The sequence below is a fragment of the Arthrobacter sp. BGA-UO-ETr-C19 genome, from assembly GCF_059568005.1.
The window spans coordinates 168,085-223,589 of record NZ_JCAQPC010000008.1 but is presented as its reverse complement, the minus strand read 5'-3'; the positions used below and the strand labels follow the sequence as shown (position 1 = coordinate 223,589).

Genomic DNA, 55,505 nt, shown 5'->3' with positions numbered 1-55,505 from the left:
GCTGTCCCAGGGGCCGTGCCTGACCGCGGCGGAGGAAGAGCGGGAAGTCCACGTTCCGGATCTCTTCGAAGAAGACCGCTGGGGCCCCGACTACGCCAATGCCGTGGCTTCCCACGGGCTTCGATCGGTGCTGTCGCTGCCCTTCAGCCTGCAGGGGGAAGCAAAGGCAGCGCTCAACCTGTACTCTGACGTGCCGCACAAGTTTACTGAGGTTTCTGCGGCCCGCGCCCGCGGGTATACCCGGGAGATCTCCCAGGCCCTGCGCCTGGCGGTCAGGTTTTCGCTGCACACGGACAGTGCGACGAATCTCCGCGCGACGCTGGAATCCCGGACCGTCATCGACATCGCCGTTGGCATCGTCATGGCGCAGAACCGGTGCAGCCAGGAGAGCGCCGTCCGGATCCTTACCGACGCCTCAAGCCACAGCAACGTCAAACTTCGCGACATTGCGGCGTCGCTGGTGAACTCGGTGGGCGGCGCCGAGGCGCGGACACATTTCGAGGAGCCCGGGAAGGTACAGGCGGGATAGCGCCGCCGGCGGCTGCTTGTGCGGCCGGCCTGCAGCGGATAGGCTGGCCGAGGTTGAGCCGTCGGCCATAGACACCCCTTTTTTGGAGTACCTATGGACAACCAGCTGAATCCCCTCATTAAATTTAACGACGCCAACGGCACCGCGCGGATCGATGTCCGCGGGAGCCTCACCCAGGCGTCCCGCCCTGAGCTGATACTCGAAATCCGGCGCGTCCGCCGGATGGGTATTTCATCGCCCATCACTGTGGATCTTTCCCACGCCGCTTTCGTGGAGTCATCCGCGCTCGCCGGCCTTCGCTTCGACCTCAATACCCTCGACGCCGGCACATGGCAGGTCTCCTCCCGGCCGGCGCCAGGAGTCCTGCTGGAGGTTTTGTCCAACCGCGACACCGTGAGTGCTGCCCGCGCGGACTTCACGGCGCTGACCGACCCGGCAGGGCCGTCTGAGGCGCAGGCGGCCGCGGGGTTTCGCCCCCTATCCACCTATTCCTCCCACGAACTGCTGGCGGCCAGCGACTCGATCTTCGCGCTGCTGGACGATCCGGCCGGGCGTTCCGGACATGAACTGCTGGCCCGATATGAGGCGATCGGTGAGGAAATAGCCCGCCGGGAATCGACCGAGTCCGCCGGCAAGCACGCCACACCAAGCTGACCGGGGGCTGGACCTTACGGGGTTCGACCTGCGCGCGGAACCGGAACTGTGCCCGCGGCTGGAAGTGTGCCTAGGGTAGTTCAGTGCCATATGAAGGGGCCGCCGGCCAGACGGGCCGGCAGAAGGCGCCGGGCGCAGACGCTGCCCGGCTGCTTCGGCGCGCCGCAGAGCTGAAACGGTTCTCCCGCCGGACCTTCCTCTCCGGAGCAGGCGCCTCCACCATCCTTGCCGCGGACATGCTGTTCACGAAGCGCGTGCAGGAGGAGCGGCAGGTCCACAAGATCCTTGTGGTCGAGGACGACTTCGCGCGGAGCTACTTCCCCCACGCCAGCTGGATCCTGTTCCCTGGCTACAAGACCAGCTGGGAAGAGGCCCAGTGGATCCTCAACTCCCTCCGCGGCAGCCTCCGGCTGCGCGGCCAGCTCGCGGCGGCCGGGTATTCGAACCTGGGACTGGACATCGACCAGCTGGTGATCGCGGTGATCGAACACGTCCGGGCGCACAACCTCACCACGCTCTACTTCTACGGCCACAGCTTCGGTGGCATGGTGGCGACGCAGGTGGCCGCCCGGCTGCTGGAGCTGCATGGCGTCCAGGTCGAGCTGATCGTGCTCGACTGCAGCCCCTACAGCAAGTTCGACGTCCTGGACCAGAGCTGGTTCGACGGCGTGGTGTTCCTCTACGAAAGCGGATTCCGGATCCCTTCCGTGCTGCGCGGGGGCTACGAGCTGGGGGAGCGGGTGGTCCACAAGGACGAGCGGACGTGGGGGCAGATTCTCGACCAGACACTGGAGCAGCTGTCCCCGATCGCCCCTTCGAGCGTACTGGTCCAGACGGAATCCGCCTACATCTACCACTTTGATGCCACGCGCTTCGCGGGCCAGATCGGGGATACGCGCATGGCGTACATTGGAAATCCGCGGGACCAGACCGTCAACTACCAGACAGCCCGTGATTCGTGGGCGCGCACGTTCGCCGCCAACATGGTCTCGGCCGACCGGCAGACCACAGGGGCGCTGCCGGCACACGCCAGCCCCGGCTGGAACCCGTTCGTGTACCGGCCCATCCTCGAGGACCTGGAGAACGAGATCTTCCCGCTGCCCGGAGGCGGCGGGAAGATGACACCGTTCTAGATCTGGTCCTTGAGGTCCGCCACGGAGTTCAGCACCTGGTTGGGGCGGAACGGGTAAGAAGCGATTTCGTCGCGCTGCGTGATGCCGCTGAGCACCAGTACGGTGTGCAGCCCGGCTTCCATGCCCGCGATGATGTCGGTGTCCATGCGGTCGCCGATCATCGCGGTGGTCTCCGAATGCGCATCGATCTGGTTCATGGCGGAGCGGAACATCATGGGGTTCGGCTTGCCCACAATGTACGGTTCCCGCCCCGTGGCCTTGGTGATCAGGGCAGCGATGGCGCCGGTGGCGGGCATCGGGCCCTCCTTGGACGGGCCGGTGGCGTCCGGGTTCGTGGCGATGAAGCGCGCCCCGGCAAGAATCAGCCGGATCGCCATGGTGATGGCCTCGAAGGAGTACGTGCGGGTTTCGCCGAGCACCACGAAGTCGGGGTTCTGGTCGGTGAGGATGAAGCCGGCCTCGTGGAGCGCCGTCGTCAGCCCCGCCTCGCCGATGGTGTACGCGCGGTTGCCGGAATCCGAGCCCGCCACCTGGTCCTTCAGGAACTGGGCAGTGGCCAGGGCCGACGTCCAGATGTTCTCCTCCGGGATTTCCAGGCCGGAGGCCCGCAACCGGGCGGCGAGGTCGCGTGGCGTGAAGATCGAGTTGTTGGTCAGGACCAGGAAGCGCCTTGAAGTGTCCACCCAGCGCTGGACCAGTTCCGCGGCGCCAGGTACGGCCTGGTTCTCATGCACCAGGACCCCGTCCATGTCGGTGAGCCAGCACTCAATTTCCTGGCCGCTGCGGTAGACGGCCGCCGAGGTCTTTACGTTGTCCGCTTCTGCCATGTCATTCCTTCACCGAGATGTTTGCGTTCGGAGCCCAGTCTAGTGTTGAGGGGTGACGCACACGCCCGGGACACCCGAACCCCAACCAGACCAAAACGAAACGCCGGAGCCAAAGCCGGAGGTCGGCGTCGGGCCCTGGGACGGTGAATGGCCGGCGGGCGACCACTGGGATCCTGACCTCCTGGCCGACGGCGACCGGCGCAACGTCGTGGACAAGTACCGGTACTGGAAGCACGAGGCGATCGTCGCGGACCTGGACGCCAAGCGGCACGATTTCCACATCGCCATCGAGAACTGGCAGCACGACCTCAACATCGGCACCGTGGTTCGCACCGCCAACGCGTTCCTCGCCAAGGAGGTCCACATCATCGGACGACGGCGGTGGAACCGCCGCGGGGCGATGGTCACCGACCGCTACCAGCACGTCCGCCACCATCCCACCGTGGAGGACTTCGTGGCCTGGGCGCAGGGGGAGGGGCTGGCCATCATCGGGATCGACATCTTCCCCGACTCCGTGCCGCTGGAGACCTACGAGCTGCCGCAGAAGTGCGTGCTGGTCTTCGGCCAGGAAGGCCCGGGGCTGACTCCGGAGGTCCATGAGGCGGCGGAGGCAACACTGTCCATCGAGCAGTTCGGGTCCACCCGCTCCATCAACGCGGGCTCGGCCGCAGCGATCGCCATGCACGCCTGGGTGCGCCGGCACGTGTTCGGCCAGCACGTCTGACCCGCCGAATCACAGTTTCGCCGCATTGTCCGAAACCCCGGACGAAACGTCGCGGCTTTCGGGTGATGCCGCTCACAGCCCGTGCTCACATTGATTGAAAGGTTGGGGGACCTCAATCCGGTCGTCAAAGTGAGGAACAGCATGCAGGCCACAACAAAAACGGGATCAGGGCCGCGCGTTGAGCGCCGCTCCATAGACTTCGTCCCGGAAAACGAACGTCACGGTTCCCCGGCACAACAGTTCACCCTGTGGTTCGGGGCGAACATGCAGATCACCGCCATCGTCGATGGTGCCCTCGCCGTCTTGTTCGGAGCGGATGCCCTGTGGGCGATCATTGGCCTGCTCATCGGCAACCTTCTGGGCGGGGCTGTCATGGCGCTGCACGCGGCCCAGGGCCCCAAACTTGGGCTTCCGCAGATGATTTCCAGCCGGGCCCAGTTCGGCATTCTGGGAGCCGTTATCCCGCTGGTGCTGGTGGTCATCATGTACCTTGGGTTCGCCGCCACGGGCACCGTCCTGGCCGGCCAGGCCGTGGACCAGATCCTGCACACCGGCACGCCGGCCGTGGGGATGGTCCTCTTCGGGGCGCTGACCATCCTGGTCGCGACGCTGGGCTACAAATACATTCACATGATGGGCCGCATCGCCACGATCGTCGGAGTGCTCGGCTTCACCTACCTCGGCATCAGGCTGCTCATCAGCCAGGATGTAGGAGCCCTCCTGGGGGCCGGGAACTTCGAATTTCCCACTTTCCTGCTCGCCATCTCCCTCAGCGCCGGATGGCAACTGACCTATGGGCCCTATGTGGCCGACTACTCCCGCTACCTCCCCTCCAACACCCCAGCGCGCAAGACGTTCCAAGCGTCCTACTTCGGCACCGTGCTCGGTTCCCAATGGTCCATGACCCTCGGAGCTCTCTTCGCCGCCCTTGCTTTGCCCAAGGGGGAGAGGTTCCTGGACGGTCAGGTGGCCTTCCTCGGACACATGAGCGGCGGAGGCCTCATCGCTGTGGTCATCTACCTGGTCATCGTGATCGGAAAGCTAACGGTCAACACCCTGAACGCCTACGGCGGTTACATGACCATGCTGACCTCGGTGACCGCGTTCACCCGCAAAACGGGTGTAGCCACCTGGACGCGGTTCGCGTACGTCGTCGGCTTCATCGGGCTGTCCGTGCTTATCGCCGTCCTGGCGTCGCCGGACTTCATCGCCAACTTCAAGAACTTCGTGCTGTTGCTGCTCATGGTTTTCATCCCCTGGAGTTCCATCAACCTGGTCGACTACTACCTGATCTCCAAAGAAAAGGTGGATATCCCGGCCCTGTATGACCTGAATGGCCGCTACGGGCGCTGGAACAAGCCCGCCCTGATCACCTACGCAGCGGGCATCATCGTACAGATTCCGTTCCTGGCCCAAGCCCTCTACACCGGGCCGATGACGAAGCTCCTGGGCGGTGCTGACATCTCCTGGCTAGTGGGGCTGGTCGTCACAGCACTGGTGTACTACCCCCTGGCCAAGAGGAACTCCAACGCACCATCCCACATGATTTATCCGGCTGAAGCGGACCAAGAAGCATTGGAACCAGTTGCGAATTCCGCACCCGCCAGCCCAGCCGTCTAGACAGCCCTGGCAGGCCCCGATGCACCTGCACCCGATAAACAGTATTGATGCCTGATGAGAGTGTTCCGGCCACACACGTGGCCGGGACACTCATCGGGTTAAGGAAGTCGGCCACGGATACCCAGCCTGCGCGATATCTCGCGGGCACAACGGTTCACCTCCGGGATCCACTCACGGGCCACGTCTTCAATCCGCATGGCCCGTTCCTCCGGCGTCTCGGCATCCTTGGCACGGCGCGCACCACCAGGAGGGAACGCCCGGTTGGAGACAGTCAATGCCACGCTGGCCACGGGGTAGCGCCCCCGGTCCAGGACGGCAACAGCCACGGAAGAGTAACCAACAGTGATTTCATCCTGTTCCCACGCGTAGCCCAGGGACCGCGCCCGCGACAGCAAATCCTGCAGGGCCGGCAAGGACTGCGGCCCGTTGTCATTGCGAACCGTGAAGGCCTCCGGACCCGGAAACAAGGCGGCGACCTGGGCAGGATCCATCTGCGCCATCATCGCCCTGCCGCTGGCCGTCAGATGTGCCGGAAGCCGGACGCCGGTGTCAGTCACCAGAGGCCGCTGGCGCGGAGCCCGTTCCTCGATGACGTAAACGACGTCACGGCCATGCATCACCGCAAGGTGGGCAGTACGACGGGTGCGCCCCACCAACCGCGCGAGCGGGTGACGGGCGATGCGCTGAAGAGGGGCCTGCCGTGAATAGCCGGTCCCGAGTTCGTGTGCCGTGACACCCAGCGCGTATTTTTGTTCCTCCGGAAGATGGACCAGAAACCCGTCATCAACCAAGGCCGCGATCAACTGATACGTCGTTGACCGCGGCACTCCCACGTCACGGGCGATAATCGAGGCGGCCACGGGGCCGGCCTGTTCCGCGACGTACCTAAGAACGGCGAGAACCTGTACGGCGGCAGGGGCTTTGGGGCGCCCCAGCGGTGAGCTACTCACACTCCCAGAATACGTCCGCGGTTGTCCGGCATACCGGACGCCAAGCTAGAGACCTTCCGTCCACAGCGGCAGCGGCACCACGCTTCGGCTGCATCCTGATTCGTCCAGGACATGACCCATGCGCTTGAATGTCCGGACCACGGCCTGGCGGGATATGACCGCACTTCCCGGAGCCAGACCGGCCAATTCGCGCTCGTAGGATTGGACTTGCAGGTAGTCACGGACCCATAGGGTGACCAGCAGGTTCTGCGCCCCCAGAACCTGGGCGCTGAGGCGGCAGTTGCTGAGCGCGGCGAAGTAGTGGCCGACGTCGTCAACGTACTGCGCGGGGACGTTCAGGACCAAGGTGACTTCCCGCAGTCCCTGTTGGGCCGCCGTCGACGTATCGCAGCGCAGCGCTATGTAACCTGTGGCGAGGAACCGCTCCACCCGCCGTCGTGCGGTTTGGGGCGAGACGCTGCATGCGGCTCCCAGCTCCGCCCAGCTGGCCCGCCCGTCCTTGGCGAGCTCTTCCAGCAGTGCCGCATCCAGCCGGTCCGGAGCGTACGCAGCCTGCTCAGGAAGGGGTTCCGCTGACACCCGCCGGGCGCGTGCGGGTTCCAGGGTCCTGCTGCGCCATTCGGATGCCTGGCGGTACAGCTTTGTGACGAAAACAACCTCGCGATGCGTGACGCCGGGCAGCCCGGGGAAGGAGCCGGTGACTATGTCCATCAGTTCGGCGTGGCTGGACGCAAAACAGTCCACAAAAAGGTCGTGCGAGCCGGTGACCAGCGAGACGGTGCCGAACGCCGGCTCGGCGCAAAGCCGTTCGATGAGCGCCTCACCCTCGCTGGGCAAAGATGACAGGTGGATGAACGCGGACCAGCCAGCACTAAGGTAACGCTGTCCGGGAGCCGGTGTGATCCATGCCTGACCTTGCTCCGCAAGGGCGTTCCAGCGCCTTGCCACCGTGGGCCCGGACAGGCCCAAGGCGTCCGCCACCCGGCTCCATTCGGCGCGGGGATTGATCTGCAGGGCATTCACGATTTCAAGGTCAAGCTCCGAAATCATGGCCGATTCATTCAATATTTGCTGCCTCAGGAGAGTTTCGAACAATTTCTAAGCCAGTGTAGATGAGGGTTCTAACGTTGTGACTCGCATCACCGCAGGCAAATCCGCCCTGGACCACAAGGAATCACATGGCAAGCAAGACAGCACCTCCCCCGCTGGAGGTCACTACACGCAGGACCATTGCGGGAATGATCCTGGCAATGGCCTTCATTGAGTCGCTCAGCGGGGTCACACAGGGGTACCTGAACCCCATCCTGCCGGCGCTGGGACCCGTCTTCGGGATAGACGACCCCACCATCAACGGCATCTTCCTCATCTCCAACGTCAGCTTCGCCGTCCTCACCCCGATTATTTCGAGGCTCGGCGACAGCTTTGGATACCGGCTGGTGCTGCGCTGGTCCACGGGTATTGTGACGGTCGGCGTGCTTCAAATGGCGCTCTGGCCGTCGCTGTGGACAGTGACGGTGGGAGTCGTCATGCTCACCTGCGTTGTGGGCTTCATCCCGCTCATGATGGGAATCCTGCGGGTCACCAGCGCAGCCCACACACGCACGGGCGTGAGCGTCATGATCGGCATGCTCATGATCATGGTGGGAGCTGGCGGGCTTCTCGCCGGCATCATCGGTGTCACCGATCCGACGCTCGGCTTCTGGGTAGCGGTACCGTTCGCCGTGGTCGCCTTCATCTGCTCGTTCGTACTGCCCGACGCCGGGATCCCGACGCGTGATGGCATCGCCCTGGCGCCGCTGCTGGCTTGCTCACTCGGGCTGATTGGGTTTGTTGTGGCGCTCTCCATGGCTCCTGAGTGGGGCTGGGTCGACGCCCGGACGCTGGCCGCCGGCGTGGCAGGGCTTGCCTTGCTGGCTTACTGGGCCAAGCGGGACTTCAGTGCCCCCGAGGGCCCCAAGTTCGTGGACCTGCGGATGCTGGTAAATCCCCGGATCCGCGCCATCTCGCTGGCCACCTTCTTCTTTGGCTTCGCGTCCATCAGCTACTTCGGTACCAATGGCATTTTTCTGCACTCCATTGCGGACGAGACCGGCTACGGATTTGGCTTGAGCCCGCTTTTGATCGCGATTGTCCTCGCGGTGGCCTCGGTTCTTTCCCTGGTCTCCTCCCTGCTCACGGCCAAGGCACTTAGAAGGTTCGGTGAACGCGCCACCCTCGTCTTCGCGGGTGTCCTGCTGGCGGGCGGCTTCCTGGTGATGGCGGTTGCCCACGGATCGCTCCCTGGCTACTGCGTCGGTTTCGCCATGTTCAACCTGAGCCTGGGGATGTATCAGGCGGGGACCCGGGCGCTGTCCGTCGAAGGCATCCCCCTGGAGGAGACCTCGACGGCGGCCGGACTCAATGAGCTGGCATTGTCCGTCGGCATCGCGGTGGGGGCTGCGGTGGTCAAGCTCATCTCCTCAGCGTCGGCCGAAGCGGGGCACATCACAGAGGCCGGACTGCTGTCCATCTGGGGGACCCTGGCTATCGCGGCTTTGATTGCGGCCGCCGCGAGTGCAGGCTACCCCAAGCGCCAGCCTGCCGGAGCGGCGGCATGATGCCTGGACTTAACAGCAACAGGGGAGGGGCCGACGTCGTTCCCGTAACCCGGGGCAATATCGAAACGAGACTCGCGGCCGCCGTGGAAAGCTGGAAGCCGGAGATTCTGGATCTGAGCCACGCCATTCATGCGGATCCGGAGCTGGGCGGACATGAGTTCCGTGCCGCCAAGCGCGTGAGCCGGATACTGCGAATGGCCGGGTTCAGCTTCGATGAGCCGCAGCCTGCGCAGCCCACCGCACTCAGCGCGCGCTTCGGATCCGGCGACCTTGTGGTGGCGCTCTGCGCTGAATACGACGCGTTGCCCGCCATCGGTCATGCGTGCGGGCACAACGTGAACGCGGCCAGCGCTGTGGGGGCAGCGCTGGTGCTGGCGGCAGTGGCCGATGAACTCGGCCTCACAGTCAAAGTTCTCGGAACGCCCGCGGAGGAGACCACCGGCGGAAAAGTGGACCTGATCGACGCGGGCTTTTTCGAAGACGTATCCCTGGCCATGATGGCGCACGCTGCGGCAACGGACGTAGTGGGTGGTTCGTCCCTGGCCATGTGCATGTGGGACGTGCTGTTCGAGGGTCGTCCCGCCCATGCCGCCGCGGCTCCCTCCGAAGGTGTCAACGCCCTCGATGCGCTCGTTGTCGCACAGACGGCGGTCGCCTTGGCTCGGCAGCAACTGCCGGCGGGTTCCATCGTGTCTTTGATCGTGACGGAAGGCGGGAGTGCCGTCAACGTCATTCCGGAGCGTGCCCGGGCCAACGTCGAAATGCGGGCCGCCAGCATCGAAAACCTCCGTCTGATCCAGGACAAAGTGAGGCGCTGCCTCGAAGCAGGTGCCCACGCGAGCGGCAGCACCCTACAGGTCACACCCACGGGCAACGACTACGCAGAACTGCGTCAGGACGCTTTCCTGTTGGAGGCCTACCGGGCAGCGATGACGGCCAAGGGCAGGGACGTTGCGTTCAGCGCCGAGCCGGTGGCCTCCACGGACATGGGAAATGTCTCGCAGCTCGTGCCGAGCATTCATCCTATGGTCGGCTACGACGTGCGTGGCGCCGCGCACCACACCGCAGAGTTCGCTGCCTTCGGTGCTTCCGCGGGTGCCGACAAAGCGGTGCTTGACGGATCGTTCGGACTGGCCGCAGCGGCATGTGCGGCGGCCGCCGACCCGGAGCAGCGGAGGCGGCTGCTGCGCCGAACGGGGGAGTAGTAGGGGAAATCCGGCAGCGCAAAGTGTTACCCGGCCGCGTGACCCGAACCACGGCCGGCGCCAAGAAATGGCTAGGATGGTTCCTAGCCGACGAGGTTCACTCCAGGGTCAACCCAACCCGCAGACGAAATTCGATTTAGGAGTCAGCATGCCCATTGCAACCCCAGAGATCTATGCCGACATGATCGACCGTGCCAAGAAGGGCGGCTTCGCGTTCCCGGCGGTGAACGTGACGTCCTCGCAGACGCTGAACGCGGCGCTGCGCGGTTTCGCGGAGGCCGAGTCTGACGGCATCGTGCAGGTTTCCACCGGCGGTGCGGCGTACTGGTCCGGCGCGTCGACCAAGGACATGGTTGCCGGGTCGCTGGGCTTCGCGGCGTTTGCCCGGGAGGTGGCCAGGAACTACAACGTGAACATCGCCCTGCACACGGACCACTGCCCCAAGGACAAGCTGGACAGTTTCGTGCTGCCGCTGCTGGCCGCGTCCGAGGCCGAGGTCAAGGCCGGCCGCAACCCGATCTTCAACTCGCACATGTGGGACGGTTCGGCCGAGACGCTGCAGGAAAACCTGCGGATCGCCCGCGAGCTGCTGGACCGTACCGCTGCCGCCAAGATCATCCTCGAGGTCGAGATCGGCACGGTCGGCGGCGAGGAGGACGGTGTCGAGCACGAGATCAACGAGAAGCTGTACACCACGGTGGAGGACGCGCTGGCCACGGTTGAGGCGCTGGGTTCGGGCGAGAACGGCCGCTACATCACTGCCCTGACCTTCGGTAACGTCCATGGCGTGTACAAGCCGGGCGGGGTGAAGCTGCGCCCGGAGATCCTGAAGGACCTCCAGGCCCAGGTCGGGGCGAAGATCGGCAAGGACAGCCCGTTCGACCTGGTCTTCCACGGCGGGTCGGGTTCCTCGGATCAGGAGATCGCGGACGCTGTGTCTTACGGCACGATCAAGATGAACATCGACACGGATACCCAGTACGCGTTCACGCGTCCGGTGGCGGACCACATGTTCCGCAACTACGACGGCGTGCTGAAGGTCGACGGCGAGGTGGGCAACAAGAAGACCTACGACCCCCGCGTCTGGGGCGCCTCCGCCGAAGCCGGCCTCGCAGCACGCGTGGTTGAGGCAACCCAGCAGCTGGGCTCCGCGGGCAAGACTTTCTAGTCATGTCCGACGAGTTCCGCAAAAACCTGATGGGCCCCGAGCCCACGCTCCTGCCTGCCGAGACCGAGGTGTACCAGCACCTCGCCCTCGGCGCTGAGGCGCTGGACCTCGTGGAAAAGCACCCCACATCGTCGCTGTTGTGGGCCGTCCTGGCCGAGGAGGCATGGGCGGAAGGCCGCACCATTGATTCCTACGCCTACGCACGGGTCGGCTACCACCGGGGCCTGGACTCGCTCCGGCGCAACGGCTGGCGGGGTGTGGGGCCCATCCCGTGGGAGCACGAACCCAACCGCGGCTTCCTGCGGGCGCTTTACTCGCTGGGCCGCGCCTCAGCCGCCATCAACGAGGCCGAGGAGCCCGAGCGCATCGAGAAGTTCCTCAACGACTCGGACCCCGCGGCCAAGGCAGCCATCGAAGGCAAGTAATACAAGCAACGCGGGGTCACTTTCCGCCCGTTCCACGCTGTGGATTGGGCGGGAAGTGACCCCGCGTTGTGGTTAAAACGCTTTTGCTAGCTGGCGGCCTTCTGCAGGCCGGTGCGGGCCATGGCATCGGCGTAGGCGACCTGCATCTCGTCCAGGTACTGCTTCTGCCGCTCGGGGCTTCCGGCGAAGGAGCGGCCGCTCAGCGAACGGACCTTGTAGGTCTTCAGTCCGCGGCGCCACAGCAGGGGAACTTCAGTCTTGAGCAGTAGGCCCGCGAGGCGGTTGGCCTCGGCGCCGTGGGCAACGATGACCGAAGCGCGGGGCACCAGGGCCAGGACCTTCAGCAGCGGCTTGAGGCCTGCCTGGATCTGGTCGGGAGTGAACTTGCCGTTCGGCTCACCCGGCGTGTGCCACGGGTGCACGTTCCACGGCATGATGTATTCCGGCCGCAGGCCCAGCTTCCACTGGAGGCCCAGCATACGGGTGGCGGCATCGTCGTCGCCCGGCATGATGAAGCCGGTGGGCGATGCCGTGCCGATGTTGGAGAAGAGGCTGATGATGCGGCATTCGTCGACGTCGTGCGCGGGGTCGACGTACGGCACCTGGGTGCCCGGCTTGGCGGTCTGCAACGTATCGCAGAGCTCATTGACAGCGGCAACGTTGGGCTCGTAACGGCGCCTCAGAAGCTGTTCATGGAAAGATTCGGTAGCCAAAGCGGTCATATGGTGCTGTGTCTCCTGCAGGGTGGGTCGCGCCGCCGCGCCGCAGGCCGGCACGCCGCAGGCGGGCCGAATGCGGCGTGGAGTGAAATAAGGTGTGGACCGGTACCTGACCGGTCCTCCCCAGTTTAGCAAGGCGGCCGACCCGCAATGCCCGCCCCCGCGTGCCTCCGCGGCGGAGTGGCGCAGGAGGGGGCCGGCAGGAGAGTAAATGAGGGCTAAATCACTTCCCCCGCCCGCTTGGTGGCGAGGCGTGCGCCCTCTCCGAGGTCCTCGAGTTTCGCAACGGCTATCCGAATTACCAAAAGCCATACTTTTGACACCCATCCGCTAAACTTGGGTGGTAAGAGCCCCGGAACTCTTGCGTCCCTTCCCCGGTCAGGCCGCGGGTTCGGGCGGCGAATTCGGGGCATTCTCATGAACGGCGCCGACCTCCGGTTGAAGCACCTCGGTGATCCAGCCGGGCTAGGCCCGAACGAATGGGGGAGGATCCCATGCCAGCAATCGTGATCGTCGGAGCCCAGTGGGGCGACGAAGGAAAAGGTAAGGCCACCGACCTGCTTGGCGGCCGCGTCGACTACGTAGTGAAGCCGAACGGCGGCAACAACGCCGGGCACACCGTCGTCGTAGGCGGTGAGAAGTATGAGCTCAAGCTCCTTCCGGCCGGCATCCTCAGCCCCAACGCCGTCCCGATCATCGGCAACGGCTGCGTCGTCAACCTCGAGGCACTTTTCCAGGAGATCGACGGCCTCGAAGCCCGCGGCGCGGACACCTCCAAGCTGCGTGTTTCCGCCAACGCACACCTCGTGGCCCCGTACCACCAGGTACTGGACAAGGTCACCGAACGTTTCCTCGGCAGCCGCGCCATCGGCACCACCGGCCGCGGCATTGGACCCACCTACATGGACAAGGTTGCCCGCCTCGGCATCCGCGTGCAGGACGTCTTCGACGAATCCATCCTGCGCCAGAAGGTCGAAGGCTCGCTGCGCCAGAAGAACGAACTCCTGGTCAAGGTCTACAACCGCCGCAGCATCCAGGTGGACGAAGTGGTCAACTACTTCCTCTCCTTCGCGGACCGGCTGCGCCCCCTGGTCATCGACAGCACCCTCGTGCTGAACACCGCCCTGGACGAGGGCAAGGTGGTGCTCATGGAGGGCGGCCAGGCCACGTTCCTCGACGTCGACCACGGCACGTACCCGTTCGTGACGTCCTCCAACCCCACCGCCGGCGGCGCCTCGGTGGGTTCGGGCATCGGCCCCACCCGCATCTCGCGGTCCATCGGCATCATCAAGGCGTACACCACCCGCGTCGGCGCAGGCCCGTTCCCCACGGAACTCTTCGACGAGATGGGCATGTACCTGCAGAAGACCGGCGGCGAATTCGGCGTCAACACCGGACGCCCCCGCCGCTGCGGCTGGTACGACGCCGTCCTGGCCCGCCACGCCTCCCGCGTGAACGGCTTCACCGACTACTTCGTCACCAAGCTTGACGTCCTCACCGGCATCGAACAGATCCCGGTGTGCGTGGCCTACGACGTCGACGGAGTCCGGCACGACGAGATGCCGATGACCCAGACGGAGTTCCACCACGCCAAGCCCATCTTCGAGTACTTCGAAGGCTGGACCGAGGACATCACCGGCGCCCGCACACTGGCGGACCTGCCCGAGAACGCCCGCAACTACGTGCTGGCCCTCGAGAAGCTGTCCGGCACCCGCTTCTCCGCGATCGGCGTGGGACCGGACCGGGACCAGACCATCGTGGTCAACGACCTGATCAACGACTGACGCCGGAAGCGCCCGGCAACAACGGCTCAACAAGCAGTTCCCGACGGCGGCGGGTCACCTCACGGTGGCCCGCCGCCGTCGTCGTTGTCCCGTTTTTGCGGGAAACACGCCCCGACTGAAAAAGTTTCCGGGACCGCGTAACCTCCCGGCCCACCGCTGCGATTACGTATATGTAAGCGCCGGGCCCGGGGGTTGTCCCCCATCGGCCTCCGGCCCGGCCTTCAATCAACCAAAGGACTTTTTTCTGATGAAGAGTGTTAGCAAGACCACCAAGATTGCTGTCGCAGCCGCCATCGTCGCTGTCGGAGGTTTCTCCGGCATCGGACTGGCCAACGCCGCCCAGGTAGCCAGCTCGCAGCATGCAGAGGTGACCCCCGCTACGCCCGCCACCCCGGCCGTTCCCGCCACCCCCGAGGTCCCGGCCGTGCCCGCCGTCCCGGCCACGCCCGCCACCCCGACGGTTCCGGCCGCGCCGGCAGCCAAGGCCAAGGCCGCCGGCGAAGCTGCAGACGCAGCCGACGCCGCCGTGGAAGCTGACAAGGACAACGCCTCCGCCAACGCCAACGTCTCCGCCGGGGACAAGGCTGCCGGTGCCGATGTGACCGCAGCCATCCCCGCCACCCCCGCTGTTCCCGGCGGTGCCGGCGTTCCGGCCACCCCGGCCGTTCCCGCCACCCCGGCTGTGCCGAACGTTGCGGACCACGTGGCCAAGCCCGCCGCGCCGTCCGTCGCCGCAGACGCTGACGTCAAGGCTGACGCTGCTGCCGACCTGCCTTCCGGCAAGTAATCCACAGCACGCGAAACAGGGCGCTCCCCGAATAGGGGCGTGAGGTGTGCGGCGGCTAGGCTTACTACCGCCGCACACCTGCAGTAGAGGGAAGGAACCGTTCCTTGGCAGCTCAGCTGACCGATGACGAATTGTCAGCAGCCCTGTCTGGCGACCCTTCCGGTTTTAGCGCCGTCTACAGCGTCATTTCCCCGGCGGTCCTGGGTTACTTCCGGGCCCGCGGCGTGGACGACCCCGAAGCCCTCACGCAGGACGTCTTCGTGGACGTCCTGCCGAAGCTCAGCAATGTCAGGGGCGGCCACTCCGGGCTCCGGACGTTCATCTTCTCCGTGGCGCACGCCCGGCTCGTGGACTACCACCGCCGGTCCGCGAGGACGCCGCATTTCACCGAGTTCGACCCGCTTGAGGACCACCGGCGGTCGAATTCCGCGGAGGACGAGGTCCTCGGTTCGCTCGGCGGAATCACATCCGCGCTGGCCATGCTCAACGATGACCAGCGGGAAGTGCTGGTCCTGCGGATCGTCGCGGACCTTTCGGTTGAACAGGTGGCCGGCATCATGGACAAGACCCCCGGAGCCATCAAACAGCTCCAGCGCCGCGGGCTGATAGCCCTGCGCGAACTCGTCAAGGAAAAGGACCACGCAGCATCATGAGTGTCACGCCGGCAGGCCGCGAAGAAGGAGAGATCCAGGCGATCCTCCTGGATTCCGGGCTCGAAGACGACGCCGATCTCCGCAGGTCCCTTGAAGAACTGCGCGGGCTCGCCCGGGACTCCGCACCCCAACCGCGGGCCGATCTCGCCGCGCTGCTCGCTCGTGGGGGATCCGCTGCCAGCGTATCCGCCCGGGACGAAGCCCCTCAAGGCGCGTCCATGCGGCGCGCATCCAACGTCCTCAGCCTCGACTTGCACCGGCGCAACCGGCAGCGGCGCATGGGCTTTGTGGTGGGCGCCGCAGTGGTCGGTGCCATGGGACTGGGGGCCGGTGCTGTCGCCGCAGCCTCCAGCGAGGACTTCCGCAACAGCGTAGGCCATACCGTGGTCCGGATGTTCCAGCCGGCCAGCGAGACAACGGCGCCGACACCAGTGCCCACATCGCCCGCCGCCATTCCCGCGGCTCCGGCACCGACGGTTGCTGCGCCAAAACCATCAGTCACTGAGACGCCGGCTTCGCCGTCGGCACCAGCGACGCCGGCCCAAACGGATCCGGCCTCCTCAAACGGTTCGTCGAACTCAGCACCGGCGAAGGGTTCCTCCCACGGAGCCGCGAAGAGCCAGACGCCAGGCGGCCCCAGCCAGCTGCCCACGGTCCCTGGGACTGGTGTGGCTCCCAAGCTTCCGCCCAAGCCGCTGCCGGCGGTGCCTACGCTGCCCGGCGGCATGCCAACCGTCCCTGCCAAGCCGGTCCCCGGCACGCCTTAAACCCCGGGACGCCCTAAACGGAGCAGCCCGAGTTTTTGTACACTTATTGGCCCCAAACGGCCGCCGAAGTCGCGGTACGTGTACAAAAACTCCTCGGCAGCCCCGGCTGATTAGACGGACCAGACGGGCGGCAAAAAAGTTATTGAAAAAGTTTTGGAATCGGCGTAACCCGTTGGGGTTTCCCGTCGATTACCAAAGTGAGAGTGCCGGGCTGGAAATTGTCCCCCATCAAAATCCAGCCCGGCATTTTTTATGTCTTCGGTCCGGTCAGACCGTTGCTAGGCCAGGACCTGCCGCTTCGAGGAGATAACCCCCGTATCGAAGCCGGCAAGGTGCAGCCCGCCGTGGAAGCGTGCATGCTCGATCTTGACGCAGCGGTCCATCACGACGTCGAGCCCGGCGGCTTCGGCTTCTTTGGCCACGTCCTCATGCCACGACCCCAGCTGCAGCCAGAGAGTCTTGGCGCCGGCCGCGATGGCCTCGTCAAGGACACCGGGGAGGTCGTCGTGCTTGCGGAACACATCCACGATGTCCGGACTCTCGGGAAGGTCGGCGAGGGAGGCGTAGGTAGGCTGGCCAAGGATCTCCTTAACAACTGGGTTCACGAAGTACACCTTGTACCGGGTGGAGGACTGCAGGTACGTGGACACGAAGTAACTGGCCCGCGAAGGCTTGTCCGAGGCCCCCACAATGGCAATCGACTTCGCCTCACGCAGCAGGTTCAATCGTTCCGGCGCGGAGGGCCCGGTCCAGGTTCTTTCCGTGGTGCTCATGCGTTGGCTCCGATCGTGCAGGAATCTGCAGCTTCCCCGAGGACGACGGCGTCATCCGCCGTCGCGTTTTGAGCTTGCGTTAGCGCCTGGTCCAGGTCCCACAGGATGTCCTCGAGGTCCTCCAGGCCGACCGAGATGCGGACCAGGTCCTCCGGTACGCCGGCGGACGCCAACTGCTCGTCGCTGAGCTGCTGGTGCGTCGTGGACCCGGGGTGGATCACCAGGGTGCGGGAGTCGCCCACGTTGGCCAGGTGCGAGGCCAACTGCAGGGATTCGATGAACTTCTGGCCGGCTGCACGGCCGCCCTTCACGCCGAAGGAGAACACGGAGCCCGGCCCCAGGGGCAGGTACTTCCGCGCCCGCTCGAAGTGCGGGTGGGACGGCAGGCCGGAGAAGTTCACGTAGGCCACGCGCTCGTCGGCTTCAAGCCATTCGGCCACGGCCTGGGCGTTCTTCAGGTGCTCGTCCAGGCGCTGGGGGAGGGTCTCCACGCCCTGCAGGAGCTGGAACGCGGCCAGCGGGGTCAGCGCCGGTCCAATGTCGCGCAGCTGCTCGCAGCGCAGCTTGGTGAGGAAACCGTACTCGCCGAAGTTGCCCCACCAGGAGACGTTGCCGTAGGAGGCCACCGGCTCGGTCATGGTGGGGAACTTGCCGTTGCCCCAGTTGAACCGGCCGCTCTCCACGATCACGCCGCCCAGCGTGGTGCCGTGGCCGCCGAGGAACTTCGTGGCCGAGTGGATCACGATGTCCGCGCCGTGTTCGATCGGCCGCACGAGGTACGGCGTGCTCAGGGTGGCGTCGACGACGAGGGGGATGCCGGCGTCGTGCGCCACCTTGGCCAGCCCCTCAAGGTCCTGGACTTCCGACGACGGGTTGGCCACCACCTCGACGAAGATCGCTTTCGTGTTCTCCCGGACGGCCGCCGCGTAGTCGGCGGGGTCGGTGCCGGGAACGAACGTGGTGTCCACGCCGAAGCGGCGCAGGGTCACGTCGAGCTGGGTAACCGTGCCGCCGTACAGCTGCGACGCCGCCACGATGTGGTCACCGGACTGGGTGAGGGCGGCGAAGGTGATGAACTCGGCGGCCATGCCCGACGACGTCGCAACAGCTCCGATGCCGCCCTCGAGCGAGGCGATGCGCTCTTCGAAGGCCGCAACCGTCGGGTTCCCGATCCGGGAGTAGATGTTGCCGTACTTCTGAAGGGCGAACAGGTTCGCGGCGTCCTGGGTGTCCTTGAACACGAAGGACGTGGTCTGGTAAATCGGCACGGCGCGGGCCCCGTGCTCGGCGTCGGGGGTGCCGCCGGCGTGCAGGGCGCGGGTGCGGAAGCCGAACTTGCGGTCAGCCATTACGCGTTCACCAGCCCGGTGGCAATCGGCGTGGCGGAGAGGTCCAGCTCGGTGCCGTTCTTGCGGGCCAGGTCCGCCTCGAGCTCGCGGACGATCGGCAGGACATCCCGGCCGAACGAGGCGATTTCCTCCTGGAAGTGCAGGTAACCGGTCAGGAAGAGGTTCACGCCGATCTTCTTGTACTCCACGATGCGCTCGGCGATCTGCTCGGGGGTGCCGATCAGCTGGGTCTTGAAACCGTCGTTGTACTGGACCAGGTCCTCGAAGGTGGAGTCGGCCCACATGCCCTTGCCGTCCTTGGTGGACGCGCCAGCTTCCTGGACGGCGTCGCGGAAGCCCTGGACTGCGGGCTTGTGTGCCTTCTCCACGATTTCGCGGAGCGTGTCGCGGGCTTCCTTTTCGGAGTCACGGGCAATGACGAAGCCGTTGAGGCCGAAGCGCGGGGCGGCCAGCTGGGCTTCCGTGCCGCGGCCGGTTTCGCCGGAAGCGGCGACGACGCCGGCGATGTTCTCCTTGAAGCCCTCAAGGTCCTTGCCGTTGGAGAAGTACCAGTCGGCGACACGGCCCGCGGTGGCCTGGGCCGCCGTCGAGTTTCCGCCGAAGAAGATCTCGGGGTGCGCGCGGCCCGGAACGTCCACGGGCGCGGGGTTCAGCGTGAAGTCGGTGATGTTGTAGTACTTGCCGGCCTGGCTGTACTCCTTCTCGGTCCACAGCCCGCGCAGCACCCTGATGAATTCCTCGGTGCGGACGTAGCGCTCGTCGTGCTCCAGCCATTCGAGGCCGAAGTTGGTGAACTCGTTCTTGAGCCAGCCGGAGACGATGTTGACTGCGGCGCGGCCGTTGGAGATGTGGTCGGCGGTGATGATGTACTTGGCCAGCACGCCGGGGTGCCACATGCCCGGGTGGACGGCGGCGATCACTTTAAGGCGCTCGGTGGCGGCGAGCAGGGCGAGGCTGAAGGACGTCGCCTCGTGCTGCTTGTCGGCCCCGTAGGACGCTGCGTAGCGGGTCTGGGTCAGGGCGTACTCGAAACCGGATTCCTCGGCGATGCGGGCCAGCTTCTTGTTGTAGTCGAAGTCCCAGCCGGTGCGCTGCTCGATGGTGGAGACCACCAGGCCGCCGGACACGTTCGGCACCCAGTAGGCGAACTTCAGCGGTTCGGAAAGACGGGCTACGTTGCTGATGTCGTTCATGAATTTTCCTTAGCTAGGGCCCGCTCGCGCAGGGCGTCCTGGATGCCGGCGATGGCCGGTTCGTTCTGGAGTGAGGTTGTGTCGCCCAGCGTGGTTCCCTCGAAAAGCTGGGTCAGCAGGCGGCGCATGATCTTGCCGCTGCGGGTCTTGGGTACGTCGGGGACAACGACGACGTCGCGCGGCTTGGCGATCGGGCCAATCGCCTTGGCAACGTGGTTGCGGAGGTCCTCGGTGACCGGGTCTGGGCCCACGACCGCAGGGTTCCCTGCCCGAGCTTGTGAGGGGAGGGGGCGGTTGGGGACCCCGCCCTTTAGTACAACAAAGGCGACGACGGCGTGACCGGTCTTGGGGTCGGCTACCGGACACACGCCAGCCTCCACCACGTCGGGGTGCGTGACGAGGGCGGATTCGATCTCGATCGTGGAGAGCAGATGGCCTGAGACGTTGAGGGTGTCATCCACCCGCCCCAGGATCCAGATGTCGCCGTCGTCGTCGTATTTGGCGCCGTCGCCGGCGAGGAACCAGCCCTGCTCCGCGTACTGGCTCCAGTAGGAGTCGAAGTAGCGGCGCGGGTTGCCCCAGACGGTGCGGGCGATTGCCGGCCCGGGCTGGTCCACCACGATGAAGCCCTGCACGCCGGGCTCGGTGCGGTTCCCGGCCTCGTCCACCACACGGGTGCTGACGCCGGGCAGGGCGCGGGCCGCGCAGCCGGGCTTGAACTTGGTGTCGGTGGGCGCGGGGGACATGATCGTGGCCCCGGTTTCAGACTGCCACCAGGTGTCCACCATGGGGGCGTTGCCTGCGCCGAGGTTGTCGCGGAGCCAGCGCCACGCCTCCGGGTTCACGGCTTCGCCCACGGTGCCCAGCAGGCGGATGGAGGAGAGGTCGTAACTGTCCGGCACGCCGTCCGGGAACCAGCCCATGAGCGATCGGACCAGGGTGGGCGCCGTGTAGTACTGCGTGACGCCGTAGCGCTCGATGATCTCGAAGTGCCGGCTTGGATGCGGCGTGTTGGGCGTGCCCTCGAAGATCACCTGCGTGACGCCGTTGGAGAGCGGGCCGTAGATCTCGTAGGTATGCGCGGTGACCCAGGCGAGGTCGGCGGTGCACCAGTGCACGTCCTGGTCCCGGAGGGCAGGATCGGGGTTGCTGAACAGGTGCTCGAAGCTCCACGATGCCTGGGTCAGGTAACCGCCGGAGGTGTGCACCAGGCCCTTGGGCTTACCGGTGGTCCCGGAGGTGTACATGATGAACAGGGGAGTCTCGGCGTCGAACGCTTCGGGCTCGTGGACATCGGAGGCGGGTTCGACGACGTCGTGCCACCAGACATCGCGGCCGGCGGTCATGGGGACCGTGGCGAGGTCCGCGGGGGAGGTGGTGCGGTTGATGACCAGGACGCGCTCGATGGCGTTGTCTCCGGCGACGGCGGCATCAGCGTTGTCCTTGACCGGGACCGCGACGCCGCGGCGGAACTGGCCGTCGGTGGTCACCAGCAGCTTCGCGCCCGTGTCCTCGACCCGGAACCGGAGGGCCTCGGCGGAAAACCCGCCGAACACCAGGGAGTGAACGGCGCCGATCCGCGCCACGGCGAGGGTGATAATGACCGTTTCCGGGATCACGGGCAGGTAGATGACCACGCGGTCGCCCTTGGTGATGCCGAGGGACAGCAGCGCGTTGGCGGCCTTGGACACCTCACGCTGCAGCTCGGCATAGGTGATGGTGCGGCGGTCGCCCGGTTCGCCCTCGAAGAAGAGCGCCACCCTGTCACCGCGGCCGGCGGCGACGTGACGGTCCACGCAGTTGTACGCGACATTTAGCTTGCCGCCGTCGAACCACGTGATCTCGGGTCCACGGCCGGCTTCGACGTCGGCGGGCAGCCAGCTGTGCGCCGTATGCCATGGTTTGCGGCCGCCGGACTCTTGGTTTCCGGGAGGCTCGGCCCAGTCCAGCCGGAGGGCCTGTTCCTCCCAGAAGGCAACGTTGCCGGGGTCGACAATGGAGGTGGTGCCGCTGTGACGCGCCGGCCCGTCGGTGGGGACGCCGTGCACTGCGCCGTCCGTTGGCTCGGTCGAGGACCATCCCGAAGAGCCGGAAGAGGAGCCGGGCGCGTCACGCAGCCCTGCTTCGACCGCCGTCGCGTCCGAAGTGGTTTGTGGGGTTGCCTCGGACGGAATCCGGGCAAGGGTGGGCAGGGCAGAAGTATTCTTTGGGGTCATTGCAGCACTCCATCGGTCCTGGCAGTAGCACCCCTAGCCCTCCGCCGGGACGGAAGAACAGTGACGTGGGAATGGTCGTCTCACGTCACCCGGGGTTGCTGCGGCTTCATCGATCCAGGTCTCTCGGCCGCTCGGGATGGTCATTACCTACTAGAGCGGAGATGCAGGATTTCTCAAAATCGGCACCTTTGCGGCTGTAATATTCGTTCATGGCTGCTGCCGCGCCAGTACGGCATTCAAATATTCGGAAAAGTCCGCCAAATCGCCGCGGGAGTAGAGTTGAGGCATGGCTCACGAAAACGATCCGGCGGTTATTGACCGACTCATGCGAACGAAGGGCACCTGGGCCATTGTCGGCCTGACCCGGAATGAGTGGCGCTCGGCCTACGACGTCTCGCTGTTTGTCCGGGACCGCATGGGCATGGAGATCATCCCCGTAAACCTGCCGGGCGATGACGTGCACGGAGAGAAGGGCTACCGGACCCTCGCCGAGATCCCGGCGGCAAAGCACCCGATCGACGTCGTGGACTGCTTCGTCAATTCGCAGAAGGTGGGGGCCGTCATCGACCAGGCCATCGCTGTCGGCGCCAAGGCGGTATGGCTGCAGCTGGGCGTGTTCGACGACGCCGCCGTCGAACGCGCAAAGGCCGCCGGGCTGGACGTCGTGGTGAACTCGTGCCCCGCCCGCGAAGGCTGGCGCGTAGGCATTTAGCCTGTTCAGGGCTTTAGTTTAACGCCTCATGAGCTCAGGGTAGTGGCGTTCGGTGACATCCGGGTGGGCACGCATCCGGCCCTTGAGCATGTTCAGGCCGAAAGAGGCGAGCATCGGGTTGGACGGGTCGTCCGAGATGCCGCGCGCCTGCGCCTTCAGTTCTGCCGGGAGGGGTACCGGATCGATCACCGCGTCGAGCCGGGGTGACCAGAAGAACGGGACGGAGTAGCGGTCCACGCCGGGTGGCGGGGCTTTGACCCGGTGGATGGTGGCGGCCAGGTAGCCCTCGGTGGCCACTTCCAGCATTTCGCCGAGGTTCACCACCAGCGCTTCAGGGGTGGGCTCCACGGGGACCCACGCACTCGCGCCCGGCGGCAGCACTTCCAGCCCGCCCACCTCATCCTGGAGGAGGAGGGTCACGAATCCGTAGTCCGCATGGGAGCCCACTCCCTGGTCGCCCGCCGCTTCCACCACTCCGCCGACGTAATGGACCAGCTTGCCCATCCAGGCCGGAGTCTCCCTGAACGCTTCCTCGAAATAGTTCTCCGGCTGCTGGAGGGACACCGCGATGGCCCGCATGAGCTCCGCCCCCACCTTGGACATGAGCTCCGCCCAGCCCATGGCCGCCTGCTTCAACTCAGGCATCGACTCATCCGGCCAGAGGTTGTGGCCCTGGAGGAGCCAGTACGGCTGCTCGGGGGGATAGTCCTTCACCGGGTCCCGGTCGGGTGAGTAGTCGATCTGCTCACGCGCGTCAGCCCTTCCCTGCGTGACCTCCGTGCCCATCCGGGTGTAGCCGCGGAAATGCGGGGACAGCCGGTTGTCCAGCTTCATGCGTTCATCGAGGGGCAGGTCGAAAAAGCGCCTGATCGTCGCCAACAGCTCCCGGGCCTGGCCGGGGGCACCGCTGTAGCCGATGACCTGGAAGAAACCGACGCGGTGCGTGGCATCGCGGAGCTCCTCAATGAAGTCCGGATTGAACGAACCGTCGGCCCGGCGTGCGGAGCCGAGATCCAGTACGGGTATGGTCTCCCGGGCAGCTGCCATGTTCGCAGACTAGCACCGCCCGGAAAGGGTTTGTAGGCTCGCAGCATGGATCCAGCCGAACTGAGAAACATCTGCCTGTCGTTCCCGGGCACCTTCGAGGACTTCCCGTTCGGTCCCGAAACGTCGGTGTTCAAGGTCAGGGCGGCCGTGTCCGGCGGGGCAAAGCAGGAGGCCAAGATGTTCGCTGCGTCCGCCATGGATCCTGACGACTGGTCGGTGAGCCTCAAGTGCGAGCCTGCCCTGGCCGAACAGCTCCGGGCCGTGCATCCGGAGATCACCGGCGCATGGCACATGAACAAGACGCACTGGAACGGCGTCCGCCTGGACGGGGCCCTGCCCGACGACATGGTCCGGGACATGGTGGAGGATTCCTACGACCTTGTGGTTGCCTCGCTGAGCCGGAAACAGCGGGAGCAGCTTGGCTGGGCCGGGCGGGTAGGCAATGAGTGAGAAGCGCCTAGCTCGGGGTGCCCTCAACTATCCGGAGATCGGTGCTACCGAGCGCGGCGGGTCGCCGGCGGGCTTCCGCCGCGTGGCGTCCCGCACCTATCTCGGCGAGGGGGCCGATCTCTATCTCCGGGTGGCCCAGGGGATCCTGGCCTGGGAACTGCAGCGGCGGTCCGGCCTGCGGGTCCGGACCGAGTCCGGCGTCGTCGTTCCCGGCGTACGCGTGGTGAGCGGATTCGGCGTCGGGCCCTTCCGCCTCAACGTCCCCTGTGAAGTGGTGTGGGTGCACCGCCCAGTTCCGGGCGGCGGACCGCAGTCAGCCGGGTTCGGCTACGGTTCCCTGCCGGGCCATCCGGTGCGCGGCGAGGAATCGTTCGAGGCCGAGATCGATGCCCAGGGCCGGGTGTACCTCAGCATCACGGCGTTCAGCCGGCCGTCCAACTGGTTTTACGCGGCAGGCGGCGCGCTGGCCCGCCGGGCGCAGCGCCTCATGACTTCCCGATACATTGAAGGTGCACGGCAACTCGCCGCAGGTGAAAGCTGATCAGGAGAGGTACATGCTGGACCAAAAGAGCCTTGACCTTTTGTGGAATTTCGAGGATCCGAAGCTGTCCGAGCAGCACTTCCGGGACGCGCTCGCCGACCCCCGGTACGACGCCGACGAACGCGCCGAACTCGCCACCCAGCTGGGGCGGGCCATCGGGCTCCAGGGCCGCTTCGAAGAGGCTGACGCGCTGCTCGACGCGATTGACGGGGACGAGCCGACGGTGGGTGTCCGGATCCTGCTGGAGCGCGGGCGGGTTCTGAACTCGAGCGGGCACGCGGCCATGGCGGTGCCCCTGTTTGAGCAGGCGGCCGAGCTCGGCGACCATCTTGGCGAGGAGTTCCTCGCGGTGGACGCGCTTCACATGCTGGCCATAGCCGATTCCGCCCACGCGGAGCTCTGGACGCGCAGTGCGCTGGAGTACGCCTCCACCGTGCACGACGAGCGCACAAAGCGCTGGATGGTGGCCCTGCACAACAACCTGGGCTGGACCCTGCACGGCGCCGGCCGGCTCACCGAGGCGCTCGTGGAGTTCCAGCTGGCCGAGCAGTGGGCCGAGCGCGTCGGAACCCCGGCCCAGCAGAAGTACGCCCGCGAGGCCATTGAAGAATGCGAGCAGGCGCTATCGTCCGAACAGAACACAAAAACCCAACGAAAGGCATAGCCCCGTGATATTTATCGTCGTTAAGTTCAAGGTCAAGCCGGACTGGTCGGACAAGTGGCTCGGCCTCGTGGCCGACTTCACCGAGGCCACCCGCCAGGAGCCGGGGAACCTGTGGTTCGACTGGTCCCGCAGCGTGGAGGACCCCAACGAGTTCGTCCTTGTCGAAGCGTTCAAGGACGATGCGGCCGGCGACCACGTCAACAGCGCCCACTTCAAGAAGGCCATGGCGGACATGCCGCAGGCCCTCGCCGAGACCCCGCGGATCATCAGCCGCCAGCTCGACGGCGAAGGCTGGGACACGATGGGCGAACTCACCATCTAAACCGGCATCGCTAGCATTGATGGCATGTGGATCGGCTGGATCGAGTTCGACATCCTCCTCGGCGACGTGCACAGCCTCAAGGAGAAGCGGTCCGTGGTGCGGCCGCTGCTGGCTGAGCTGAAACGGCGCTATGAGGTCTCCGTGGCCGAGGTGGGGGACCACGAGCAGTACCGCCGCACGAGGATCGGCGCCGGGCTGGTCGCCGCGGACCGCGCGCACCTCGTGGAGGTGCTCACCGCCGTCGAACGCTTCGTGGCCTTCCGCCCCGAACTGGAGCTGCTGAGCGCCCGGCAGCGGGAGATCCACAGCGAGGATTAAAGCAACGCGGGGTCACTTCCAGCCCAATCCCGGGGGATTATTGGGCGGGAAGTGACCCCGCGTTGGCAGTTGCTGGCGTTAGCCGAAGTACTTCGGCAGGGTGGCCTCGTGGGCTTCGCGGAGGGCCTCCAGCGAGAGGGTGTCCACGCCGTTGATCTCCAGCTGTCCGCTGGCTGCGTCTACCACGCCGATGCGCAGGTGCTCGAAGCCGCGGGCGGTGCACATGTCCTTGAAGCGGACTTCCTCGGAGCGCGGAACGCTCACGACGGCGCGGCCCTGGGTCTCGGAGAACAGCGCCGTGAAGAGGTCAACGCCGTCGCGGTCCAGGACATCCTGCAGCGCGATGCGGGCACCCACGCCGTAGCGCAGCGACGATTCCACGAGGGCCGCGGCAAGGCCGCCTTCGGAGAGGTCGTGGGCCGAGTCCACCATGCCGTCGCGGGACGCGTTGATCAGGATCTCGCCCAGCGCGCGTTCGGCCTCGAGGTCAACCTTGGGCGGCAGGCCGCCGAGGTGGCCGCGCAGGTTGGACCATTCCGAGCCGTCCAGCTCGGCAGCCGTGGTGCCCAGCAGGTAGATGGCTGCGCCGTCTTCCCGCCACCCCGACGGCGTTCGGCGGGTGACGTCGTCGAGCTTGCCCAGCACTGCCACCACGGGGGAGGGGTGGATCGGCGTGGTGCCGGTCTGGTTGTACAGCGAGACGTTGCCGCCGGTCACCGGGATGCCCAGCACCATGCAGGCGTCGGAGAGGCCGCGGATGGCTTCGGCCAGCTGCCACATGACGTCCGGGTCCTCGGGGGAACCGAAGTTCAGGCAGTCGCTGACGGCCATCGGCATAGCGCCGGAGGTGGCCACGTTGCGGTAGGCCTCGGCCAGAGCCAGCTGGGCGCCGTGGTACGGGTCCAGGTAGGTGTAGCGGCCGTTGGCGTCGGTGGCCAGGGCAACGCCCAGGCCGGATTCCTCGTCCACGCGGACCACACCGGCGTCGTCCGGGAACGCCATGGCGGTGTTGCCGCCGACGTACCGGTCGTACTGGTTGGTGATCCAGGACTTGTCGCACATGTTCGGCGAGGCAACCAGCTCGGTGACGGCTGCGGCCAGTTCCGCCGGGGCGGAGGGGCGGCCGGCGTCCTGCACGGAACCGGTGAACTGATCGGCCTGGACGGCGTCCTGCCACTCCGGGCGGGCGAACGGGCGGTCGTAGACCGGGCCGTCGTGGGCCACGGTGCGGGGGTCGACGTCGACAATGACTTCGCCTTCCCACGTAATGATCAGGCGGCCACTGTCGGTCACCTCACCGAGCCAGGCGTACTCCACGGCCCACTTGTCCATGACGGCTTCGAACGCCGCGACGTTCTCCGGCGTCACCACGGCCATCATGCGTTCCTGGGACTCGGACATCAGGATCTCACCCGGGGTCAGGGTGGGGTCGCGCAGCAGGACAGAGGTCAGTTCGACGTTCATGCCGCCGTCGCCATTGGAGGCGAGCTCGGACGTGGCGCAGGAGATGCCTGCGGCGCCGAGGTCCTGGATGCCTTCAACCAGCGAGCCCTTGAACAGTTCAAGGCAGCACTCGATCAGGACCTTCTCGGCGAACGGGTCGCCCACCTGGACAGCCGGGCGCTTGGACGGTTTGGTGTCGTCGAAGGACTCGGAGGCGAGCACGGAGGCGCCGCCGATGCCGTCGCCGCCGGTGCGTGCACCGAACAGCACTACCTTGTTGCCCTTGCCGGAGGCGTTGGCCAGGCGGATGTCCTCGTGGCGCATCACGCCCACGGCCAGGGCGTTGACCAGCGGGTTGCCCTGGTACACGGAGTCGAAGACCATCTCGCCGCCGATGTTCGGCAGGCCCAGCGAGTTGCCGTAGCCGCCGATGCCGGCGACCGCGCCGTGCATGACGCGGGCGGTGTCCGGGTGGTCGATGGCGCCGAAGCGCAGCGGATCCATCACGGCAACCGGGCGGGCGCCCATGGAGATGATGTCGCGGACGATGCCGCCGATGCCGGTGGCGGCACCCTGGTACGGCTCAACGAACGACGGCGAGTTGTGGGACTCGATCTTGAAGGTCACGGCCCAGCCGTCGCCCAGGTTGGTGACGCCGGCGTTTTCGCCGATGCCCACCAGCATGTCCTTCTTCATCTCGTCGGTCACCTTCTCGCCGAACTGGCGCAGGTGGTTCTTCGAGGACTTGTAGGAGCAGTGCTCGCTCCACATCACGGAGTACATGGCAAGTTCCGCGCCGGTCGGGCGGCGGCCCAGGACCTTGACGATCTCGTCGAACTCGTTGCGCTTCAGGCCCAGCTCGGCCCAGGGCAGCTCGGTGGCCGGCGTCTTGGCCGCGTTTTCGACGGTGTCGATGTTGAACTTCTTGGTCTCGGTGATCGAGCTTGTAGAGATCTCGGTCATTAGTTCGCTCCCACAATCTTGTTCAGTACCGAGGTGAAGAGACCGAGGCCTTCGGTGTCGGACCCGCCGATACCGTCCAGCGACTCGGGGCCGAAGCCCACCTCCACGGCGTGCTCCGGGTGCGGCATGAGGCCCACCACGTTGCCGGCGGAGTTCGAGATGCCGGCGATGTCGCGGCGCGAGCCGTTCGGGTTGAAGCCCACGTAGCGGAACACCACGCGGCCCTCGGCCTCCAGGGCGTCGAGGGTCTTCTCGTCCGCGATGTACTGGCCGTCCTGGTTCTTCAGCGGCACCGTGATTTCCTGGCCCGCGGCGTAGTCCCCGGTCCAGTAGGTGCTGTTGTTCTCGACCCGCAACACCTGGTCGCGGCAGATGAACTTCAGGTGGTCGTTCTTGATCATGGATCCGGGCAGCAGGTGCGACTCGGTCAGCAGCTGGAAGCCGTTGCAGATGCCGAGCACCGGCAGCTTGGCGTCCGAGTTGGCGGCGTCGATGATCTTGGACATCAGCGGGGCGAAGCGCGCGATGGCGCCGGCGCGCAGGTAGTCGCCGTAGGAGAATCCGCCCGGCAGGATGACGGCGTCGACGTCGCCCAGTTCGAAGTCTCCGTGCCAGAGCTCCACGGGCGTGCCGCCCGCGAGCCGCACCGCACGGGAAGCGTCCCGGTCATCCAGGGTCCCGGGGAAGGTGACGACGCCGATCTTTGCGCCCGCGAGGCGCGGCTCGGCGGCGACGGCGACTGCCTCGCCGATCAGGGGAAGTTCAGTCATCTCAGGCCTCGACGACCTCGACGTTTACGACGTCCTCGATCACGGGGTTGGACAGCAGGGTTTCGGCGGCATCGCGGGCCTGGGCCAGGATGTCCTCGGTCACCTCGCCGTCAACGGTCAGTTCGAAACGCTTGCCCTGGCGTACAGAGCTAAAGCTGGTGAAGCCCAGGCGGGGGAGTGCTCCCACGATGGCCTTCCCCTGCGGGTCCAGAATCTCGGGCTTGGGCATGACGTCGACAACGATCCGGGGCATCCGGTAACTCCTGTGCGTGTGCATTGGGTAAGGGCGCAGCGGAGTGGTGCCGTCTCACGCCATTCCTGAGGTTGCCTGGCCGGTTCAAATGGCAGGGCATTCAAATGGCATGGTGTGGACGGGCGCTCCGCGAGCTTGCATGCCTATTCTACCGGCCGCGGCGCACCACTCCGTATTCGGTGCGGCGGACGTGCGGCAGACGCCGCAGGAACGGAAGAACGACGCCGGCTCTGGCCCGCCGTCGGCAGCCTCAGTAGGATTGCGGAATGGCTGAGAAACCGAAATCTGTCCTGTTGCCGGTGATGGCCGTCGCCGTGTTCGCCGGCCTCGGCAGGATGGTGTTCCAGAAGATCAAGGCCGACCGGGCGGCCCGCCAGAAGGGCGACGGCCAGGACGGTGGTGGCCGGGGGCGTGTTGGCCCTCGTGCTGCCGGACAGGACCGGATGGCAGGTCCGGTGGACGAGAAGACGCGCCAGTGGATCAGCGAAGTGGTCCGTACGCCCCGGCAGTAGATCACCGGCGGTAACTCCGCTGGCGAGGCCGCGGAACAACCCCAGGCGGGTGCCCTTTCCGGGTGCCCGCCGCTTTTTGTGTTTGTGTCGAAGGCCATGACAAAAAAGTAAAATTCGTGGATTGTGCCCTATGTCATATGCGGCTCTCAGTAGGTACTGTGGGGATCGGTCGACGATTGCTGGGATCGACAGGACCTGTCATCTTCACGTGTCGTTGCCGCCTGCGCCCGGCAATGTAGCCGGGGCTGTTCCTTTATGAAAGGTTCAAACCACTCGTGAAATCAGCAGGAAAAAGCTTCTTCCGAAGCCGGGGGGCCCGGAAAGCAGCGGCACTGGTTGTCGGCTTGCCTTTGCTCCTTTCGTCAGTCGGCGCGCTGCCGGCAACCGCGGCGCCGTCGCGGCTTGCGGCTCCGGCCGCACCGCAAAAGAACGTCGACCCCAACGACTACTCCGCCGGCCGCTACATTGTGGTGCTGACCGAGAAGCCCGCCGCCACCTACGAGGGCGGCACGCCGGGCCTGCAGGCCACAAAGCCGCGGTCCGGCCGCAAACTGGACGCCGACCGGGCAGAGGTCCGCAAGTACCAGGCCCACCTTGAGGCGAGGCAGGCCGCGCTGGCCGAAAAGGAAAACGTGCAGATCCGCCGCCAGTACACGGCGGCATTGAACGGCTTCAGCGCCACGCTCACCGCCGACCAGGCAGTGAAGCTGGCCAAGAACCCCGGGGTCCTCTCGGTGGCGCCGGACACCCAGCAGGCCCCGGACTACTCCACCACTGACTTCCTCAAGCTCAGCGGCGCCAACGGCACATGGAACAGGCAGTTCGGCGGCAAGGCGGGCGCCGGCAAGGGCGTTGTGGTGGGCGTCATCGACTCCGGCTACACGCCTGGCAGCGAGTTCTTCGCCGGCACGGACGTTGCGCCGCTCAAGGGCAATCCCCAGGTTGGCGTTCCCTACCGCACTGCCGGCGGCAGCATCGCGATGCTGAAGGCTGACGGCAGCACCTTCGAGGGCGAGTGCCAGAAGGGTGAGAAGTTCAACGGAACAGCCTGCAACTCCAAGGTCCTCAGTGCCAGGTACTTCTCCGACGCCTTCGAAGAGTCCGTGGCCAAGCCGGACCGGGCGCCGGAGGAGCTGATTTCGCCCGTGGATGTGGGAAGCCACGGAACCCACACGGCAAGCACCGCCGCCGGCAACGCCGACGTCGAGACCTTCGTTGACGGCCGCAGCTTCGGCCTGACCGGCGGCGTCGCACCGGCAGCCAAGCTCTCCGTCTACAAGATCTGCTGGGAGGACAACGATCCCGACACCGGCGGCTGCTACACCTCGGCAGCAGTGGACGCCATCAACCAGGCCGTACTCGATGGCGTGGACGTCCTGAACTACTCGATCTCGGGCACTACCTCCAGCACCACGGACCCGGTGTCCATGGCGTTCCTGTCCGCGGCCTCGGCCGGCATCTTCGTGGCCACCTCCGCGGGCAACTCCGGCCCTGAAGCCAGCACGGTAAACCACGGCGAGCCATGGGTCACCACCGTTGCGGCCAGCAGCTTCTCCCAGGAACTGCAGGGCACCGTCGAGTTCTCCGACGGCAGCAAGTTCCGCGGTGCCAGCATCATGAACCGTGAGGTTGCCGGCGCAGGCGTTGTGCTCGCCGCCAATGCAGCATCGGGGCAGGCCGCCGATCCGGCGCTGTGCGCCCCTGGCTCACTCGACCCGGCCAAGATCGCCGGCAAGGTGGTGGTCTGCGACCGCGGCGTCTACGACCGCATGGCCAAGAGCGCCGAGGTAGCGCGGGGCGGCGGGGTGGGCATGATCCTCGTCAATCTGACGGCTTCATCGCTCGACGCCGATAAGCACTCTGTCCCCACCGTGCACGTGAATCCGCCTGCCACGGCGGCCATCAAGGCCAAGGTGGCGGCGAACCCGGCCATCACGGTTTCCCTGGTCAACAAGGACACCACGGGACTGCCCGCCGAGGCGCAGCCGCAGATCGCGGGCTTCTCCTCCCGCGGACCACTCCTCGCCACCGACTCTGACCTGCTGAAGCCCGACGTCGCCGCGCCCGGCGTGGCTGTCCTGGCCGGAGTATCTCCGATCGGCGCCGGCGGCGACGAATTCGGTTTCATGTCCGGCACGTCGATGGCGTCGCCCCACGTGGCCGGCTTCGGTGCCCTCATCCTGGGCAAGAACCCCGTCTGGTCCCCGGCCGCCGTGAAGTCGGCCATGATGACCACCGCCAGCGACGTCAAACTCGCAGACGGAAGCAAGAACACGGACGTCCTGGCCACCGGTGCAGGGCAGGTCGATCCCGCCCGCGTGCTGGATCCGGGTCTCGTGTATGACGCCAGCACGGACGACTACCTGCGGTTCATTCAGGGAACCGGCGTCGATCTGGGCATTCCCGGCCTCGGCAGTACGCGGTCCCGCGACATGAACGTCCCGTCCTTCTCGCTCGGAAACCTGGCAGGCAGGATCGAGGTCACCCGCACCGTGACAGCGCTGACGCCGGGCGTGTACAGGGCCAAGGCCAGCGTGCCGGGAGTGAAGGTGACGGTCACTCCGTCGGTCCTGTCCTTCGGCGCAGCCGGGCAGAAGCGCACGTTCAAGGTGGCTTTTGAGAAGCAAAGCGCCAAGCTGGGCGCGTTCGCCGCCGGGTCCCTCACGTGGCAGGGGGCCAACAAGACCGTGACATCACCGATTGCGGTCCGGCCGCAGTCGGTGGTGGCTCCCAAGAACATTTCGTTCAGCTCCCAGGGGGCCAGCGGTTCCGGGAACATCAGCATCGTCTCGGGTTCGAACTCGCCCACGAACGTGACGCTCGACGGCCTCTCAAAGGCGGACTCCTCGGCCATCGAACTTGTCCCAGGGCCCTTCCGGTACGAGGCGGATGCCTCGAACTTCGTCAAGACCGTGGAAGTTCCGGCCGGCGTTCCCCTGGCCAAGCTGTCAGTGATTTCCGCGGACGAAAACGCCGACTTCGACATGGTGGTCGTCACCCCGGACGGTCGGGGAATCGTCGTCGCCACGGCCTCGGCGAGCGAGTCTGTCTCGATTCCGAACCCTGCTGCGGGTACCTACCGGATGTTCGTGAACCTCTACGACAGTCCCAGCCAACAGGCAACCAAGGCCTCCGTGGATGCTGCGGTCCTAGGGGCAAATGAGGGCAACGCCACCGTGACGCCTGATCCGGTCCGCCTTGCGAACGGGCTCGGCGGGAAGCTCGCCCTCGCCTGGAAGAACCTGGCTCCCGGCTCCTACATCGGACGGATCACCTTCGACGGGGCCAGCTCCCCGACGTTCGTGAACGTTGTGGTGGCGGAGGGCGGCGCCGTCGCGGTTGCACCGGCTTCGGAAGATCCGAAGAAAAAGAAGGAACAGGGGAAGGTCCAGAACGAGGACCTGACGCGGTCACCGGATAACTCCATCTAGGAAGGTCCCGGAACCGGGCTCCCGAAAGGGCCCCACAGCGAAGGCCGGCGGGCGTGGCACAAAATGCCAGGGTCCCGCCGGCCTTCGCCGCATTTGGCTGGAGTTTTTGTACAGGTAATGGGCGCTAACCGCCCCGCAAGTCGCGATATGTGTACAAAAACTCCTGTTGTACCGGCCTCGGGAAAGTTGGGGCAGCTCAGATGGCGCCCGTGGACCCGGCCACTCCGCCCAGCAGTGGGGACAGCGCCCGCCAGCGCGCAATTTCGCAGCCGTCCGTCAGGGAAAACCGGGAGTTCACGGCGCGGCCGTTGAAGGTGCCGGTGACCACGGCAACCTGGGGGCCGCCGTACTGCTGGGTGCACAGCTTGGGCGGGCCCGGCTCGGGGAAAAAGATCCGTTCGCCGAAGCGGCCGACGGCGACAATCGCCGCCGCCGGATCCGGCAGTGTTGATTTCACCAGCTGGCCGGAACGGCTGACGAGGACAAAGACGTGTTCCGGGCCGCCCGGGGCGTGGGTGAGGGCCACAGTCAGTTCAAGGTCCGTGTCCGGAGGCAGGCTGATGTCCGGGCCAGGGGATGCCGGCAAATCGCTCATCGTTCCGTCTCCGTCCCGAGGTTGTCGAAGAGCGGCGCGAGGGCGTCCATCAGCCGGCCGCGCAATTCCTGGGCTTCGGCCGAGAAAGCCCGCTGCTGCTCCACGTAAGCCGCCTTGCCGTCGGGGGTCTCAATCGGAATGGCCGGGTAGCCCCAGTCCGTGAGGTCATAGGGGGACGCCTGCATGTCCATGACCCGCACCCGCCACGACAGCTCGAAGCAGTCCATTACGAGTTCGCTCGGCAGGGCCGGCGAGAGCTTGTACGCCCACTTGTAGAGGTCCATGTTGGCGTGCAGGCACCCGGGTTGCTCCATCGTCCGCTGGTTCTCCCGGCTGGGCGACAGCTCGTTCAGGGGCACGGCGTCGGGCGTGTAGAAACGGAACGCGTCGAAGTGGGAGCAGCGGATCCTGTTGTCCTCAACCACCTTGTCGGTGCCCGCACCGCCCAGCCGCAGCTTGAGGTACTCGTGGCGCAGCTCGAACTTCTCCTGCCGGTACACCATGGCCCACTCGTGCAGGCCGAAGCAGCCGAACTGCGCCGGCCGCGCGGCTGTTCCCGCCAGGATGATCCGGGCAAACAGGAGGGCATCGCGCCGTTCGGCCAGGAACGCCTCCCGGTCGAACGCCACCGCGTTGCTGCCGGGCGGCAGGCCCGCGCTGGCCAGCTCACCGGCGTTGAGCGCTTTGTAGTACTTCCAGTCCTTGCGGGCGGCAGCCTCCGTGCCGGAGAGGACCACGCCGTCCCCGGGATGCCAGCGCAGCAGCTGGCCGGGCTTTTGCGTGTAGTACGTGAAGAGGAAGTCCTCCACGGGATGCTTCCGCCCCGCGGAGCGGCGGGCAAGGTAGGGATCGGCGTAGCGGCGCACCCTGCGCACGTGCGCGGCCTCCAGTTCCCTCCAGCCGGCGGGGGCGAGGACCTGGCCGGCAGGGATGGTCAATGCAGTGCCTGCCACAGTGCTAAAGCGCCCCGCCTGCAGCGCCGAGGATGTCCTTGGCGGCGTTCCAGGCACCGATCTGGCAGCCGTCCCGCAGGGCGAAGGAGGTCTCCACCGGGGTGCCGTTGACTTCGCCGGTCACGGTGGCCACCTGTGGACCGCCGTACTGCTGCGTGCAGGAGATGCCCTTCGGCGGGGCGGCGGCGTTCACGATGGCCGCGTTGTTCTTCAGAGCCGTGCAGGCTGCGGCGGCGTTGGGGTGCTGGCTCTCTGCCATCGACGCGCCGCCCTTGCAGACCAACGTGTAGTTGACGCCCTTGCCGTCCTTCGACGCTTTGACCGTGATGGACAGTTCGGCATCGCCGGCGCCGGGCCCGGACGGCAGGGGAGAAGCGGCAGGGGGTGCGGGCGCTGGGACTGTCGTTTCGGCGTCGGGCGGTGTAGCACCGGGCGCGGGGGTACCGGGAGTGCCGGTGCCGGGGGTTTCCGTGCCCGGAGTCCCGGTGCCCGGAGTCCCGGTGCCTGGGGTTTCGGTGCCGGGCGATGAGGCCCCCGGCGAGGCGGTGGTGGTCCCGGGGGAAGGCTGGCCGGTTCCGGTGTCCGGGGTGCAGGCCGCGAGACCGCCTGTCGCCGCGAGGGCGAGCAGCACAGAAATCATTTGCTTGCGCATGCCGGGGTCTCCTCAAGTTTTTCCCATTCTACCGTCGGGGCCCCGGGCCGTCCGGTACAGGCGGATAACAGTGCCCGGCAATTGCTAACGGAAGGGTATCGATTCTTGCGGGCGTCCGCGGTATCTTTCTGACATCAACGGGTGCGCGGCATAACCAAATAGTGATGACGCCCATGGGGGGCAGAGCGTCCAGTTCGTGGGACCGAAGGTCTACAGGTCCTGAACCAAGGAAGGCATCCCCCCATGATCCCTCAGCAATCCACTACCCGCCCCGGACATGGCAGAAGGCTGCCGGCAATATTCGCCGTGGCCCTTGCCATGGTCATTGGCCAGGGCCTCGCCGGTCCAACGGCGGCGGCTCCTGCACCTGCATCGGCGCAGCCGGCAGCGCTCCAGCCAACCGCTGCGCAGCCGGCAGCATCCCCGCTCGACGACGGCCACTACATCGTGATGCTCAAGGACAAGCCGCTGGCCACATACTCCGGCGGCGTCCCGGGCATCCCCGGCACAGCGGTGCCGAAGGGGAAGAAGCTGAACCCTTCCGGCCCCAACTCGCGCAAGTACGATGCCCACCTGAAGGCCAAGCAGCGGCAGGCGGCAGCGTCCACGGGCGTGACCATCAACAGGAGCTACACCCTGGCGCTCAACGGCTTCAGTGCAGTCCTGTCCGCCGCCCAGGCGAAGGCGCTCGCCGGTGACACCGACGTTCTGGCCGTGGTCCCGGACAGCATCCGCAAGCCGGACTACTCGAGCACGGACTTCCTTGGACTGCCCGGCGGCGACGGCGTGTGGGACCAGCAGTTCGGTGGCACGGATGAGGCGGGCAAGGGCATTGTGGTCGGCATGCTGGACACCGGCTACACGCCCGACAACCCGTTCTTCGCCGGGGACACGGTCGATCCGCTGTCCGGCACCCCTGACGTGGGCGTTCCGTTCCGCCTCCAGGGCAACGTGATCGCCATGCGCAAGGCCAACGGCGGGACCTTCGTGGGCGACTGCGTGGCCGGTGACGGCTTCGACGGCACGGAATGCAACAGCAAGGTCATCGGCGCCAGGTTCTACGACAAGGCGTACAAGGCAGCGGTTCCCCCGGAATTCCGGTCCCCGAGTGAAAAGTTCTCGCCGCTGGACGTTAACGGCCACGGATCCCACACAGGCAGCACCGCAGCCGGAAACGCCGACGTCACCCAGACGGCAGGCGGGCGCGACTTCGGCAAGAGCTCAGGCGTTGCGCCGGCGGCCAAGATTGCCGTGTACAAGGTCTGCTGGGAAGGCGCCATTCCGGAGGCCACCGGGTGCGTTGAATCAGACATTCTCAACGCCATCCAGGATGCCGTCCTCGACGGCGTGGACGTGCTGAACTTCTCCATCTCGGGAAACAACAACTCCACTGTCGATGCGGTTTCCCTCGCGTTCCTTAACGCGGCGGCCGCAGGGATCTTTGTGGCTGCCTCCGCCGGCAACTCCGGCCCGACTGCCTCGACCGTCAACCACGCCGGTCCCTGGATCACCAGCGTGGCAGCCTCGACGTTCGACAACACGCTCCGCGGAACCGCGGAACTGTCGGACGGAAGTAAATTCGCCGGTGCAAGCGTCATGAGCAGCGAGGTGGACGCCAAGCCGATCGTGCTGGCCGTGGACGTGAAGGCGGCCGCCGCCCTGGCGACCGATGCGGCCTTGTGCGCGCCGAACTCCCTGGACCCGGCCAAAACTGCAGACAAGATCGTGGTCTGCGACCGCGGCGTTGTGGCACGCGTTGACAAGAGCGCCGAGGTCGCGCGCGCAGGCGGCGTGGGCATGGTCCTGGTCAACCTGACGCCCGGCTCGCTCGACGCCGATCTGCACAGCGTGCCCACAGTGCACGTGGGCGACCCGAAGATCAAGGACCTGGTGGCGGCGACCCCGGGCATGACGGCCAGCCTGAAGGCGACCGACACCACCGGGGCCGAACCCCCGCCGGTGCCGCAGATTGCGGAATTCTCCTCACGCGGGCCCACCCTGGCATCCAACGGGGACCTGCTCAAGCCTGACGTGACAGCTCCCGGTGTGGCAGTGCTGGCCGCGGTTTCGCCCGTCGGCTTTAAGGGCGAGACCTTCGGCTTCCTGTCCGGCACGTCCATGGCGTCGCCGCACATCGCGGGCTCGGGTGCGCTGCTGCTGGGCAAGAATCCGCAGTGGTCCCCGGCGGCCGTGAAATCCGCCATCATGACCACTGCCTACGATCTGGTCAACGCAAAAGGCACCGAGGTGCATGATGTCTTTGCCCAAGGTGCCGGCCATGTTGATCCCGCCCGGTTCGACTCCCCGGGGCTCGTTTACGACGCCGGCATCAGCGACTGGATGGGCTTCCTTCAGGGACAGGGAATAGACCTTGGCGTCGCACCTGTGGCGGCCAAGGACGTCAACCTCCCCTCGGTGGCACTGGGCGCCATGTCCGGCAGCCAGACTGTCACGCGGTCCGTGACCGCTGTGACGGCAGGAACGTACACGGCCGCCATCACCCTTCCCGGAATCACTGCCACCGTCAGTCCGGCAGAAGTGACGCTGGCGGAGGGTGAAAGCGCCACGTTCACCATCACATTCACTACGGCAGGGGCTCCGCTGAATGTGTACTCCACCGGTTCCCTGACGTGGACATCAGGCGACAACACCGTCCGCTCACCTGTGGCGGTACGGCCGGTGCAATAGTGCCGCTGATCCAGGACGGACGACGCCGGGACTCACCGCTGGTGGTGAGTCCCGGCGTCGTGCTTCTCCCGGCCTGGCGCCGGGCGGCGAGGCACGCGGGGAGGCAAATGATTAGTGCACTAATCGTTCGTGTATAATTGATGGTGGCAGTAGTCCCAATATGGAGTGGATACCGTGGCAAAAGAGAACGGCGCACAGCGGTTTATGCGGGCAACCGGCAAGCTCAGGGCTGTTTTTGGCCCCGCCAACAGGAGTTCGCTGGTGCACGACATGACCGAAGAGAACCGTAAACTGCTCGCCCAGCGTGAGGCCGAGACGCAGCAGTGGGAGACCGTCCGGCGCCCGGACGGCAGCACGTACGTTGTGCCCCGCAACCCCGATGACAAGTCCCTGCGCTAGCAGACGCTTTTACGGCCAGGCGTGGGACCAAACAAGAGTCGAACCATTGCCCGCCGGGGTTCTTTTTCGGGCTCCCGGCGTAAAATAAGGGCACTGGCAATCGAAGGGCAGACGCTCTGACGCCTTCAAGCAGGGAAGGGGGTGGGACTTGTGGCACATGTGCTCACTGGCTTCATGAACCTGACGGACAGGCTCCGGTTCGTATTCGGCCCTGCCGCCGTAGGCGATTCAGCTGCTCCGGTGGTTCACCTGCATGACGATTATGAGCATGCTTCCGAAGATGATTTGGCCCAGTTCGAAGTCGAGACCGACTCGGAGGGGCACCACTATGCTGTCCGCAAGAGCGACCTGGACAAGTGATAACGCCTTTATTTGAAGTAAAGAAGCCCGGTGCGTGAACGCACCGGGCTTCTTTCTGCACTGGTCTTCCAGCGCTGGCCGTGACAGCGCTGAGGCAGGCGCCTTAGCGGCCGGTGCCGCCGTAGACGGTGGCAACTGCTTCGCTGTCCAGGTCGAACGCCTTGTGGATGGCGCGGACGGCGTCATCGAGCAGGTCGGCATGGGTCACCACGGAAATGCGGATCTCCGAAGTGGAGATCATGTTGATGTTGATGCCTGCGGCGGACAGGGCCTTGAAGAACGTGGCCGAAACGCCCGGGTGCGAACGCATGCCGGCGCCGATCAGCGACAGCTTGCCGATCTGCTCGTTGTACTCGATGCTTTCGAAGCCGATCTCGGCCTGCGCAGCACGGAGGGCGGCAAGGGCATCGGCGCCCTCGACGATGGGCAGGGTGAAGGAGATGTCGGTCCTGCCGGTGCCGTGCGTGGAGACGTTCTGGACGATCATGTCGATGTTCGAGTGCGCGTCCGCGATGACCTGGAAGATCGCGGCTGCCTTGCCCGGGATGTCCGGAACACCCACAACGGTGACCTTTGCTTCCGAGCGGTCGTGTGCAACACCGGAGATGATTGGCTGCTCCAAGGCAACTCCCTCTTGAGTCGTGATCTTGTCATCGGCGCCGGGCAGGACCCAGGTGCCTTCGTTCTGGCTGAATGAGGAACGGACGTGCAGCGGCACGCCGAACCGCCGGGCGTATTCGACGCACCGGAGGTGGAGGATCTTGGCCCCGGAAGCGGCCAGTTCCAGCATCTCCTCGCTGGAGATGCGGTCGATTTTCTGCGCTGACGGAACGACGCGGGGGTCCGCGGTGTAGATGCCGTCAACGTCGGTGTAGATCTCGCAGACGTCGGCCTCGAGGGCGGCAGCGAGGGCCACTGCCGTCGTGTCAGAACCGCCGCGGCCGAGGGTGGTGATCTCGTTGGTGGAGCGGCTCATGCCCTGGAAACCGGCGACGATGGCAATGTGCCCCTTGTCCAGGGCGGTGCGGATCCGGTGCGGGTCGACGTCGATGATGCGCGCCTTGCCGTGGATGCCGTCCGTGATCATGCCGGCCTGGGAACCCGTGAAGGACTGCGCGGACGCACCGAACTTGTTGATGGCCATGGCCAGCAGGGCCATGGAGATGCGTTCACCGGCGGAGAGGAGCATGTCCATCTCGCGGGCCGGGGCTGAGTCGGTGACCTGGGCGGCAAGGTCAAGGAGCTCGTCGGTGGTGTCACCCATGGCGGAGACCACGACGACGACTTCGTTGCCGGCCTTCTGGGCGTCGACCACGCGCCTGGCGACGCGCTTGATGCCGTCAGCGTCAGCCACCGAGGAGCCGCCGAACTTCTGCACAATGAGCTGCGTGGTGACACCAGCATCTGCGGGCAGCTCCTGCGGCTGCGGTTCGGTTTTCACATCGGTACTGGGCATACTCATGCGTGCACCCTCACTGGATCAAATTGGAGTTCTGGAGGCCAGGCGGCCTTACGGCACGGCGGCTTACCCAGTTTATCGCTGTGGTCCGCCCGCTGTGGAATTGTGACCCTTGCGCTTAGCTGAGCGCATTCCGGCGGCCCTCGAAGGCCCTGCCCAGCGTGACTTCGTCCGCGTACTCGAGGTCGCCTCCCACGGGCAGCCCGGAAGCGAGACGGGTGACTGCGATGCCGATGGACTGCAGCATGCGCGCCAGGTAGGTGGCGGTGGCCTCGCCCTCAAGGTTCGGGTCGGTGGCGATGATGATCTCCTGGACGGCGCCATCACTGAGCCGGTTGAGGAGTTCGCGGATCCGAAGCTGCTCCGGGCCGACGCCGGCGATCGGGTTGATGGCGCCTCCGAGCACGTGGTAGCGGCCCCGGAATGAGCGGGTGCGCTCCACGGCCAGCACGTCCTTGGATTCCTCCACGACGCAGATGACGGAGGGGTCGCGCCTCGGGTCCCGGCAAATGTTGCACAGTTCCTGCTCGGTCACGTTGCCGCAGGCGGTGCAGAACTTCACCCGTTCCTTGACGGTGGTGATGGCCTCCACCAGCCGCTTCATGTCCTGGGGGTCTGCCTCCAGGATGTGGAACGCCAGGCGCTGCGCGGACTTCGGTCCCACACCGGGAAGGCGTCCGAGCTCGTCGATCAGCTCCTGAACTGCACCCTCGTACACTTTTTCCTCGATTGCTTGGTTGAAAGATGGCCGGTGCCGCCAGGCGGGGCACCGGGACGTCACGGGGCGGCCTGCCCGGCCCCTGGGTCCTCGCTTCGGGCGGGACTCTCTTCCGGGCCGGGTGCCGCCGCCTAGTACCGGGGCATCAGGGGGCTGCCGTCCAGCGACCGTTCTTCGATGAGCTTTCCGCCCAGAATACGCTCGACGGCGGCACGGCCAAAGACGCCCGACTCCTCGATCGTTTCGTCATCCGCGCTGGGGATGTCCTGGACGTAGGGTGCGGGTTCCTCTGTGCTCCGGACTGGCGCCTTGGCCCGGCCCGCCTCGGCCTCCGGGCTGTTGGAGAGCCTCTGGTACAGGCTCAGCTTGCCCCGGGCCGGAGTCTCGGGCGCCGGTGCGGCGGTACGGGCTGCCGCGGCCGCGGGTCCGGCCTGGACAGTGGGTCCTGCCTGGACTGCGGGTCCGCCCTGAACTGCAGGCCCGGCCTGTACTGCGGGTCCTGCTTGGACTACTGGTCCGGCGTGTACTGCGGGTCCTGAGCCGGATACGAACACGGGAACCCGGACCGGGGCGGCGTCGGTGGCCGCAGTCACGGCGGGCGGGCGGACACCCTGGGCTGGGGTGGGTGCCCCGTACTCGTTGCTGGCAGCTGCGGGGGCGGATGCCATGGCGTAGGCAGGCTCGAACTCGGGGGCGCCGCGCTCGGCAGTTTCCGGTCCGCTCTCAGGAGGGGCGCTCACGCTCGGGGCGCCTTCAGCGGGGTCGCTCCAACCCGACACCCTGGATGGCTCGCCGTCAGCGGACGGCGGGCGTTCAGCGGTGGGACCGCCAGGCTGCGGCGGTTGGGCGGCGGCCGGTGGGTACACCGGTGCAGCCGGCCCGGTTGACTCCTCGTCGCGCCCATTGTCAGCCTCGCCCGGGTATTTGCCCACGTTGCTTTCTGAACCGAGAGCCCACACGCCAGGGGTCTGCTCGACAGCACGGGACCACGGATCAGCCGAGGTGTCTGGAGCAGGCTGGCGCTCCGCCTGTGCCGAAGCACCATTCTTTGCCCGGGGCTGCGCCGGCGGCGGTGTGGACTCGACAGTCCGGGTTACCTCCGGTGCCGTTATCTCCGGCGCCTTTATTTCCGGTGCAGGCGATGGCGCCGGGCCGCTCTGCCACTGGCGCGACGGCTCCCAGTCCATGGGAGGCTCTTCTTCCAGCGGAGGTGCGTCCTCGTCCAGCGGAGGACCCCAGTCGTCATCCGGATAGGAATAGTCGCCGGCTTGCTGCTCCGGTCCACGTGCCTGCCCCTGTGCTGCCGAGGACGGGGGGACGGGGCCCTGTGAAGCAGCCGGCCCATTGGCCACCGGCTGTGAGACGGGTTGCTGTGGTGCCACGGACGGTGCATGGCCGGACGCTGCACCACCGCCGGTCCCGTCAGCTGCGGCAGGGGCAGCGGGTGCGGCAGTGGTTGATGCGCCAGGAGCGCTTCCGACGCCAGCGGGGGCCGCGGTGTCCGACCGGGACGCCGTGATGGTTGGTCCGGACCATTGCGGCACGGATGCCGCTGGAGCCGCCGGCGAGGACGGAGAGGCATCCCCGCCCGCGGCCGCGGGGGACGTGCCTGCCGACGCCGGTGCCGAACCTGTTGCCGCAGGGCGGGCAGGGGCGGGCTCCGGCTCTCCGGAGCCACCCGGGCCAGGGGCCAGGCCCCAATCGGCGTCGGTGGTGGTAGCCGGAATGTCCCGGCTAGTAGGCGCTTTTGGGTTTGGTTCAGAGCTCGCTGAGCTGCCGGCGCCTGCGACGGCGGTGACCTGGCAGTCGATGCCGATCGTTTTGTGGATGGCCTGGCGCAGATTCTCGGAGTGGTCTGCCCTGCCGAACGCTCCCGCCAGCCCGGAGGTGCTGAAGATGAGCGTCAGGGCCTGGCCGTCGAACTGGCCGACCTGGGCGTTGGGCTCCACGAGCGCCCACGTGCTCCGTTTGATTCTTGCCAGGGTCTGCAGGACCTCGGGCCAGGCCCGGCGGAGTACCTCCACGTCGGCGTGCCCACCGGCAGGAGCCGCACCGGCAGAGGCTGTACTCGAAGAGGGCTGGGCGTGGGACTGCGGAGCGGGAGCCGAAGGAGGAGCCGGTGCCGCCACCGGCTCTGGGCCTCGGGCCTGCTGGTGCTGGGCCTGCTGGCGCTGGGCCTGTCCGGGCCGCGCGGCGGATTCCGGTGCCTGCGAAGCCGCCGGACGCTGGTCGACAGAGTCCTGGCTCTGGCCGTCGTGTGAGTCCGGGGCCGGGCGGTGGTTGCGTGCGGCGGCATCATCCATGGGCCAGTCACCAGTGGTGATCCGTGGCGCGGCCAGGGCTTCCCTGCCGGGTGCCCCCTGCGCTGCAGATCCTTCCCGTGCGGGTGCCCCCTGTGCCGCGGGTGCGGCCTGGATACTGGGCGGGCCCACCTGCGGCGCGCTCTGCGCAGGAACAGGAGCAGGAACAGGAGCGGACGGCGCGGAAACGGACGCCGGAGCTGCTGCAACCGGGGCAGGCGAAACCGCTGAGGCCGCGAAGGCAGGAGCAGCAGGAGACGGCGGGGCTGCCGCCGGCACGGCGGGCGCAACCGCAGCGGCGGCGGGAGCACCGGCGTCGGACCCGCCGTAATTCAGGCGCCGTTCCACGCGGTCGATCCTGGCGGCGATGCCGCGTTCGGTCTGCTCGGAACTGGGCAGCAGGATGCGGGCGCAAAGCAGTTCCAGGTGCAGCCGCGGCGACGTGGCACCCGTCATCTCCGTCAGCGCGGTGTTGGTGACGTCGGCCGCGCGGGACAGTTCGGCTGCGCCGAGATTGTGTGCCTGGCTCTGCATCCGGGCGATCTGGTCGGCCGGCATGCCGCGGAGGATGGCCTGGGCGCTTTCCGGCATGGCCTGCACGATGATGAGGTCGCGGAAGCGCTCCAGGAGATCCTCCACGAAGCGGCGGGGATCGTGCCCCGTCTGGATGACGCGGTCCACGGCACGGAAGACCGTGGCGGCGTCGGACGCGGCGATTGCCTCGACAACGTCGTCCAGAAGCGAGGCGTGCGTGTAACCGAGGAGTGCCACGGCGAGTTCGTAATCGAGGCCGTTGGGCCCGGCACCTGCCATGAGCTGGTCCAGCACGGACAGCGAGTCCCGCACGGACCCTGCACCTGCGCGGATCACCAGCGACAGTACGCCGGGGGCCACCGGGACGTTTTCCTGCTGGCAGAGCTGCTCGAGGTATGCCATGAGCGGCTCCGGCGGAACGAGCCGGAACGGGTAGTGGTGCGTGCGCGAGCGGATGGTCCCGATGACCTTGTCCGGCTCGGTGGTGGCGAAGATGAACTTGATATGTTCCGGCGGCTCTTCGACGATTTTCAGCAGGGCGTTGAAGCCCGCCGAAGTGACCATGTGGGCCTCGTCAATGATGAAGATCTTGTAGCGGTCCCGCACCGGAGCATAAGTGGCGCGTTCCCGGAGGTCGCGGGCGTCGTCCACGCCGCCGTGGCTGGCGGCGTCGATCTCGATGACGTCGAGGGAACCGGCACCGCCGCGGGCGAGTTCGATGCAGCTGGGGCAGACGCCGCACGGGGTGTCTGTGGGGCCCTTCGCGCAGTTAAGGCAACGCGCCAGGATGCGTGCAGACGTGGTTTTGCCGCAGCCGCGCGGGCCGGAGAAAAGGTAGGCGTGGTTCACGCGGTTCTTGCGCAGCGCCGTCATCAGCGGCTCCGTGACGTGTTCCTGCCCGATAACGTCCGCGAACGAGTCCGGGCGATACCTGCGGTAAAGGGCAGTTGTAACAGTCACAGGGAAAACCTACCTATAGGGACTGACATTAAATAAGAGACCCCTCATGCACCCGCCAGAGCCCATCTACCCTTGCTACCTTCCGGTCCTGGGGGAGTTCAACAGGATGACGCCACATGAGGGGCCGTCAGATACTTTACCCGAACTTTGGGCGTGGCCCGAATCGGCTCCGGTGGGGCAGTGGCAGGCACTGCCGTCGTCTCAGTGATGCCCGTTCACGGGCCAGCTCATGAACGCCGGCTCCTCGTAGGGGTGCGCCCGCCGCAATCCCTGCACGACGGCGTCGAGCACGTCCTCCTCCACGATGCACTCGATCCGGACCTCGGAAACTTCCTCCGGCTCGCCGGCGGTGCCGATGTAGGGCCGGGCTCCGGGCAAGGGGGTAAATCGTCCTGTGCCCGGCGACGTGAAGGAGCAGTGCGAGTAGTCACCCAGCCTGCCGGCGCCGGCATCTCCGAGGGCGGTGAGCACCGCCTCGGCATGGGATTCGGGAACGTAAACCACGAGCGCATGCAGCTGGGACATGGCACCATTTTCGGCCGATTGGGAGATGCCGGAAAGTTCAGGTATTCTAGTATCTGCTTTTGGTTCAAGAGCAGCTGGAGAATTCGCCTAGCGGCCTATGGCGCACGCCTGGAACGCGTGTTGGGTTAACGCCCTCGGGGGTTCAAATCCCCCATTCTCCGCCATCGGAAAACCCGGTCCTGACTTTGTCAGGACCGGGTTTTCCTTTTTCTGCATAGAGCATGGGGGCTAGGCCACGCCCAGTCTCCGGAGCCGTTGGCGGGCGGCGAGCTGACTGGGGCTAGCCGGGCCCAGTGCGCTGCGTACGACGGCGAGAGTCACCCGGGCGGCCGGCCTCACCGGCAGCGGCAGGGGGCCCAGCCGGGCAGTGCGCAGCCCAAGCAGCCGGCGGTATTCAGGCTCCAGACTCAGGACAGCGGCCTCGAACAGGATTAGGTAACCCGGTTTCAGGAGGGGATGCAGGGGCGGATCCCGGATGAAGGCGACGGTTTCGGCGACCCGGTCATCGCCGCGAAGAATCCCGGCAGCGAGCCATTCTCCGAGCTCCCGGTTGAGGGCCGCTTTGCTCTCCGGCGGGGACTCCACACCCATGAGCCTGCCCGCCTGAGACCATTCACGCACATAGGCATCCGGCCCGCCCGGAATGGGGCCGGCCCACAGCTCATGCGCCCGGAGAAACGAATCCGTGAACGTGATGTGCACCCAGCGGAGCAGTTCAGGATCGTTGGCGGAGTACTCCCTGACGGTGCCGCCGCCGTCGACGTACTTGCCGACAACGGACTCGTGCAGCCGGACCACCCTCGCGGTTGCCGCCCGGGCTTCAGCCGTGGACCCGTAGGTCAGGGCGTGGATCCACGCCGTGGTCCGGGCCAGCCTGCCCAGCGTATCCTCACGGAAATTTGAATGGTCGTGGACGCCGGCGAGGACTGCGGGGTGCAGTGTCTGCATCAACAGGGACCGGATGCCGCCAACGATGGTCGCCACGCCGCCATGGACGGCCCAGACCGCAGAGCCGGGGAGGAAATACCCCGGGTCGTCACCCTGGGCAAACTTCCGGGACCAGTCCGGCAGCGCATCCGGGCTGCCGGTCAGCGTGCGCTTCAGTTCCGCCTGCCATTCCCTCAGGAAAGTGCCCATGTTTCATTCTCGCGCGTCGAAGCTGGCGGGTTAAGCCTATGAAACCGCACCCGTTGGCCCCCCAGTTTTAGGGGTTTCGCCGTGCTTTGGGCTGTGGCCACAATGGAGGACACGCTCGTCGAGACAGGAGTTTGGCGGGTACTGATCCAGGAGAATTCTGTGGCAAATCATGGGGGACACAAGCACGCACCGGGGGTGACCGGCCCGGGCCGGGTCGCCCTGCGGAGCCTTTCCGCGGCGGTGGTTGTCGGCTTCTCCGTCTTTGCCTTCGGGTTCCAAGGGCCCGCAGCCCCGATCCAGCAGCCCGTGGGTGCTGCCGTACCAATTGCCCCTCCCTCGGGAGTCGTCGGGCCGGAGCTCCTTGATCCCGACACCACCCCACCCGGGTACCCGATCAGCGGCTCCGGCATCGCCGCACCGGCGAAGGCTCCCACCGGACGCACCGTGTCGAACTCCACCGTCAAGGCAACCAAAACAGGCACCGCCAAATCTCCCGGTGTGGCCTCCAGTGCGCTGAAGCGGCCCGGGGCAGGCTTCCTCATGGCACCCCTGGAAGTGCTCACTCCCAGTTCCCCGTTCGGCCTGCGGCACAGCCCGATCACCGGCGAAGCAGGAGAGTTCCACTGGGGCCAGGACTTCTCCGCCGCCTGCGGCACGCGTGTCTACGCTGCCGACGCCGGCGTGGTCCGGGCCGCGGGCTGGCACCCCTGGGGCGGCGGCAACAGGGTGGAAATCGACCACGGCGACGGCCTGATCACAACCTACAACCACCTGCAGGGCATCGCCGTCGAAAAGGGCGACCACGTGCGGGTAGGCGAGATCATCGCGGAGGTGGGCACCACTGGCTCCTCCACCGGCTGCCACCTGCACTTCGAGGTCATCAAGAACGGACAGCACGAGGACCCCCTGAAGTGGACTCTGCTGCCCATCCGGCAGACCGACCAACTGACACCCGCCGTATTTACCAGCTTCGCAGGCGGCGCTGCCAACACGTACGGGTGGGCCATCCCCAACATCCCGGGCAACAGCGGACCGGGCAACACGGACGACGGCCTGACGCCCGTCACCGCAGCTGCAGTGGCCAACCCGCGCAGCCGCCCGTCAACCTCGGCGGGAACCACCCTCGTCGCCAGCTCGTCGACCTCCGGTCCCACCTCGTCCGCTACCTCGACCTCCCGCCCGGCGGCAACTCCGATTGTTACGGCAAGCCCCAAGCCGGCTCCGCCGAAGCCTCCCGCGACGGCCAAGCCCAAGCCGGCGCCGACCCCCACCCCGGCGCCGACCCCCACCCCGACGCCCACTCCCACCCCGACGCCGACTCCTACCCCCACCCCGACGCCTCCCCCCACCACGCCGCCGGCGGATCCGGCTCCGATCGACCCGGCTCCGGCTGATCCGACTCCCACCACGCCGCCGGCGGATACGGCGCCCACCGAGTCCGTGCCCCCGGCACCCACCGAGCCGGTCGACCCCTCCGCGCCGATCACGAATTCCACGCCTGCCCCGCCGGTGATTGCCCCCATCGACCCTCCTCCGGCACCTGTACCCGATCCGGTCCCCACGCCTTCGGCCCCGGTAACCACGGTTCCGGCTGCGCAGGCACCGGCGCCAGTTCCGACATCGGAACCGGCAACCGCGACTTCGCCGAGTGCCGCGCCAACCGAGGATGCTGCCGCGGCAGCGGCGAAGGCCGCCGCAGAAGCCGTTCCGACGACGGAGCCCACGGCGGCGCCGTAAACGGTGGCGGGCAGCCGACGTCGGGCCGTCCGCATACCGGAAAGCCAAATGGTGGAGAGGTCCAGGGAATGCAACAGAGGCCAAAGATGTTGTCATTACTGACAGACATGCACCCGGCGAGAGAGCACGATGTGACTTCCCTCCAAAAGATTCCGCCGACACCCGACGGAACGCGCCCGGGTTATGGTTGCCCTACGGGCGATGCAGTGCCGGCGGCGGATGCGTCCGCCGACGGCGGCTGTACGGGCTGTACCGTACGGGATGGGCGGTTGGACCGCCCTGCGCGGCAGCACGCCGTCGTCCTTCTTTCAAGCGGCCCCAGGCACGGTAAGCCGGGCACTTTCCGGAAGAGCATTCCGCCCGGAACTATCCGGGGGAGTTCCCCCTACTTCTCTGCGGCGAAGCTGCCGGGCGCATAGCCCACTGTCCGTCAGGTACGGCGGAATGCGGCAAATCGAACAATGCGCGGCAATTAATGAAGCGGTCATCGGACGGTGACCGCGCAAGGAAACGAAAGCGAGGAAGGTAGCCTGAGAGCGGCGGCGGTGTTGTAATTTTTCAACATGCCAACTCCCGTTTCCCCCTAGTTCGCTTTTTATCTGGTTGGATGGAAGGTACTGAGAGGGACACAGGAGGCGCCCCGCTTCCTAACTACCGCGAAGGCAGCAATGGAGCTCATCGAGGCCGAGCACCCCCGGCCACGCCATTTTCTACTCCACCTGAGTGACACCCACCTGTTGGGAGGTCCGGACCCCCTATACGGCGCAGTTGACAGCGAAGCCCGCCTGATCCAGCTCTTTGATGAGGTTCAGGCCTCCGGCGCGCACCCGGAAGCCGTGATTTTCACCGGTGACCTGGCGGACAAGGGCGACCCCGAGGCCTATGCCAAGCTCCGCGCTGTCGTGGAGCCCGCATGCCGGGACCTCGGCGCCCAGGTCATCTGGGCCATGGGCAACCATGACAACCGGGCCAATTTCCGCGCCGGCCTGTTCGACCAGCACGGCAACGACGATCCCGTCGACCACAGCTACTACGTCAACGGGCTGCGGGTCATCACCATGGACACGTCCGTGCCCGGCTACCACCACGGCGAACTCAGCGACAACCAGCTGGACTGGCTTGCCGGGCAGCTGGAGACCCCCGCCCCCGACGGCACGATCCTCGCCCTGCACCATCCGCCGGTTCCTTCGGTGCTGGACCTGTCGGTGCTGGTGGAGTTGCGCGACCAGGCGTCCCTGGCAGCGGTGGTCCGGAACTCGGATGTCCGCAGCATCCTCGCCGGGCACCTGCATTACTCCACGACGGCGAGCTTCGCCGGCATCCCTGTGTCCGTGGCCTCGGCGACGTGCTACACCCAGGACCTGAACGTTCCGGTGGGCGGCACGCGCGGCCGCGATGGCGGACAGGCGTTCAACCTGGTGCACGTTTATGAGCACACGGTGGTGCATTCCGTGGTGCCGCTGGGTGCCACTCCGACTGTGGGCGAGTATGTCACCCCGGAGGAGACGGAACGCCGCCTGGCAGCAGCCGGAATCCGCATCCCGGAAGGGGCCAAACGCCCCATGCTCACCCGGAAATAGAGGGCTCACCCGGAAATAGCGTCAGTACCTGCGGAAAACCCCGCCGGACCTGAACTGGTCAGATCCGGCGGGGTTTCGGCGTTTTGGAGCCTACTTCTCCCAGGGCGCCTTGATCGGATAGTACTTCTCCAGGAAGTCCGTCACCAGCTCGGCGCGTTCGCCGGCCGGTACCTCGGGGAAACTGCCGTCATTGAGGCAGAAGAAGTCCATGTTGCGCTTGGTCAGCAGCTTGGGCAGGTAGTTCAGTCCCGACCGGAGCGTGGTGTCCACGTAGCGCACCTTGGCTGCCGTCTGGGTTACGGCCCGGCCCGTCAGCAGCGCGTAGTAGTGGTAGAAGGAATTCGTCACGGAGATGTTGTCCGCGGCCCTGAACGTGCTGGCGGCAGTTTTTGCGAACTCCGCGGGGAATTCCTGCTCCATCTGGGCAACCAGGCTGCGCCGCAGCGGCGCAGCCGTGTGCTCCAGGTGGCGGGTGGTGATCCGCCCGAAGCGGTTCCAGAGCAGTTTCCGGTTGACCCGGGCGGCATTTTCGAAGCCGCTGCGTTCGGCGTCGTTGTCGCCGAGGCCGATGCGGGTCTCCGCTTCGATGAACTTGGTGATGCCACCCGGAGTGAAGAACATGTCCGGGCCGACCGGCCGCCCGAAGAACATGTCGTCGTTGGAGTAGAGGAAGTGCTCGGAGAGACCCTCGATGTGGTGCAGCTGGCACTCCACGGCCTGCGAGTTGTGCGTGGGCAGCACCGACGGGTCGGCAAAGAACTCCTCGCTCCGGACAATGGTCACGGACGGGTGGTCGGCCAGCCATTCCGGCGCGGGGGAGTCCGTGGCGATGAAGATGCGCCGGACCCACGGCGCGAACATGTACACCGACCGGAGCGCGTACTTCAGCTCATTGATTTGCCGGTAGCGCGCCTCGTGGTCGTCGCCCTCGCCCAGGACAGCCCCGGCCTGCCGGGCGCGGCGGGCGGCAATGTACTCCGGGGAGGTCCCGTCCACCCAGGAGAAGACCATGTCGATGTCGAAGCTGATGTCGCTCGCGTGGTCAGCGAACATGTTCTCGATGGTGGGCCAGGTGTGGCCATAGCGCTCAACCGTACCGCGGACGGCGTCGTGCGCCATCATGGTGCGGCGGGTCAGGGAGTTCTCGATCGGCAGGATTACTTCGTTGCCCATGAAGCTCCACAGCTCCACCTGGACGCCGGCGGAGGCACCAAATTCGAAGCCGCCGTTGGGCTCCACCCGCGGGCGGTACAGCCGGAAGATGCGTGCCTGCCGGTTGACGGAGAGTTCGCCGTCGGCCACCAGGACGGATGTCTTCTTCTTCGCGTCCACGGTCATGGAGTAGAACGGCTCGTTCCGGCAGGCGTCAACGAGGGCGGACCGCAGCTTCTTGCGGTCCTTCCAGTCAAGGGCGATCACCGGACGATCGTTGTTGCCCCGGACCAGCAGGTAATCCAGCCCGGCCCCGTCCAGCACATTCCGCAGGAAGAGCAGGTCCTCCACCATGGCCTGGTAGGGCGTCCGTGTGTCGTTGATCAGCGCATACCGGCCTGACCGGCGTACGACGTCGGGGCGGTGCTTGAGGCGCGCCACAGCCGCCGGAGACGTTGCTTCCGCGAGTGCGGGTACATCCTCGGATGCCTGACCGCCGTAGTAGATGTCGTCCTGAACCGTCACGTCGGTAATGGTGTTTCTCCCAAGCTGCTAGGGGTGAAGTCTTACTTGCATGATAGTCCTGCCGGTTAAACATCCCGGGCAGGCGGCCGGGCGGTGGCCCGCCCCGCCCCGCTTGCCGCGGCAGCGGGCTTAGCCCAGCAGCGCCTGCCGCCAGCTGGACAGGAACGCCGCCCCGGCGTCGTCGTGGATGACCGTTGCCGGCAGACCCAGGTCAGCGGCGGTGAGGACGTCGTACGGCTTGGCCGGGACACCGTCCGCGGGGCGGACGTCGACGTGTTTCACTGGGTGGTCGTTGTGGTGCAGCCAGTCGGCCATGGCGTAGTCGGTGCGGGAATCGCCGACCGTTCGCCAGGCCTGCGGCGTGATTCCCTGGGCCGCCAGGAGCTCCACCGCGCGGCTCGCGCCAAGGTCCTTGCCCAGCCGGACCGACTCAATGTCCGTGGAAATGATGGTGGGGTCCACACGGTAGTCGATCTCGTCGTCGGAGTTCGGTGCGTGGTGTTCCAGCCGCACGACGCCGAAACCGTGGCGCTCCATGAGCTCCAGGGCCTCGGCATCGAACAGCTTCTGCTCGGCGAGGTACTCACTGTTGGGCACTTCGATGTGCTGCTCCACCGACACCATGGCGCGCTTGGTTTCATCGAAGAACATGTGGGACGCGTAGTCCTCGGCCACCATCCGCCGGACATCGTCGCCATAGGCGGCCGGCACGGCAAGCTCGTGGTCCACGTGGATGGGGCCGGGGCCGGCAGCCGTGTAGCTGAACCACACGGCGCCCTTTTCGCAGATGGCGTGGATCAGCGTGCCGCCCGGCATTCCGGCTGCGATCATGGGCGCCATGACCTGCTCGCGGATGAACGTATCCGAGCGCCCGGTGTTGAAGATGACTGGTATTCCGGCGTTTGCGAGTGCCACCAGATCGGCGATGATTTCCGGTTTCACATCCCTGGTCACGGGGCTGGCGACCGGCCCGTCGACGTCCAGGAGAAGGGCCAGCGCGGGTGCCGACGGAGTGTGGGCGCCGAACCCGGTGGCGGGGTTCACTGAAGGTGCAGTCATGGCTCCATTCTGTCAGCCCGGCGCTGGCCAATCCGCCCAGACGGCGGGCGGCGCCGGCATGTGACACATAGTTACTGTTTGGCTACAACCTCCCGCGGCGCGCTGATTCCACATTCCCTTGAACTGGCCAGTTGCATACGCTTACAGAGTGATATTCAAAGCTGTGGGCGAGGGACGCCCTTACCCCGACCATGGTTTCAGTACCCCCAAAGACTGGGCGGCGCTTCCGCCCCGTCCCGTGCGGCTGGATGAACTTGTGACCACCAAGCGGACCCTGGACCTTGAAGCGCTCCTTGCCGAGGACTCAACCTTCTTTGGCGACCTGTTTCCCCACGTGGTGCAGTACCAGGGCATCCTCTATCTGGAGGACGGCCTGCACCGGGCGGTAAGGACGGCACTCCACCAGCGCACCGCGATACATGCAAGGGTGCTTGTGATCGATGGCTAGAAAACCCAAGGACCTGACTGTTCTCCACGGTCACCGCGTCATCACCGGCCCCGAGCTCAGGGCCACGTTCGTCGACGACGACGAAAACACGGAGAACCCCGGACGGCTGCGCCGCCGGATCCTGCACGGTGTGGTGCTCGTGCTGCTGCTGGGCCTCATTGTCGCGGGGATCATGGGGGCGATGGGTGTGATGAGCGGGCAGATCAAGTTTCCGTCCGCCATCCAGGCCCAGCAGAACTCCTCCGTCTGCCCCGCCACAACCTTCGACTACACGCCGCCCGCCAAGGTCAAGGTCAACGTCCTCAACGCCACGAGCCGCAACGGCCTGGCTAAGGCGGCAGCCAATGAATTCAAAGCCCGGAAGTTTGTTGTTGGCACCGTGGCCAACACGCAGACCGGATACCGTGGCGTGGCGGCAATCGTCTCGGGTGCCGCCGGACAGTCGGCGGCCTTCACCGTCCAGCGGAATCTGCCGGGCTCCGATTACTTCCAGGACGGGCGCAAGGACGCCAGCGTGGATGTGATCCTGACCAGCGACTACCGCGGCCTGGTCAAGCCGCAGCTTGTTGACCAGACGCCGGGCCAGCTCAGCTGCCCGCGTGAAAGCCGGCGCGTCGCCGACGACTCGCAGTGGCCTGTCATGCCCACCCAGGGCGCCAAGCCCTGATTCTCGGCGCCGGCTGATCCTTAGCCAGCCGCAGCGGCCGGTGGCTGCAGGCGCAGGGGGCGGCCGCCGTCGTCGAACCTTGCCCCGGCGCCCAACTGGATGAAGCGGACCGTCCGGGAGATCCTGTCCTCCAGATCTTCGGTGGCGTCGCCGCCGCGGGCGGCGCTGGAGGAAAGGGTGCCGTGGATCAGCTGCGCCTGCTGCAGGGGATCGGCCATCGGGAAGTAGCCCTGGTCCATGCCGTCGCGAAGAATGTCCTGCAGCATGTCGTTGAGGCCGCCCACGTGGTCCGCGAGCTTGGCGAACGACGCCGGCGAGAGGACTGAGCCCATGGCCGGACCCGGAGGCAGATGGCGGCGGCTGAGATCCTCGACCTGGGCACGCACGTACAGGGCCAGCTGGTCCACCGGATTGTCCAGCCGGGCCAGGGACTCGCGCAGCCCCGTCATGAACCGTTCCGTCTCCACGAGCGCGTAGGCGATCAGGAGCTCTTCGATGTCGGCGTAGTAGTTGTAGACAGCCGTGCGGCCAATCCCTGCGTGCCGGGCGACGTCCGTCATGGTGAGCCCGGGCAGGCCGTGGGAGAAGAGGAGCTCACCGAAGGCGTTCAGGATGCGGCGCTGGGTCTCGGCGCGTTGAGCGGCGTTGCTGGGGGCCGAAATCCGTGGCATAGGGACACTTTACCCCGATCTGTCATCAAACCATTGCCGAGTTTTTGTACAGATAACGGGCTCTAAACGCCCTCCAGGGGACGATATCTGTACAAAAACTCGGCTGTACAAAAACTCCGGCAGCGTCAGACGGGGCAGCCGTCCGGGCCGCACGCCTCGGCACCTGCCGCGCTGGCACTGCCTTGGTCGGCGCCTGATTCGGTGGAGCCGACCATCACCAGCGGGTGCGACTCCTGCCAGGCCTGCTCGAGGGCCATGGCGAAGCTCGCCGCGGGCTGGGCTCCGGACAGTCCGTACTTGCGGTCGATCACGAAGAACGGAACGCCGCTGATGCCCAGGGCGCGGGCTTCGGCGAAGTCGTGGCGGACGTCGTCGGCGTACTTGTCGGTGCTGAACAGCTCGGCAACGTCGTCTGCGTCGAGCCCAAGATCCGCGCCAACCGAGGCGAGATATTCGGGGCTGCCGATGTCCTTGCCGTGCTCGAAGTGGTCGCTGAGCAGCCGCTCCTTGGCCGCATCCTGCTTGCCGTGCGCGGCAGCGAGATGGATCAGCCTGTGGGCCGTAAAGCTGTTGGCAACCACGACGGCGTCAAACCGGTAGCTGAGGCCCTCACCTTTGGCCTGGGCTGCTACATGGTCGAACATCTGCGTGACCTGGGCGGGGGCGAGGCCTTTGCGCGTGCTGAGGTAGTCCAGTTCGGTGCCGTCGTAGTGTTCGGGCAGGGTCGGGTCCAGCTGGTAGCTGCGCCATTGAACCTCCACCTGGTCGCGGTGCGGGAACTCGGCGAGGGCGGCCTCGAACCGGCGCTTGCCGATATAGCACCAGGGGCATGCGACGTCTGACCAGATCTCAATCTTCATGCCTGCGACAACTCCCGGGCCCTCCTG

52 protein-coding genes, 1 tRNA gene and 1 other RNA gene (1 of these 54 running past the window's edge) are annotated in these 55,505 nt (G+C 66.4%); 29 read left to right on the top strand and 25 right to left on the bottom strand.

Features of this window, described 5'->3' with window-relative positions; translation table 11 throughout:
• The 3 genes from AC57BR_RS04070 to AC57BR_RS04060 form a co-directional block, all read left to right on the top strand.
• A protein-coding gene (locus AC57BR_RS04070; protein WP_496358474.1) for a GAF and ANTAR domain-containing protein crosses the window boundary here: on the top strand, positions 1-529 show its 3' portion. Its footprint begins 230 nt before the window's first position; 529 of the gene's 759 nt are visible here — the last part of the coding sequence; the start codon falls outside the window, past its left edge; the stop codon is at positions 527-529.
• A 93-nt stretch (positions 530-622) separates the two neighbouring features.
• Positions 623-1,183 carry a hypothetical protein gene (locus tag AC57BR_RS04065; RefSeq protein WP_496358473.1) on the top strand — a complete coding sequence of 187 codons (561 nt, stop codon included), beginning with the start codon at positions 623-625 and terminating at the stop codon, positions 1,181-1,183.
• An 83-nt stretch (positions 1,184-1,266) separates the two neighbouring features.
• Positions 1,267-2,316 (top strand): thioesterase domain-containing protein, encoded by a 1,050-nt coding sequence (locus tag AC57BR_RS04060; protein WP_496358472.1) that lies wholly within the window; start codon positions 1,267-1,269, stop codon positions 2,314-2,316.
• Here AC57BR_RS04060 and AC57BR_RS04055 read toward each other — a convergent pair.
• Positions 2,313-3,143, bottom strand: a complete 831-nt coding sequence (locus AC57BR_RS04055; protein WP_496358471.1) for an HAD-IIA family hydrolase — start codon at positions 3,141-3,143, stop codon at positions 2,313-2,315. The two genes, AC57BR_RS04060 and AC57BR_RS04055, sit on opposite strands and share 4 nt — an antisense overlap.
• A 52-nt stretch (positions 3,144-3,195) precedes the next feature.
• Between AC57BR_RS04055 and AC57BR_RS04050 the strand changes: the two genes are divergently transcribed.
• Positions 3,196-3,867 carry a TrmH family RNA methyltransferase gene (locus AC57BR_RS04050; protein ID WP_496358470.1) on the top strand — a complete coding sequence of 224 codons (672 nt, stop codon included), beginning with the start codon at positions 3,196-3,198 and terminating at the stop codon, positions 3,865-3,867.
• A gap of 141 nt (positions 3,868-4,008) precedes the next feature.
• Positions 4,009-5,487, top strand: a complete 1,479-nt coding sequence (locus tag AC57BR_RS04045; protein WP_496358469.1) for a purine-cytosine permease family protein — start codon at positions 4,009-4,011, stop codon at positions 5,485-5,487.
• A 98-nt stretch (positions 5,488-5,585) separates the two neighbouring features.
• On the opposite strand, the gene AC57BR_RS04040 is transcribed toward AC57BR_RS04045, so the two are convergent.
• Both AC57BR_RS04040 and AC57BR_RS04035 read right to left on the bottom strand, forming a co-directional pair.
• A complete protein-coding gene (locus tag AC57BR_RS04040) occupies positions 5,586-6,437 on the bottom strand; it encodes an IclR family transcriptional regulator (protein ID WP_496358468.1) in 852 nt (283 codons plus the stop codon).
• A 45-nt stretch (positions 6,438-6,482) separates the two neighbouring features.
• The gene (locus tag AC57BR_RS04035; RefSeq protein ID WP_496358467.1) at positions 6,483-7,487 is read right to left on the bottom strand and encodes an Lrp/AsnC family transcriptional regulator; all 1,005 of its coding nucleotides are present in this window, start codon (positions 7,485-7,487) and stop codon (positions 6,483-6,485) included.
• A 128-nt stretch (positions 7,488-7,615) separates the two neighbouring features.
• On the opposite strand from AC57BR_RS04035, the gene AC57BR_RS04030 reads away from it, so the two are divergent.
• From AC57BR_RS04030 to AC57BR_RS04015, 4 genes are all read left to right on the top strand, one after another.
• Positions 7,616-9,034 carry an MFS transporter gene (locus tag AC57BR_RS04030; RefSeq protein ID WP_496358466.1) on the top strand — a complete coding sequence of 473 codons (1,419 nt, stop codon included), beginning with the start codon at positions 7,616-7,618 and terminating at the stop codon, positions 9,032-9,034.
• The gene (locus tag AC57BR_RS04025; protein ID WP_496358465.1) at positions 9,031-10,239 is read left to right on the top strand and encodes a M20 family metallopeptidase; all 1,209 of its coding nucleotides are present in this window, start codon (positions 9,031-9,033) and stop codon (positions 10,237-10,239) included. Before AC57BR_RS04030 ends, AC57BR_RS04025 begins: the two co-directional genes overlap by 4 nt.
• Before the next feature lie 148 nt (positions 10,240-10,387).
• The gene (fbaA, locus tag AC57BR_RS04020; RefSeq protein ID WP_496358464.1) at positions 10,388-11,407 is read left to right on the top strand and encodes a class II fructose-bisphosphate aldolase; all 1,020 of its coding nucleotides are present in this window, start codon (positions 10,388-10,390) and stop codon (positions 11,405-11,407) included.
• 2 nt (positions 11,408-11,409) lie between these two features.
• A complete protein-coding gene (locus AC57BR_RS04015; RefSeq protein WP_496358463.1) occupies positions 11,410-11,832 on the top strand; it encodes a DUF3151 domain-containing protein in 423 nt (140 codons plus the stop codon).
• Between the two features lie 86 nt (positions 11,833-11,918).
• Here the strand turns inward: AC57BR_RS04015 and AC57BR_RS04010 are convergent, their stop codons facing one another.
• On the bottom strand, positions 11,919-12,554 hold the full coding sequence (locus AC57BR_RS04010) for a uracil-DNA glycosylase family protein (protein ID WP_496358462.1): 636 nt from the start codon (positions 12,552-12,554) through the stop codon (positions 11,919-11,921).
• Positions 12,555-13,045: 491 nt separating this feature from the next.
• On the opposite strand from AC57BR_RS04010, the gene AC57BR_RS04005 reads away from it, so the two are divergent.
• From AC57BR_RS04005 to AC57BR_RS03990, 4 genes are all read left to right on the top strand, one after another.
• Positions 13,046-14,335: an adenylosuccinate synthase gene (locus tag AC57BR_RS04005; RefSeq protein ID WP_496358461.1), complete on the top strand. Its 1,290-nt coding sequence runs from the start codon at positions 13,046-13,048 to the stop codon at positions 14,333-14,335.
• A gap of 247 nt (positions 14,336-14,582) precedes the next feature.
• Positions 14,583-15,122 (top strand): hypothetical protein, encoded by a 540-nt coding sequence (locus tag AC57BR_RS04000; RefSeq protein ID WP_496358460.1) that lies wholly within the window; start codon positions 14,583-14,585, stop codon positions 15,120-15,122.
• A gap of 104 nt (positions 15,123-15,226) precedes the next feature.
• Positions 15,227-15,775 carry an RNA polymerase sigma factor gene (locus tag AC57BR_RS03995; protein ID WP_496358459.1) on the top strand — a complete coding sequence of 183 codons (549 nt, stop codon included), beginning with the start codon at positions 15,227-15,229 and terminating at the stop codon, positions 15,773-15,775.
• Complete coding sequence (locus AC57BR_RS03990; protein WP_496358458.1) at positions 15,772-16,542, top strand: hypothetical protein; 771 nt, start codon at positions 15,772-15,774, stop codon at positions 16,540-16,542. Before AC57BR_RS03995 ends, AC57BR_RS03990 begins: the two co-directional genes overlap by 4 nt.
• A gap of 278 nt (positions 16,543-16,820) precedes the next feature.
• Here AC57BR_RS03990 and AC57BR_RS03985 read toward each other — a convergent pair whose 3' ends face one another.
• From AC57BR_RS03985 to acs, 4 genes are read right to left on the bottom strand one after another with little or no spacing between them, the layout of a single operon-like run.
• Positions 16,821-17,315 carry a CoA-binding protein gene (locus AC57BR_RS03985; RefSeq protein ID WP_496358457.1) on the bottom strand — a complete coding sequence of 165 codons (495 nt, stop codon included), beginning with the start codon at positions 17,313-17,315 and terminating at the stop codon, positions 16,821-16,823.
• On the bottom strand, positions 17,312-18,664 hold the full coding sequence (locus AC57BR_RS03980) for an O-acetylhomoserine aminocarboxypropyltransferase/cysteine synthase family protein (protein ID WP_496358456.1): 1,353 nt from the start codon (positions 18,662-18,664) through the stop codon (positions 17,312-17,314). The genes AC57BR_RS03985 and AC57BR_RS03980 overlap by 4 nt, the downstream gene beginning before the upstream one ends.
• Positions 18,664-19,857: a dimethylsulfone monooxygenase SfnG gene (gene sfnG / locus AC57BR_RS03975; protein WP_496358455.1), complete on the bottom strand. Its 1,194-nt coding sequence runs from the start codon at positions 19,855-19,857 to the stop codon at positions 18,664-18,666. The genes AC57BR_RS03980 and sfnG overlap by 1 nt, the downstream gene beginning before the upstream one ends.
• Entirely contained in the window at positions 19,854-22,073 is a 2,220-nt protein-coding gene (gene acs / locus AC57BR_RS03970) for an acetate--CoA ligase (RefSeq protein ID WP_496358454.1), read from the bottom strand. Before acs ends, sfnG begins: the two co-directional genes overlap by 4 nt.
• Positions 22,074-22,359: 286 nt before the next feature.
• Here acs and AC57BR_RS03965 point away from each other — a divergent pair, with 286 nt between their 5' ends.
• Positions 22,360-22,785 (top strand): CoA-binding protein, encoded by a 426-nt coding sequence (locus tag AC57BR_RS03965; RefSeq protein ID WP_496358453.1) that lies wholly within the window; start codon positions 22,360-22,362, stop codon positions 22,783-22,785.
• Positions 22,786-22,803: 18 nt separating this feature from the next.
• Here the strand turns inward: AC57BR_RS03965 and AC57BR_RS03960 are convergent, their stop codons facing one another.
• Entirely contained in the window at positions 22,804-23,832 is a 1,029-nt protein-coding gene (locus AC57BR_RS03960) for an isopenicillin N synthase family dioxygenase (RefSeq protein ID WP_496358452.1), read from the bottom strand.
• A gap of 45 nt (positions 23,833-23,877) precedes the next feature.
• Here AC57BR_RS03960 and AC57BR_RS03955 point away from each other — a divergent pair, with 45 nt between their 5' ends.
• Genes AC57BR_RS03955 through AC57BR_RS03935 form a run of 5 tightly spaced genes read left to right on the top strand, consistent with a single transcriptional unit; the run spans position 23,878 to position 26,127 of the window.
• Entirely contained in the window at positions 23,878-24,282 is a 405-nt protein-coding gene (locus AC57BR_RS03955) for an MmcQ/YjbR family DNA-binding protein (protein WP_496358451.1), read from the top strand.
• Positions 24,275-24,823, top strand: coding sequence for a DUF1990 domain-containing protein (locus tag AC57BR_RS03950; protein WP_496358450.1), 549 nt, complete (start codon positions 24,275-24,277; stop codon positions 24,821-24,823). Before AC57BR_RS03955 ends, AC57BR_RS03950 begins: the two co-directional genes overlap by 8 nt.
• A 13-nt stretch (positions 24,824-24,836) precedes the next feature.
• Positions 24,837-25,487, top strand: coding sequence for a hypothetical protein (locus tag AC57BR_RS03945; protein ID WP_496358449.1), 651 nt, complete (start codon positions 24,837-24,839; stop codon positions 25,485-25,487).
• A 4-nt stretch (positions 25,488-25,491) separates the two neighbouring features.
• Positions 25,492-25,809, top strand: a complete 318-nt coding sequence (locus tag AC57BR_RS03940; RefSeq protein WP_496358448.1) for a putative quinol monooxygenase — start codon at positions 25,492-25,494, stop codon at positions 25,807-25,809.
• A 24-nt stretch (positions 25,810-25,833) separates the two neighbouring features.
• A complete protein-coding gene (locus AC57BR_RS03935; RefSeq protein WP_003798425.1) occupies positions 25,834-26,127 on the top strand; it encodes a DUF503 domain-containing protein in 294 nt (97 codons plus the stop codon).
• A gap of 78 nt (positions 26,128-26,205) precedes the next feature.
• Here the strand turns inward: AC57BR_RS03935 and purL are convergent, their stop codons facing one another.
• From purL to purS, 3 genes are read right to left on the bottom strand one after another with little or no spacing between them, the layout of a single operon-like run.
• Complete coding sequence (purL, locus tag AC57BR_RS03930; protein ID WP_496358447.1) at positions 26,206-28,533, bottom strand: phosphoribosylformylglycinamidine synthase subunit PurL; 2,328 nt, start codon at positions 28,531-28,533, stop codon at positions 26,206-26,208.
• Positions 28,533-29,303 carry a phosphoribosylformylglycinamidine synthase subunit PurQ gene (gene purQ, locus AC57BR_RS03925; RefSeq protein WP_496358446.1) on the bottom strand — a complete coding sequence of 257 codons (771 nt, stop codon included), beginning with the start codon at positions 29,301-29,303 and terminating at the stop codon, positions 28,533-28,535. The genes purL and purQ overlap by 1 nt, the downstream gene beginning before the upstream one ends.
• A 1-nt stretch (position 29,304) precedes the next feature.
• A complete protein-coding gene (purS, locus tag AC57BR_RS03920; protein ID WP_003798434.1) occupies positions 29,305-29,556 on the bottom strand; it encodes a phosphoribosylformylglycinamidine synthase subunit PurS in 252 nt (83 codons plus the stop codon).
• A 266-nt stretch (positions 29,557-29,822) separates the two neighbouring features.
• Here purS and AC57BR_RS03915 point away from each other — a divergent pair, with 266 nt between their 5' ends.
• Together AC57BR_RS03915 and AC57BR_RS03910 are read left to right on the top strand one after the other, a co-directional pair.
• On the top strand, positions 29,823-30,068 hold the full coding sequence (locus AC57BR_RS03915) for a hypothetical protein (RefSeq protein ID WP_496358445.1): 246 nt from the start codon (positions 29,823-29,825) through the stop codon (positions 30,066-30,068).
• Between the two features lie 344 nt (positions 30,069-30,412).
• Complete coding sequence (locus tag AC57BR_RS03910; RefSeq protein WP_496358444.1) at positions 30,413-33,499, top strand: S8 family serine peptidase; 3,087 nt, start codon at positions 30,413-30,415, stop codon at positions 33,497-33,499.
• 196 nt (positions 33,500-33,695) lie between these two features.
• Here AC57BR_RS03910 and AC57BR_RS03905 read toward each other — a convergent pair whose 3' ends face one another.
• The 3 genes from AC57BR_RS03905 to AC57BR_RS03895 are packed head-to-tail and all read right to left on the bottom strand — an operon-like array spanning position 33,696 to position 35,699.
• Positions 33,696-34,094: a serine protease inhibitor gene (locus AC57BR_RS03905; RefSeq protein WP_496358443.1), complete on the bottom strand. Its 399-nt coding sequence runs from the start codon at positions 34,092-34,094 to the stop codon at positions 33,696-33,698.
• Positions 34,091-35,032 (bottom strand): 3-methyladenine DNA glycosylase, encoded by a 942-nt coding sequence (locus AC57BR_RS03900; protein WP_496358442.1) that lies wholly within the window; start codon positions 35,030-35,032, stop codon positions 34,091-34,093. The genes AC57BR_RS03905 and AC57BR_RS03900 overlap by 4 nt, the downstream gene beginning before the upstream one ends.
• Positions 35,033-35,051: 19 nt before the next feature.
• Positions 35,052-35,699 (bottom strand): SSI family serine proteinase inhibitor, encoded by a 648-nt coding sequence (locus AC57BR_RS03895; RefSeq protein ID WP_496358441.1) that lies wholly within the window; start codon positions 35,697-35,699, stop codon positions 35,052-35,054.
• Between the two features lie 243 nt (positions 35,700-35,942).
• Here AC57BR_RS03895 and AC57BR_RS03890 point away from each other — a divergent pair, with 243 nt between their 5' ends.
• The 3 genes from AC57BR_RS03890 (at position 35,943) to AC57BR_RS03880 (ending at position 39,146) form a co-directional block, all read left to right on the top strand.
• Positions 35,943-38,387 carry a S8 family peptidase gene (locus AC57BR_RS03890; protein ID WP_496358440.1) on the top strand — a complete coding sequence of 815 codons (2,445 nt, stop codon included), beginning with the start codon at positions 35,943-35,945 and terminating at the stop codon, positions 38,385-38,387.
• Between the two features lie 204 nt (positions 38,388-38,591).
• Positions 38,592-38,786 carry a hypothetical protein gene (locus AC57BR_RS03885; protein WP_194718022.1) on the top strand — a complete coding sequence of 65 codons (195 nt, stop codon included), beginning with the start codon at positions 38,592-38,594 and terminating at the stop codon, positions 38,784-38,786.
• A 150-nt stretch (positions 38,787-38,936) separates the two neighbouring features.
• Entirely contained in the window at positions 38,937-39,146 is a 210-nt protein-coding gene (locus AC57BR_RS03880) for a hypothetical protein (protein ID WP_496358551.1), read from the top strand.
• A 103-nt stretch (positions 39,147-39,249) separates the two neighbouring features.
• On the opposite strand, the gene AC57BR_RS03875 is transcribed toward AC57BR_RS03880, so the two are convergent.
• From AC57BR_RS03875 to AC57BR_RS03855, 5 genes are all read right to left on the bottom strand, one after another.
• Complete coding sequence (locus AC57BR_RS03875; RefSeq protein WP_496358439.1) at positions 39,250-40,608, bottom strand: aspartate kinase; 1,359 nt, start codon at positions 40,606-40,608, stop codon at positions 39,250-39,252.
• 115 nt (positions 40,609-40,723) lie between these two features.
• On the bottom strand, positions 40,724-41,323 hold the full coding sequence (gene recR / locus AC57BR_RS03870) for a recombination mediator RecR (protein WP_111902426.1): 600 nt from the start codon (positions 41,321-41,323) through the stop codon (positions 40,724-40,726).
• 131 nt (positions 41,324-41,454) lie between these two features.
• Positions 41,455-45,117, bottom strand: coding sequence for a DNA polymerase III subunit gamma and tau (locus tag AC57BR_RS03865; RefSeq protein ID WP_496358438.1), 3,663 nt, complete (start codon positions 45,115-45,117; stop codon positions 41,455-41,457).
• Positions 45,118-45,149: 32 nt separating this feature from the next.
• An RNA gene (gene ffs, locus AC57BR_RS03860) (signal recognition particle sRNA small type) lies at positions 45,150-45,246 on the bottom strand.
• Between the two features lie 72 nt (positions 45,247-45,318).
• On the bottom strand, positions 45,319-45,642 hold the full coding sequence (locus AC57BR_RS03855) for a hypothetical protein (RefSeq protein WP_496358437.1): 324 nt from the start codon (positions 45,640-45,642) through the stop codon (positions 45,319-45,321).
• A 76-nt stretch (positions 45,643-45,718) separates the two neighbouring features.
• Here AC57BR_RS03855 and AC57BR_RS03850 point away from each other — a divergent pair.
• Positions 45,719-45,806, top strand: a tRNA-Ser gene (locus AC57BR_RS03850).
• 64 nt (positions 45,807-45,870) lie between these two features.
• On the opposite strand, the gene AC57BR_RS03845 is transcribed toward AC57BR_RS03850, so the two are convergent.
• Complete coding sequence (locus AC57BR_RS03845) at positions 45,871-46,779, bottom strand: oxygenase MpaB family protein (RefSeq protein WP_496358436.1); 909 nt, start codon at positions 46,777-46,779, stop codon at positions 45,871-45,873.
• 159 nt (positions 46,780-46,938) lie between these two features.
• On the opposite strand from AC57BR_RS03845, the gene AC57BR_RS03840 reads away from it, so the two are divergent.
• Together AC57BR_RS03840 and AC57BR_RS03835 are read left to right on the top strand one after the other, a co-directional pair.
• On the top strand, positions 46,939-48,516 hold the full coding sequence (locus AC57BR_RS03840) for a M23 family metallopeptidase (RefSeq protein WP_496358435.1): 1,578 nt from the start codon (positions 46,939-46,941) through the stop codon (positions 48,514-48,516).
• Between the two features lie 668 nt (positions 48,517-49,184).
• A complete protein-coding gene (locus AC57BR_RS03835; RefSeq protein ID WP_496358434.1) occupies positions 49,185-50,096 on the top strand; it encodes a phosphodiesterase in 912 nt (303 codons plus the stop codon).
• Positions 50,097-50,186: 90 nt separating this feature from the next.
• On the opposite strand, the gene AC57BR_RS03830 is transcribed toward AC57BR_RS03835, so the two are convergent.
• Both AC57BR_RS03830 and AC57BR_RS03825 read right to left on the bottom strand, forming a co-directional pair.
• Complete coding sequence (locus tag AC57BR_RS03830; protein WP_496358433.1) at positions 50,187-51,773, bottom strand: stealth conserved region 3 domain-containing protein; 1,587 nt, start codon at positions 51,771-51,773, stop codon at positions 50,187-50,189.
• A gap of 129 nt (positions 51,774-51,902) precedes the next feature.
• The gene (locus AC57BR_RS03825; RefSeq protein ID WP_496358432.1) at positions 51,903-52,832 is read right to left on the bottom strand and encodes a Cof-type HAD-IIB family hydrolase; all 930 of its coding nucleotides are present in this window, start codon (positions 52,830-52,832) and stop codon (positions 51,903-51,905) included.
• A 148-nt stretch (positions 52,833-52,980) separates the two neighbouring features.
• On the opposite strand from AC57BR_RS03825, the gene AC57BR_RS03820 reads away from it, so the two are divergent.
• Positions 52,981-53,280, top strand: a complete 300-nt coding sequence (locus tag AC57BR_RS03820; RefSeq protein ID WP_331569966.1) for a type II toxin-antitoxin system VapB family antitoxin — start codon at positions 52,981-52,983, stop codon at positions 53,278-53,280.
• Positions 53,273-53,947, top strand: a complete 675-nt coding sequence (locus AC57BR_RS03815; protein WP_496358430.1) for a LytR C-terminal domain-containing protein — start codon at positions 53,273-53,275, stop codon at positions 53,945-53,947. The genes AC57BR_RS03820 and AC57BR_RS03815 overlap by 8 nt, the downstream gene beginning before the upstream one ends.
• A gap of 20 nt (positions 53,948-53,967) precedes the next feature.
• On the opposite strand, the gene AC57BR_RS03810 is transcribed toward AC57BR_RS03815, so the two are convergent.
• Both AC57BR_RS03810 and AC57BR_RS03805 read right to left on the bottom strand, forming a co-directional pair.
• Positions 53,968-54,618, bottom strand: coding sequence for a TetR/AcrR family transcriptional regulator (locus AC57BR_RS03810; protein ID WP_496358428.1), 651 nt, complete (start codon positions 54,616-54,618; stop codon positions 53,968-53,970).
• A gap of 125 nt (positions 54,619-54,743) precedes the next feature.
• Positions 54,744-55,478, bottom strand: a complete 735-nt coding sequence (locus tag AC57BR_RS03805) for a DsbA family oxidoreductase (protein ID WP_496358427.1) — start codon at positions 55,476-55,478, stop codon at positions 54,744-54,746.
• Positions 55,479-55,505 lie beyond the last annotated feature (27 nt).

What these genes read in the sequence shown, in the direction of transcription:
- AC57BR_RS03985 (WP_496358457.1), bottom strand. Translation starts at nt 17,315, where the DNA reads ATGAGCACCACGGAAAGAACCTGGACCGGGCCCTCCGCGCCGGAACGA.
- AC57BR_RS04025 (WP_496358465.1), top strand. Translation starts at nt 9,031, where the DNA reads ATGATGCCTGGACTTAACAGCAACAGGGGAGGGGCCGACGTCGTTCCC.
- AC57BR_RS04005 (WP_496358461.1), top strand. Translation starts at nt 13,046, where the DNA reads ATGCCAGCAATCGTGATCGTCGGAGCCCAGTGGGGCGACGAAGGAAAA.
- AC57BR_RS03980 (WP_496358456.1), bottom strand. Translation starts at nt 18,664, where the DNA reads ATGGCTGACCGCAAGTTCGGCTTCCGCACCCGCGCCCTGCACGCCGGC.
- fbaA (WP_496358464.1), top strand. Translation starts at nt 10,388, where the DNA reads ATGCCCATTGCAACCCCAGAGATCTATGCCGACATGATCGACCGTGCC.
- AC57BR_RS03890 (WP_496358440.1), top strand. Translation starts at nt 35,943, where the DNA reads ATGATCCCTCAGCAATCCACTACCCGCCCCGGACATGGCAGAAGGCTG.
- AC57BR_RS03805 (WP_496358427.1), bottom strand. Translation starts at nt 55,478, where the DNA reads ATGAAGATTGAGATCTGGTCAGACGTCGCATGCCCCTGGTGCTATATC.
- AC57BR_RS03875 (WP_496358439.1), bottom strand. Translation starts at nt 40,608, where the DNA reads ATGAGTATGCCCAGTACCGATGTGAAAACCGAACCGCAGCCGCAGGAG.
- purL (WP_496358447.1), bottom strand. Translation starts at nt 28,533, where the DNA reads ATGACCGAGATCTCTACAAGCTCGATCACCGAGACCAAGAAGTTCAAC.
- AC57BR_RS03835 (WP_496358434.1), top strand. Translation starts at nt 49,185, where the DNA reads ATGGAGCTCATCGAGGCCGAGCACCCCCGGCCACGCCATTTTCTACTC.
- AC57BR_RS03845 (WP_496358436.1), bottom strand. Translation starts at nt 46,779, where the DNA reads ATGGGCACTTTCCTGAGGGAATGGCAGGCGGAACTGAAGCGCACGCTG.
- AC57BR_RS03990 (WP_496358458.1), top strand. Translation starts at nt 15,772, where the DNA reads ATGAGTGTCACGCCGGCAGGCCGCGAAGAAGGAGAGATCCAGGCGATC.
- AC57BR_RS03885 (WP_194718022.1), top strand. Translation starts at nt 38,592, where the DNA reads ATGCGGGCAACCGGCAAGCTCAGGGCTGTTTTTGGCCCCGCCAACAGG.
- AC57BR_RS04010 (WP_496358462.1), bottom strand. Translation starts at nt 12,554, where the DNA reads ATGACCGCTTTGGCTACCGAATCTTTCCATGAACAGCTTCTGAGGCGC.
- AC57BR_RS04030 (WP_496358466.1), top strand. Translation starts at nt 7,616, where the DNA reads ATGGCAAGCAAGACAGCACCTCCCCCGCTGGAGGTCACTACACGCAGG.
- AC57BR_RS03905 (WP_496358443.1), bottom strand. Translation starts at nt 34,094, where the DNA reads ATGAGCGATTTGCCGGCATCCCCTGGCCCGGACATCAGCCTGCCTCCG.
- AC57BR_RS03810 (WP_496358428.1), bottom strand. Translation starts at nt 54,618, where the DNA reads ATGCCACGGATTTCGGCCCCCAGCAACGCCGCTCAACGCGCCGAGACC.
- AC57BR_RS04000 (WP_496358460.1), top strand. Translation starts at nt 14,583, where the DNA reads ATGAAGAGTGTTAGCAAGACCACCAAGATTGCTGTCGCAGCCGCCATC.
- AC57BR_RS03965 (WP_496358453.1), top strand. Translation starts at nt 22,360, where the DNA reads ATGGCTCACGAAAACGATCCGGCGGTTATTGACCGACTCATGCGAACG.
- AC57BR_RS03955 (WP_496358451.1), top strand. Translation starts at nt 23,878, where the DNA reads ATGGATCCAGCCGAACTGAGAAACATCTGCCTGTCGTTCCCGGGCACC.
- AC57BR_RS04065 (WP_496358473.1), top strand. Translation starts at nt 623, where the DNA reads ATGGACAACCAGCTGAATCCCCTCATTAAATTTAACGACGCCAACGGC.
- AC57BR_RS03915 (WP_496358445.1), top strand. Translation starts at nt 29,823, where the DNA reads ATGGCTGAGAAACCGAAATCTGTCCTGTTGCCGGTGATGGCCGTCGCC.
- purS (WP_003798434.1), bottom strand. Translation starts at nt 29,556, where the DNA reads ATGCCCCGGATCGTTGTCGACGTCATGCCCAAGCCCGAGATTCTGGAC.
- AC57BR_RS03935 (WP_003798425.1), top strand. Translation starts at nt 25,834, where the DNA reads ATGTGGATCGGCTGGATCGAGTTCGACATCCTCCTCGGCGACGTGCAC.
- AC57BR_RS03825 (WP_496358432.1), bottom strand. Translation starts at nt 52,832, where the DNA reads ATGACTGCACCTTCAGTGAACCCCGCCACCGGGTTCGGCGCCCACACT.
- AC57BR_RS04055 (WP_496358471.1), bottom strand. Translation starts at nt 3,143, where the DNA reads ATGGCAGAAGCGGACAACGTAAAGACCTCGGCGGCCGTCTACCGCAGC.
- AC57BR_RS04015 (WP_496358463.1), top strand. Translation starts at nt 11,410, where the DNA reads ATGTCCGACGAGTTCCGCAAAAACCTGATGGGCCCCGAGCCCACGCTC.
- sfnG (WP_496358455.1), bottom strand. Translation starts at nt 19,857, where the DNA reads ATGAACGACATCAGCAACGTAGCCCGTCTTTCCGAACCGCTGAAGTTC.
- AC57BR_RS03815 (WP_496358430.1), top strand. Translation starts at nt 53,273, where the DNA reads ATGGCTAGAAAACCCAAGGACCTGACTGTTCTCCACGGTCACCGCGTC.
- AC57BR_RS03950 (WP_496358450.1), top strand. Translation starts at nt 24,275, where the DNA reads ATGAGTGAGAAGCGCCTAGCTCGGGGTGCCCTCAACTATCCGGAGATC.
- AC57BR_RS03960 (WP_496358452.1), bottom strand. Translation starts at nt 23,832, where the DNA reads ATGGCAGCTGCCCGGGAGACCATACCCGTACTGGATCTCGGCTCCGCA.
- acs (WP_496358454.1), bottom strand. Translation starts at nt 22,073, where the DNA reads ATGACCCCAAAGAATACTTCTGCCCTGCCCACCCTTGCCCGGATTCCG.
- AC57BR_RS03945 (WP_496358449.1), top strand. Translation starts at nt 24,837, where the DNA reads ATGCTGGACCAAAAGAGCCTTGACCTTTTGTGGAATTTCGAGGATCCG.
- AC57BR_RS03895 (WP_496358441.1), bottom strand. Translation starts at nt 35,699, where the DNA reads ATGCGCAAGCAAATGATTTCTGTGCTGCTCGCCCTCGCGGCGACAGGC.
- AC57BR_RS04045 (WP_496358469.1), top strand. Translation starts at nt 4,009, where the DNA reads ATGCAGGCCACAACAAAAACGGGATCAGGGCCGCGCGTTGAGCGCCGC.
- purQ (WP_496358446.1), bottom strand. Translation starts at nt 29,303, where the DNA reads ATGACTGAACTTCCCCTGATCGGCGAGGCAGTCGCCGTCGCCGCCGAG.
- AC57BR_RS03855 (WP_496358437.1), bottom strand. Translation starts at nt 45,642, where the DNA reads ATGTCCCAGCTGCATGCGCTCGTGGTTTACGTTCCCGAATCCCATGCC.
- AC57BR_RS04035 (WP_496358467.1), bottom strand. Translation starts at nt 7,487, where the DNA reads ATGATTTCGGAGCTTGACCTTGAAATCGTGAATGCCCTGCAGATCAAT.